Annotated in this window: 54 protein-coding genes (2 of these 54 only partly in view); 19 read left to right on the top strand and 35 right to left on the bottom strand. The window is 69.9% G+C overall.

Annotated elements, in window-relative coordinates; all coding sequences use genetic code 11:
- On the top strand, positions 1 to 505 hold the 3' portion of the coding sequence (locus tag AB0E78_RS18010; protein WP_361833280.1) for a hypothetical protein. It extends 8 nt beyond the left edge of the window; only the last 505 of its 513 coding nucleotides appear in the window; its start codon lies beyond the left edge, outside the window; its stop codon occupies positions 503 to 505.
- A gap of 18 nt (positions 506 to 523) precedes the next feature.
- Here the strand turns inward: AB0E78_RS18010 and AB0E78_RS18005 are convergent, their stop codons facing one another.
- Complete coding sequence (locus tag AB0E78_RS18005; protein ID WP_361833794.1) at positions 524 to 1,243, bottom strand: hypothetical protein; 720 nt, start codon at positions 1,241 to 1,243, stop codon at positions 524 to 526.
- 260 nt (positions 1,244 to 1,503) lie between these two features.
- Between AB0E78_RS18005 and AB0E78_RS18000 the strand changes: the two genes are divergently transcribed.
- The 3 genes from AB0E78_RS18000 to AB0E78_RS17990 are packed head-to-tail and all read left to right on the top strand — an operon-like array spanning position 1,504 to position 4,530.
- Positions 1,504 to 2,790, top strand: a complete 1,287-nt coding sequence (locus tag AB0E78_RS18000) for a CBS domain-containing protein (protein ID WP_361833278.1) — start codon at positions 1,504 to 1,506, stop codon at positions 2,788 to 2,790.
- Positions 2,777 to 3,352: a DUF1003 domain-containing protein gene (locus tag AB0E78_RS17995; protein WP_361833277.1), complete on the top strand. Its 576-nt coding sequence runs from the start codon at positions 2,777 to 2,779 to the stop codon at positions 3,350 to 3,352. The genes AB0E78_RS18000 and AB0E78_RS17995 overlap by 14 nt, the downstream gene beginning before the upstream one ends.
- 44 nt (positions 3,353 to 3,396) lie before the next feature.
- The gene (locus AB0E78_RS17990; RefSeq protein WP_351163497.1) at positions 3,397 to 4,530 is read left to right on the top strand and encodes an Mrp/NBP35 family ATP-binding protein; all 1,134 of its coding nucleotides are present in this window, start codon (positions 3,397 to 3,399) and stop codon (positions 4,528 to 4,530) included.
- An 89-nt stretch (positions 4,531 to 4,619) separates the two neighbouring features.
- Here the strand turns inward: AB0E78_RS17990 and AB0E78_RS17985 are convergent, their stop codons facing one another.
- From AB0E78_RS17985 to sigE, 5 genes are all read right to left on the bottom strand, one after another.
- Positions 4,620 to 5,291, bottom strand: coding sequence for a hypothetical protein (locus tag AB0E78_RS17985; RefSeq protein WP_361833275.1), 672 nt, complete (start codon positions 5,289 to 5,291; stop codon positions 4,620 to 4,622).
- A 186-nt stretch (positions 5,292 to 5,477) separates the two neighbouring features.
- Positions 5,478 to 5,957 carry a sec-independent translocase gene (locus tag AB0E78_RS17980; protein ID WP_361833273.1) on the bottom strand — a complete coding sequence of 160 codons (480 nt, stop codon included), beginning with the start codon at positions 5,955 to 5,957 and terminating at the stop codon, positions 5,478 to 5,480.
- Between the two features lie 82 nt (positions 5,958 to 6,039).
- Positions 6,040 to 7,815: a trypsin-like peptidase domain-containing protein gene (locus tag AB0E78_RS17975; protein ID WP_361833271.1), complete on the bottom strand. Its 1,776-nt coding sequence runs from the start codon at positions 7,813 to 7,815 to the stop codon at positions 6,040 to 6,042.
- A 660-nt stretch (positions 7,816 to 8,475) separates the two neighbouring features.
- Positions 8,476 to 9,528, bottom strand: a complete 1,053-nt coding sequence (locus AB0E78_RS17970; protein ID WP_361833269.1) for a zf-HC2 domain-containing protein — start codon at positions 9,526 to 9,528, stop codon at positions 8,476 to 8,478.
- Positions 9,525 to 10,292, bottom strand: coding sequence for an RNA polymerase sigma factor SigE (gene sigE, locus AB0E78_RS17965; protein ID WP_361833267.1), 768 nt, complete (start codon positions 10,290 to 10,292; stop codon positions 9,525 to 9,527). Before sigE ends, AB0E78_RS17970 begins: the two co-directional genes overlap by 4 nt.
- 153 nt (positions 10,293 to 10,445) lie before the next feature.
- Between sigE and AB0E78_RS17960 the strand changes: the two genes are divergently transcribed.
- Positions 10,446 to 11,144, top strand: a complete 699-nt coding sequence (locus AB0E78_RS17960; RefSeq protein ID WP_361833793.1) for an O-methyltransferase — start codon at positions 10,446 to 10,448, stop codon at positions 11,142 to 11,144.
- Positions 11,145 to 11,253: 109 nt separating this feature from the next.
- Here AB0E78_RS17960 and AB0E78_RS17955 read toward each other — a convergent pair whose 3' ends face one another.
- Positions 11,254 to 11,421 carry a DUF3117 domain-containing protein gene (locus AB0E78_RS17955; protein WP_003966491.1) on the bottom strand — a complete coding sequence of 56 codons (168 nt, stop codon included), beginning with the start codon at positions 11,419 to 11,421 and terminating at the stop codon, positions 11,254 to 11,256.
- A gap of 320 nt (positions 11,422 to 11,741) precedes the next feature.
- Here AB0E78_RS17955 and AB0E78_RS17950 point away from each other — a divergent pair, with 320 nt between their 5' ends.
- Positions 11,742 to 12,542 (top strand): enoyl-CoA hydratase-related protein, encoded by an 801-nt coding sequence (locus AB0E78_RS17950; protein WP_361833265.1) that lies wholly within the window; start codon positions 11,742 to 11,744, stop codon positions 12,540 to 12,542.
- A gap of 22 nt (positions 12,543 to 12,564) precedes the next feature.
- Here AB0E78_RS17950 and AB0E78_RS17945 read toward each other — a convergent pair whose 3' ends face one another.
- Both AB0E78_RS17945 and AB0E78_RS17940 read right to left on the bottom strand, forming a co-directional pair.
- The gene (locus tag AB0E78_RS17945) at positions 12,565 to 13,155 is read right to left on the bottom strand and encodes a DNA-3-methyladenine glycosylase I (protein ID WP_361833263.1); all 591 of its coding nucleotides are present in this window, start codon (positions 13,153 to 13,155) and stop codon (positions 12,565 to 12,567) included.
- Positions 13,152 to 13,601, bottom strand: a complete 450-nt coding sequence (locus AB0E78_RS17940; protein ID WP_361833261.1) for a DivIVA domain-containing protein — start codon at positions 13,599 to 13,601, stop codon at positions 13,152 to 13,154. Before AB0E78_RS17940 ends, AB0E78_RS17945 begins: the two co-directional genes overlap by 4 nt.
- 124 nt (positions 13,602 to 13,725) lie before the next feature.
- On the opposite strand from AB0E78_RS17940, the gene folP reads away from it, so the two are divergent.
- Complete coding sequence (folP, locus tag AB0E78_RS17935; protein WP_361833259.1) at positions 13,726 to 14,586, top strand: dihydropteroate synthase; 861 nt, start codon at positions 13,726 to 13,728, stop codon at positions 14,584 to 14,586.
- A gap of 63 nt (positions 14,587 to 14,649) precedes the next feature.
- Here the strand turns inward: folP and AB0E78_RS17930 are convergent, their stop codons facing one another.
- Together AB0E78_RS17930 and dapE are read right to left on the bottom strand one after the other, a co-directional pair.
- Positions 14,650 to 15,405: a TIGR00730 family Rossman fold protein gene (locus AB0E78_RS17930; RefSeq protein WP_361833257.1), complete on the bottom strand. Its 756-nt coding sequence runs from the start codon at positions 15,403 to 15,405 to the stop codon at positions 14,650 to 14,652.
- Positions 15,406 to 15,492: 87 nt separating this feature from the next.
- Positions 15,493 to 16,584, bottom strand: a complete 1,092-nt coding sequence (dapE, locus tag AB0E78_RS17925) for a succinyl-diaminopimelate desuccinylase (protein WP_361833255.1) — start codon at positions 16,582 to 16,584, stop codon at positions 15,493 to 15,495.
- A 62-nt stretch (positions 16,585 to 16,646) separates the two neighbouring features.
- Here dapE and AB0E78_RS17920 point away from each other — a divergent pair, with 62 nt between their 5' ends.
- Both AB0E78_RS17920 and AB0E78_RS17915 read left to right on the top strand, forming a co-directional pair.
- Positions 16,647 to 17,570 (top strand): heavy metal transporter, encoded by a 924-nt coding sequence (locus AB0E78_RS17920; RefSeq protein ID WP_361833253.1) that lies wholly within the window; start codon positions 16,647 to 16,649, stop codon positions 17,568 to 17,570.
- Between the two features lie 303 nt (positions 17,571 to 17,873).
- Positions 17,874 to 18,344 (top strand): ATP-binding protein, encoded by a 471-nt coding sequence (locus tag AB0E78_RS17915; RefSeq protein WP_361833251.1) that lies wholly within the window; start codon positions 17,874 to 17,876, stop codon positions 18,342 to 18,344.
- An 82-nt stretch (positions 18,345 to 18,426) separates the two neighbouring features.
- Here AB0E78_RS17915 and AB0E78_RS17910 read toward each other — a convergent pair whose 3' ends face one another.
- Positions 18,427 to 19,545 carry a bifunctional succinyldiaminopimelate transaminase/glutamate-prephenate aminotransferase gene (locus AB0E78_RS17910; protein ID WP_361833249.1) on the bottom strand — a complete coding sequence of 373 codons (1,119 nt, stop codon included), beginning with the start codon at positions 19,543 to 19,545 and terminating at the stop codon, positions 18,427 to 18,429.
- Positions 19,546 to 19,651: 106 nt separating this feature from the next.
- Positions 19,652 to 19,972 (bottom strand): ferredoxin, encoded by a 321-nt coding sequence (gene fdxA / locus AB0E78_RS17905; protein ID WP_030573070.1) that lies wholly within the window; start codon positions 19,970 to 19,972, stop codon positions 19,652 to 19,654.
- Between the two features lie 143 nt (positions 19,973 to 20,115).
- On the opposite strand from fdxA, the gene AB0E78_RS17900 reads away from it, so the two are divergent.
- Both AB0E78_RS17900 and AB0E78_RS17895 read left to right on the top strand, forming a co-directional pair.
- Positions 20,116 to 21,135, top strand: coding sequence for a GNAT family N-acetyltransferase (locus AB0E78_RS17900; RefSeq protein WP_361833247.1), 1,020 nt, complete (start codon positions 20,116 to 20,118; stop codon positions 21,133 to 21,135).
- A 36-nt stretch (positions 21,136 to 21,171) separates the two neighbouring features.
- Positions 21,172 to 22,008: a transglutaminase-like domain-containing protein gene (locus AB0E78_RS17895; protein ID WP_361833245.1), complete on the top strand. Its 837-nt coding sequence runs from the start codon at positions 21,172 to 21,174 to the stop codon at positions 22,006 to 22,008.
- Here AB0E78_RS17895 and AB0E78_RS17890 read toward each other — a convergent pair.
- Positions 22,001 to 22,807 (bottom strand): AraC family transcriptional regulator, encoded by an 807-nt coding sequence (locus AB0E78_RS17890; RefSeq protein ID WP_361833243.1) that lies wholly within the window; start codon positions 22,805 to 22,807, stop codon positions 22,001 to 22,003. The genes AB0E78_RS17895 and AB0E78_RS17890 overlap by 8 nt on opposite strands.
- A gap of 49 nt (positions 22,808 to 22,856) precedes the next feature.
- Between AB0E78_RS17890 and AB0E78_RS17885 the strand changes: the two genes are divergently transcribed.
- Positions 22,857 to 23,363, top strand: a complete 507-nt coding sequence (locus AB0E78_RS17885) for a DUF2000 domain-containing protein (RefSeq protein WP_361833241.1) — start codon at positions 22,857 to 22,859, stop codon at positions 23,361 to 23,363.
- A gap of 69 nt (positions 23,364 to 23,432) precedes the next feature.
- Positions 23,433 to 24,275, top strand: coding sequence for a transglutaminase-like domain-containing protein (locus AB0E78_RS17880; protein ID WP_361833239.1), 843 nt, complete (start codon positions 23,433 to 23,435; stop codon positions 24,273 to 24,275).
- A gap of 18 nt (positions 24,276 to 24,293) precedes the next feature.
- Here AB0E78_RS17880 and AB0E78_RS17875 read toward each other — a convergent pair whose 3' ends face one another.
- From AB0E78_RS17875 to AB0E78_RS17840, 8 genes are all read right to left on the bottom strand, one after another.
- Positions 24,294 to 24,953, bottom strand: coding sequence for a response regulator transcription factor (locus AB0E78_RS17875; RefSeq protein ID WP_361833237.1), 660 nt, complete (start codon positions 24,951 to 24,953; stop codon positions 24,294 to 24,296).
- Positions 24,950 to 26,146, bottom strand: a complete 1,197-nt coding sequence (locus AB0E78_RS17870; RefSeq protein WP_361833235.1) for a histidine kinase — start codon at positions 26,144 to 26,146, stop codon at positions 24,950 to 24,952. The genes AB0E78_RS17875 and AB0E78_RS17870 overlap by 4 nt, the downstream gene beginning before the upstream one ends.
- A complete protein-coding gene (locus AB0E78_RS17865; protein WP_361833233.1) occupies positions 26,143 to 26,910 on the bottom strand; it encodes an ABC transporter permease in 768 nt (255 codons plus the stop codon). The genes AB0E78_RS17870 and AB0E78_RS17865 overlap by 4 nt, the downstream gene beginning before the upstream one ends.
- Positions 26,907 to 27,842: an ABC transporter ATP-binding protein gene (locus tag AB0E78_RS17860; RefSeq protein WP_361833231.1), complete on the bottom strand. Its 936-nt coding sequence runs from the start codon at positions 27,840 to 27,842 to the stop codon at positions 26,907 to 26,909. Before AB0E78_RS17860 ends, AB0E78_RS17865 begins: the two co-directional genes overlap by 4 nt.
- A 132-nt stretch (positions 27,843 to 27,974) precedes the next feature.
- Entirely contained in the window at positions 27,975 to 30,155 is a 2,181-nt protein-coding gene (locus AB0E78_RS17855) for a hypothetical protein (RefSeq protein ID WP_361833229.1), read from the bottom strand.
- Between the two features lie 170 nt (positions 30,156 to 30,325).
- Entirely contained in the window at positions 30,326 to 30,694 is a 369-nt protein-coding gene (locus AB0E78_RS17850; protein WP_361833791.1) for a DUF6113 family protein, read from the bottom strand.
- A gap of 86 nt (positions 30,695 to 30,780) precedes the next feature.
- Complete coding sequence (gene mshB, locus AB0E78_RS17845) at positions 30,781 to 31,692, bottom strand: N-acetyl-1-D-myo-inositol-2-amino-2-deoxy-alpha-D-glucopyranoside deacetylase (RefSeq protein ID WP_361833227.1); 912 nt, start codon at positions 31,690 to 31,692, stop codon at positions 30,781 to 30,783.
- A 52-nt stretch (positions 31,693 to 31,744) separates the two neighbouring features.
- The gene (locus AB0E78_RS17840; RefSeq protein WP_344521425.1) at positions 31,745 to 31,939 is read right to left on the bottom strand and encodes a hypothetical protein; all 195 of its coding nucleotides are present in this window, start codon (positions 31,937 to 31,939) and stop codon (positions 31,745 to 31,747) included.
- Between the two features lie 149 nt (positions 31,940 to 32,088).
- Here AB0E78_RS17840 and AB0E78_RS17835 point away from each other — a divergent pair, with 149 nt between their 5' ends.
- On the top strand, positions 32,089 to 34,272 hold the full coding sequence (locus AB0E78_RS17835; protein WP_361833226.1) for a prolyl oligopeptidase family serine peptidase: 2,184 nt from the start codon (positions 32,089 to 32,091) through the stop codon (positions 34,270 to 34,272).
- Between the two features lie 161 nt (positions 34,273 to 34,433).
- On the opposite strand, the gene AB0E78_RS17830 is transcribed toward AB0E78_RS17835, so the two are convergent.
- From AB0E78_RS17830 to AB0E78_RS17810, 5 genes are all read right to left on the bottom strand, one after another.
- Positions 34,434 to 35,507 carry a dipeptide ABC transporter ATP-binding protein gene (locus tag AB0E78_RS17830; RefSeq protein ID WP_361833789.1) on the bottom strand — a complete coding sequence of 358 codons (1,074 nt, stop codon included), beginning with the start codon at positions 35,505 to 35,507 and terminating at the stop codon, positions 34,434 to 34,436.
- A 52-nt stretch (positions 35,508 to 35,559) separates the two neighbouring features.
- The gene (locus AB0E78_RS17825) at positions 35,560 to 36,606 is read right to left on the bottom strand and encodes an ABC transporter ATP-binding protein (RefSeq protein ID WP_361833225.1); all 1,047 of its coding nucleotides are present in this window, start codon (positions 36,604 to 36,606) and stop codon (positions 35,560 to 35,562) included.
- A gap of 6 nt (positions 36,607 to 36,612) precedes the next feature.
- Entirely contained in the window at positions 36,613 to 37,590 is a 978-nt protein-coding gene (locus tag AB0E78_RS17820) for an ABC transporter permease (RefSeq protein WP_361833224.1), read from the bottom strand.
- A complete protein-coding gene (locus AB0E78_RS17815; RefSeq protein ID WP_361833222.1) occupies positions 37,583 to 38,506 on the bottom strand; it encodes an ABC transporter permease in 924 nt (307 codons plus the stop codon). Before AB0E78_RS17815 ends, AB0E78_RS17820 begins: the two co-directional genes overlap by 8 nt.
- A gap of 66 nt (positions 38,507 to 38,572) precedes the next feature.
- Complete coding sequence (locus tag AB0E78_RS17810) at positions 38,573 to 40,207, bottom strand: ABC transporter substrate-binding protein (RefSeq protein WP_361833220.1); 1,635 nt, start codon at positions 40,205 to 40,207, stop codon at positions 38,573 to 38,575.
- A gap of 373 nt (positions 40,208 to 40,580) precedes the next feature.
- Between AB0E78_RS17810 and AB0E78_RS17805 the strand changes: the two genes are divergently transcribed.
- The 5 genes from AB0E78_RS17805 (at position 40,581) to AB0E78_RS17785 (ending at position 46,682) form a co-directional block, all read left to right on the top strand.
- A complete protein-coding gene (locus AB0E78_RS17805) occupies positions 40,581 to 41,606 on the top strand; it encodes an ABC transporter permease (RefSeq protein WP_361833218.1) in 1,026 nt (341 codons plus the stop codon).
- Between the two features lie 93 nt (positions 41,607 to 41,699).
- On the top strand, positions 41,700 to 43,484 hold the full coding sequence (locus tag AB0E78_RS17800) for an ABC transporter substrate-binding protein (protein WP_361833216.1): 1,785 nt from the start codon (positions 41,700 to 41,702) through the stop codon (positions 43,482 to 43,484).
- A gap of 85 nt (positions 43,485 to 43,569) precedes the next feature.
- On the top strand, positions 43,570 to 44,550 hold the full coding sequence (locus tag AB0E78_RS17795; RefSeq protein WP_361833214.1) for an ABC transporter permease subunit: 981 nt from the start codon (positions 43,570 to 43,572) through the stop codon (positions 44,548 to 44,550).
- A 19-nt stretch (positions 44,551 to 44,569) separates the two neighbouring features.
- Positions 44,570 to 45,595, top strand: coding sequence for an ABC transporter ATP-binding protein (locus tag AB0E78_RS17790; protein ID WP_361833212.1), 1,026 nt, complete (start codon positions 44,570 to 44,572; stop codon positions 45,593 to 45,595).
- A 52-nt stretch (positions 45,596 to 45,647) separates the two neighbouring features.
- Positions 45,648 to 46,682 carry a dipeptide ABC transporter ATP-binding protein gene (locus tag AB0E78_RS17785; protein WP_361833211.1) on the top strand — a complete coding sequence of 345 codons (1,035 nt, stop codon included), beginning with the start codon at positions 45,648 to 45,650 and terminating at the stop codon, positions 46,680 to 46,682.
- A gap of 465 nt (positions 46,683 to 47,147) precedes the next feature.
- Here AB0E78_RS17785 and AB0E78_RS17780 read toward each other — a convergent pair whose 3' ends face one another.
- From AB0E78_RS17780 to typA, 8 genes are all read right to left on the bottom strand, one after another.
- Complete coding sequence (locus AB0E78_RS17780; protein WP_361833209.1) at positions 47,148 to 47,801, bottom strand: hypothetical protein; 654 nt, start codon at positions 47,799 to 47,801, stop codon at positions 47,148 to 47,150.
- Positions 47,794 to 48,327, bottom strand: a complete 534-nt coding sequence (locus AB0E78_RS17775) for a SigE family RNA polymerase sigma factor (RefSeq protein ID WP_361833207.1) — start codon at positions 48,325 to 48,327, stop codon at positions 47,794 to 47,796. The genes AB0E78_RS17780 and AB0E78_RS17775 overlap by 8 nt, the downstream gene beginning before the upstream one ends.
- A gap of 141 nt (positions 48,328 to 48,468) precedes the next feature.
- Complete coding sequence (locus AB0E78_RS17770; protein WP_361833205.1) at positions 48,469 to 49,635, bottom strand: dipeptide ABC transporter ATP-binding protein; 1,167 nt, start codon at positions 49,633 to 49,635, stop codon at positions 48,469 to 48,471.
- Positions 49,628 to 50,689, bottom strand: coding sequence for an ABC transporter ATP-binding protein (locus tag AB0E78_RS17765; protein WP_361833203.1), 1,062 nt, complete (start codon positions 50,687 to 50,689; stop codon positions 49,628 to 49,630). Before AB0E78_RS17765 ends, AB0E78_RS17770 begins: the two co-directional genes overlap by 8 nt.
- 11 nt (positions 50,690 to 50,700) lie before the next feature.
- On the bottom strand, positions 50,701 to 51,663 hold the full coding sequence (locus AB0E78_RS17760; protein WP_361833201.1) for an ABC transporter permease: 963 nt from the start codon (positions 51,661 to 51,663) through the stop codon (positions 50,701 to 50,703).
- Positions 51,656 to 52,585, bottom strand: a complete 930-nt coding sequence (locus tag AB0E78_RS17755) for an ABC transporter permease (RefSeq protein ID WP_361833199.1) — start codon at positions 52,583 to 52,585, stop codon at positions 51,656 to 51,658. Before AB0E78_RS17755 ends, AB0E78_RS17760 begins: the two co-directional genes overlap by 8 nt.
- An 81-nt stretch (positions 52,586 to 52,666) precedes the next feature.
- On the bottom strand, positions 52,667 to 54,292 hold the full coding sequence (locus tag AB0E78_RS17750) for an ABC transporter substrate-binding protein (protein WP_361833197.1): 1,626 nt from the start codon (positions 54,290 to 54,292) through the stop codon (positions 52,667 to 52,669).
- Positions 54,293 to 54,928: 636 nt separating this feature from the next.
- Positions 54,929 to 55,240, bottom strand: the end of a protein-coding gene (gene typA, locus AB0E78_RS17745) for a translational GTPase TypA (RefSeq protein WP_361833195.1). It continues 1,563 nt past the right edge of the window; 312 of the gene's 1,875 nt are visible here — the last part of the coding sequence; the start codon falls outside the window, past its right edge — the gene reads right to left on this strand; the stop codon is at positions 54,929 to 54,931.

Here is a 55,240-nt window from a genome sequence, read left to right as displayed (position 1 = left end):
AACGCTGCTCGCCCGGGCCCTCCTCGAGGAGGCCACCAAGAAGTCGGGCCTCATCTGGGTGCGCGGCGAAGAACCTGCCCGCGCCCTGTGGCACGTGTGGCACGAAGGCGCGGCGCACCTCGTCGGCGACGGCCCCGGCGAGCAGCCGCTGCCGGGTCTCGTCGACGGCGGCACCGCCGAAGTGACCGTACGCAGCAAGGACAAGGGCGGCCGGCTCATCGCCTGGACGGCGCTGGTGACCGAGCTCGCGCCGCGTTCCGAGGCGTGGGAGGCGGCCGTCGCCGAGCTCAAGGGCAAGCGCCTGAACGCCCCCGACGGCGAGCGGATGCCGCAGCGCTGGGCGGACGAGTGCCGGGTCGTCCGGCTCACCCCGCAGGACACGATCACCGACCTGCCCGACGGCTCCCTGGCGGCCCCGCCCCTGCCGACCGGGGCGACCACCCGGCAGCCGGCGCCAAAAGCGCTGCCCCGGCTGCTGTTCGGGCGCAAGAAGCGGCGGAGCTAGTTCCGGGCCGCGGCGGGCTCACGAGTCGGGCAGCTGCTCGCCGTAGTCCACCATCTCGTCCTTGTCCGGCTCGCTGAGCGGGAAGTCCCTGCCCCAGTCGCTGAGCCGGAGCGTGCCCGCGTCGCCCGCGCGCTGCAGGCGCAGCGGGTAGGGCTTGCCCTTGAGGGAGACGTCCAGGGTGCCGCCCGCGCCCTTGTCGCCGGTGATCTTGATGGTGGGGTTGCCGGACGTCGTGCCGCGTTCGCCGGTGGCGAGCTTGCCGTGCAGGGTGAGCATGCCCTCCAGGAGGACGTCCTTGTCGGTGAAGCCGCTGAGCTGCTGGTAGGACGCGTCCGCCTCGGGGACCTTCACGTACTTGCCGTCGAGCTTGGCCGCGGCGTCGCCGTCCGTCTTGCCGGGCTTCTGGCCGCCCTTGGCCTCCTCGTGGGTCCAGAAGGCGGAGTCGGCCAGCAGGAAGAGCTGCTTGCCGACACGCAGCAGCTGGAAGGTCTCACCCTTCGAGGTGACCGACCCGGTGCCGCCCTCGTCCTTGAGGCGCATGTCGAGCTTGTACGTGTGCCCCTTGCTGACCAGCGTGCCCGAGAGCCGCACCGCGGGTGCCGCGTCGGCGGCGGCGCGGGACTTGCTCTGGATCTTCGCGGCGGAGAGTTTGCCGATGCCGTTCGTGCCCGCGTCCGGGTCCTCCTCGCTGCTGCACCCGGTCAGTCCCGTGATCCCCAGCACGAGACCCGCGCACACTGTGCTCACGAGGGCTGTCTTGCGGGTGCGGCGGACCGGGGGGATCGCTGACACAGGGGGCGCTGCCTCTCGTGGGGACGACGGCTACGGCTACGGCAGTACGGCAGCGTACCCGTGCTGACTAGGTGGATCGTCGCCAGTCCGGCCGGACGCTCCGCCGGGGCGTATCCGACCGGGACGGGCTAGCCTGAAGCCCGCATTGCCCGACAGAACGACACAAAAGGTTACGAGCGGACACACCAGCGGAGGAGGGGCGAGCAATGGCGGCCAGCGCCTCCCGGGTCTTCGTGTCACATCTGGCCGGTACGGCCGTCTTCGACCCGAACGGCGACCAGGTGGGCCGGGTGCGCGACCTGGTGGCGATGCTCCGGGTGCAGCGCAGACCGCCCCGCCTCCTCGGCCTCGTCGTGGAGCTGTCCACGCGGCGCCGCATCTTCCTGCCCATGACCCGCGTGACCGGCATCGAGTCGGGCCAGGTCATCACGACCGGCGTACTGAACGTGCGGCGCTTCGAGCAGCGGCCCACCGAGCGGCTCGTGCTCGGCGAGATGCTCGACCGGCGGGTCAGGCTCGTCGAGTCGGACGAGGAGGTCACCGTCCTGGACGTGTCGGTGCAGCAGTTGCCGGCCCGGCGCGACTGGGAGATCGACCGGGTCTTCGTACGGAAGGGGAAGGGGGGCACCTTCCGGCGCAAGGGGGAGACGCTGACCGTCGAGTGGTCGGCCGTGGACGGATTCAGCCTGGAGGAGCACGGCCAGGGCGCCGAGAGCCTGCTGGCCACATTCGAGCAGATGCGCCCCGCCGACCTCGCCAACGTCCTGCACCACCTGTCGCCCAAACGGCGGGCCGAGGTGGCCGCCGCGCTCGACGACGACCGGCTCGCGGACGTCCTGGAAGAGCTGCCCGAGGACGACCAGATCGAGATCTTCGGCAAGCTCAAGGAGGAGCGCGCCGCCGACGTCCTGGAGGCGATGGACCCGGACGACGCCGCCGACCTCCTCGCCGAGCTGCCCGAGGACGACAAGGAGCGGCTGCTCACGCTGATGCAGCCGGACGACGCGGCCGACGTACGGCGTCTGATGGCCTACGAGGAGCGCACCGCGGGCGGTCTGATGACGACCGAGCCGATCGTGCTCAGGCCGGACGCGACGGTCGCCGACGCCCTCGCGCGGGTGCGCCAGCAGGACCTCTCCCCCGCGCTCGCCGCGCAGGTCTACGTGTGCCGTCCGCCGGACGAGACGCCGACGGGCAAGTACCTGGGCACGGTGCACTTCCAGCGGCTCCTGCGCGATCCGCCGTACACGCTGGTCAGCTCGATCCTTGACGACGATCTGCAGCCGCTCACGCCGGAGACGGCGCTGCCGCAGGTCGCCGGGTTCTTCGCCACGTACGACATGGTGGCGGCCCCCGTCGTCGACGAGGGCGGCTCGCTGCTCGGCGCGGTCACCGTCGACGACGTGCTCGACCACATGCTGCCGGACGACTGGCGCGAGACGGAGTTCCACCAGGAAGAGCAGGAAGAGGGAGAGCGCCGTGCCGCCGGCTGACCGCGAGCGGGACGGCCGCGCCGAGCCGCGCGCCGCGCCCCGCTTCCGGCTCGACCAGCCGCGGCCACCGCGCCGCAAGTTCCTGCCGGAGTACGACCCCGAGGCCTTCGGGCGGCTCTCGGAGCGGATCGCGCGATTCCTGGGCACGGGGCGCTTCATCGTCTGGATGACGGTCACCATCATCGTGTGGGTCGCCTGGAACGTCTGGGCGCCCGAGGCCCTGCGCTTCGACCCGTTCCCCTTCCTGTTCCTGACCCTGGCGCTCTCCCTCCAGGCGTCCTACGCGGCCCCCCTGATCCTGCTCGCGCAGAACCGGCAGGACGACCGGGACCGGGTCAATCTCGAACAGGACCGCAAACAGAACGAGCGGTCCATCGCGGACACCGAATATCTGAGCCGCGAGATCGCCTCGTTGCGCATGGGCCTGGGCGAGGTGGCCACCCGCGACTGGATCCGCAGCGAACTCCAGGACCTGGTCAGGGAGCTGGAGGAGCAGGGCAGGGCGAACCGTGTCGTATTCCCGGCCGAGGAGGGCGGCGGGCGTGATGTAGGCGACCGTTGACGGCTCTTTCCGGGGCAGGGTTACCGCGCCGTACTATCGGTCTTATGGCTACGGAAGACGCGGTGCGTGAAGCACTGGCGACGGTGAACGACCCCGAGATCCACCGACCGATCACCGAGTTGGGGATGGTCAAATCGGTAGATATCTCCCCTGATGGGGTGGTAGCGGTCACCGTGTACCTCACGGTCTCCGGGTGCCCGATGCGCGAGACCATCACGAAGAACGTGACCGACGCGGTCGCCGCTGTCGAAGGCGTCACCCACGTGGACGTCACCCTCGACGTGATGAGCGACGAGCAGCGCAAGGAGCTGGCGTCCGCGCTGCGCGGCGGCACCGCCGAGCGCGAGGTCCCCTTCGCCAAGCCCGGCTCGCTGACCCGTGTCTACGCCGTCGCGTCCGGCAAGGGCGGCGTCGGCAAGTCCTCGGTGACGGTGAACCTCGCGGCCGCGATGGCGGCGGACGGCCTGAAGGTCGGCGTCGTGGACGCGGACATCTACGGCCACTCCGTGCCCCGGATGCTGGGCGCGGACGGCAAGCCGACCCAGGTCGAGGACATGATCATGCCGCCGTCGGCGCACGGCGTGAAGGTCATCTCGATCGGCATGTTCACCCCGGGCAACGCCCCGGTCGTCTGGCGTGGCCCGATGCTCCACCGCGCCCTCCAGCAGTTCCTCGCGGACGTCTTCTGGGGCGACCTGGACGTCCTGCTCCTGGACCTGCCGCCGGGCACCGGCGACATCGCGATCTCCGTGGCGCAGCTCGTCCCGAACGCCGAGATCCTCGTCGTGACGACGCCCCAGCAGGCGGCGGCCGAGGTCGCCGAGCGCGCGGGCTCCATCGCCGTACAGACCCACCAGAAGATCGTCGGCGTCGTCGAGAACATGGCCGGACTGCCCTGCCCGCACTGCGGCGAGATGGTCGACGTCTTCGGCACGGGCGGCGGCCAGCGGGTCGCCGAGGGCCTCACGAAGACGACGGGCGCCAACGTCCCGGTCCTCGGTTCCATCCCGATCGACGTCCGCCTGCGCGAGGGCGGCGACGAGGGCAAGCCGGTCGTCCTGACGGACCCGGACTCCCCCGCCGGCTCGGCGCTGCGCACGATCGCGGGCAAGCTGGGCGGCCGCCAGCGCGGCCTCGCGGGCATGACCCTGGGGATCACCCCGCGCAACAAGTTCTGAGGCTTTCCCGGGCTTCACCGCCGTACGCCGATGGGGGCGCCGCTCGTCATGAGCGGCGCCCCCATCGGCGTACGTGTGCGGCGGTCGGGTCAGGCGGCGTACTCGTGGATGTCCTTGACCACGGAGAAGCCCAGGCCGTACGCGCTCATGCCGCGGCCGTAGGCGCCCAGGGGCACGCCGTCCTTGGTGGACCCGGCGAGGATCCAGCCGAACTCGGACTCGCGGTAGTGGAACGAGGTCGGCACGCCGTCCACCGGGAGCGAGAGCGTCGACCAGTCCTCGCCCTGCAGATCGTCCGCGAGGACCCAGGCCGTCTCGGTCTGCTGGTCCAGCCAGTCGTCGCGCAGGCTGTGGTCCATCTGGCTGGGCCAGGTGTAGGACAGCAGACCCACTCCGGCGAGCCAGGCCGCGGACGACACCGAGGTCGCCTCAAGCAGGCCCGTGCCGTCCGGGCTGCGGCGCACCGGGTTGGCCGCGACGGTCACCACGACCGCGAAGCGCTCCTTGTCGCTGTTCCCGAAGGGTCCGTCACTCCGCACCGACGGCTCATCGCCGTGCCCGATGGAGCCATGCTCCACCGCGCCGTCCGCGGCGGTGCCGACCTGCATCAGCCAGCGCTGCCCCGTGAAGGCCTCGTCGAGGCCGTACCAGGGGAAGGGCGCCAGCAGATAACTGTCGACCGTGCGCCGGGCGGAGGGCATCGCCTGTGCGGTGCCGTCCGCGGCCGGCGCCTGTGCGCCTACGCGACTTGTCGTCTCCATGTACCCGGCCGCCTCCTCGTTCTCATCGGTCCGCAGGGCCCGCCCCCCTCGGGCGTCCTCAGCCGGACAACAAGGCAGGATAGCCACACCCGTTCCGGAAGCTGGGACACCGGTCGGCGTACGGGTGTCCGGAAAGACGTGCCACGGGGCGTGCTCAGGGGCGGACCGCGGGTGCCTCGGAGGAGGTCAGGTGGCGTCCGCGTCGAACGGCGGGTGGTCGACGGGCGCGGCCTTCCCGGGCTTCTTGTCCATGTCGATGCGGCCGTCCTTCTTGGCCATGTCGACGCGGCCGCCCGCGTCGGACGCGGTGTCCGTGCCGGTCGCGCCGTCGGAGGATTCACTCTCCCGCCCGTGCACGGCGTCCGTGACCTCGGCCATCTCCTTCTTCAGGTCGAAGCCGTTCCGGATTTCCTTCAGGCCGAGCTCGTCGTTGTCGAGCTGCTTGCGGATGAAGGTCTTCGGATTCAGGTCCTCGAACTCGAAGTCCTTGAATTCCGGGCCGAGTTCACTGCGTATATCCGCCTTGGCGCTGTCCGAGAATTCACGGATCTTACGTATGGTCCGCGAGGCGTCCTGAATCAGCTTGGGCAGCTTGTCCGGGCCGAAAACGAGCACGGCGAGGACGACCAGCGCCACTACCTCGAGCGGGCCAATGTCTGAGAACACCTTGAGCTCCTTGCCATCCGGACCGGGTCCACGGTACCCGGCGTTCCTGTCCGTCCGGTAGCCGCTGGGCGACAGACGTGGATCAGTTCCCGCTCGACGCGCCGAGCACGAGCGTCACTTTCCGGTCCTTTCCAGCTCGCTGGACCGTCAATTCAAGGCTGTCCTTCGGCCGATGCGCCCGGATCTTGACGATGAGCTCGTCGCCGGAGTGGATGCGCTGGCCGTCCACCGCGGTGATGACGTCGCCCGGTTTGATTCCGGCACGGTCGCCGGGGCCTCCCGCGTTCACGGCGGGGCCGCTGCCCTTGCCCTTGTCGCCGACCCGGGCGCCGTCGCCCGTGTACTCCATGTCGAGCGTGACCCCGATCACAGGGTGCACGGCCTTGCCGTTGTTGATCAGTTCTTCGGCGACCCGCTTGCCCTGGTTGATGGGGATGGCGAAGCCGAGGCCGATGGAACCCGCCTGGCCGCCGCCGGGTGCCGAGCTGTCGTCGGCGGAGCGGATGGCGCTGTTGATGCCGATGACCCGGGCCTGGGCGTCGACCAGCGGGCCGCCGGAGTTGCCGGGGTTGATGGGGGCGTCGGTCTGCAGCGCGTCGACGTAACTCACGTCGCTGCCGTCGCCCTTCTCCCCGCCCGCGGTGATGGGGCGCTCCTTGGCGCTGATGATGCCGGAGGTGACGGTGTTGGCCAGGTCGAAGGGGGCACCTATGGCGACGACGGGGTCGCCCACCTGCACGTTCTCGGAGTTGCCGAGGGGCAGTGGCTTGAGTCCGCGTACGCCGGAGACCTTGACCACGGCGAGGTCGTACCCGGCGTCGCGGCCGATGACCTCCGCCTTGGCGGTCTCGCCGCCGCTGAAGGTCACCGATATCTCACCGCCGGTGCCGGCCGGCTCGACCACATGATTATTGGTGAGGATATGACCCTTTCCGTCCAGCACGAACCCGGTGCCGGTGCCCTGCGCCTCGTCGCCGCTGACGTGCAGGGTCACGACGCCGGGCAGCGAACTCGCCGCGATCCCGGCGACGCTGTCCTTGGCCCGCGCCTTGTCCTGGGCCCCGGCCTGCGGCAACTCGATATCGGAAACACCGGCGTTCCGCTCCAGATACGCCCCCAGAGCCCCACCGAGGCCTCCGGCCACGAGAGCAATAACGGCGATCCCCACAAGAAGGACCCGCCGCGCCCGCTTCCGCTGCTTGTCCTTGTCGACAGGAACGGCACCGCTCTGCTGAAGGGGAGCGTTCCAGGGGTCGTAGGACTGGCGGGGTGGGGCGGATTGGGGGTGGTGGGTTGGGGATGGGGGCTGAGGCTGGTGATGCGGGGCAGCTTGGGGGTGCGGCTGGGGCTGCGGGCCGACGCCTTGCGGGGTGCCGTGGGGCGGGGTGGAGCCGTGGACGGGGGCCGGGGCTGGGGCCGGAGCTGGGCCCGGGGTGCCGTGGGGCGGGGTCCCGCCGTGGTGCGCCGCCGGGAGCTGTGTGCCGTGGGTCGGGGTGGCCGTCGGGTGCTGTACGGGCGGGGCGGGGGCCCAGGGGCCGGGCTCGCCGTAGGGCGGGGTGCTGTACGGATCGGGGTCGTGCAGCGGGCGGGGGCGGCCGGCGGGGGCTCCGGGAGCCGAGGCGTCGGGGGCCGGGGTGCCGGGGGCGGCCGGCGCGGAGCCGCCCGGGGCGGGGACGCCCGGGCCGGGGGTGCCGGGCGCAGGGTTCGCGGGAGCCTGGGTCGAAACGCCCGAAGCCGTGTCACAAGGAGCAGTGTCGACGTGTGCGACGGGAGTGGTACCCGCCGGGGCGGGAGCACCCGGGGCGGAGGTGCCGGGCGCCGGGGCCGCGTCGGCAGGAGTCGTAGCGCCCGAAGCCAAGCCGCCAGGAGTGGCGTCGGCACGCGCGACGGAAGCCGAACCGGCGGGGACACCCGGGCCGGGGGCACCAGACGTATGGGCAGCTACAGCAGCCGCGTCGGCCGGAGTCGAGGCGTCGGCGCCGGGCGCGCCAGCGGACGGACCCGCGGCATCAACCCCGGGGCCGTGCGCGGCAGCGGACGGAGTCGGCTCAGCCGAAGCCAGCTCAGGCGAAGCCCCGGCCCCAGGCGAAGCCACCTCAGGCCCCGCCCCAGGCCGAGTCGGACCCGACGTCACGCCAGACGCAGCCACCTCAGACCCCGCCCCGGAGGGGCCCGGATCAGGCGTAACCCCAGGTGAAATCCGTTCGGGCCCCGCGCCCAGCGGAGTCGCTGCTGCCAGGGTGAAGTCGCCGGAGGCGTCCTCTCGTCCGGCGGTGCCTGTGGTCTCGTCCCCGGTGGTGGGTCCGCCCCGCTCCGCCCCCGTGCCGTCAGGCGCGGACGCCGACCTGGGGCGGCTCCACCATTTCGCCTTCGTGGGCTTGCCCTCGTCCATGCTCTCCCCACACCTGGCCTACGGCGGACGCCGATCACGTGCTCAACTCCGCGCCCGCCACAAGCCTCGGGCAGGCACGGCCCACCGAGGATTCAACCAGGTTCCCGCACCGAAGCGCAGAGCACGTCAGCGGATCTGCGAAGTGCCCTGCAGGGTGCCCTCTATGGGTGAGGACGCCGCGGTGCTCGAAGCCCTCTCGTCCAGGGTCGGCACCGTACCGGCGGAGGATGTGCTGCCCGATACGACGGGAGGCACCGGCCGGATCAGCGGGGACATGATCGCCGCGCCGGTCAGCATCGGCGCCGCGATCTGATGCTGGGCGGACACGGGCTCGGGCTGATCGAGACGAGGACCCCGCGCAGGCACGCCGGGCAGCAGAGGCCCGGTCGCCTGCGTCGGCGCGACCGGCGCCGCGAGGACTCCGGGACGCTGCCCCTGCACCGACAGCGGCCCGCTGCCGCGACGGCGGACGGAATCGGGAGCCGAGGTGGCAGCCGAGCCCGGCGAACGCAGCGGCGACGCATTGCTGTTGCCGCCCGAGCCACTGCTGCTGCCAGAACTGTTGCTGCTGCCCGAGCCCGCGCGCGAGTCACCCGGATCGGCGGGGATGCCCGTCGTGACGCCGCCCAGCGCTATCGCGGCCAGCGACACCGCGCCCGCGGCGGCGAAGGCGAACCGCCGTCCGCGCCACAGCGACCGCTCGGCCTCGTGACGGCCCACGTCACGGCCGATGTCACGGCGGTCGACGTCATGGATGCGAAAACCGCGCCCCGAACCCGGCAGCACCGCGGCATGGCTGCCCGAGGGCGCGTAGCCGAAGGTCTCGGGCCGCACGCCGAAGACTCCGCTCGGCGGCAGCCCTGACTCACTGTCCGCGGTGGCGAAGCCGCCACCAGGGGATCTGGGGCCGGACGGAGGCTCGCTGCCACCGCCGGGAAGGCCTTGCAGCCGGGCGAGGAAACTCTCGGAGGGAGGCGGCGGTGCCACCTCGGCGAAGACACTCTTGAGCCGCCGCTGCGCGTCGGCCTCGGTCTTGCACTTCGGACAGGTCGCGAGATGAGCGAGGACCCGCTCACGCGCGTCATGGCCCAACTCACCGTCCACCAGGGCGGCGAGTCGGTCCCCCAGATGCTGCTCGGCCAGATGCCGCTCGGCAGGATTCGACCGTGATCCACTCACTCGGTCGCGCCCCCTCCTCCCGGCGCCACGGCTCCTGCGAGCGAGCGGCGCTCGGCGCGGGCTTCGGGCGACCGGTGCTGAAGGGCCTTGCGCAACTGCGAGCGGCCACGGTGGATACGGCTGCGGACCGTGCCCAGCTTGACGCCCAGGGTCGCGGCGATCTCCTCGTACGAGAGACCTTCGATGTCGCACAGGACCACGGCCGCGCGGAACTCCGGAGCGAGGGTGTCGAGCGCCTGCTGCACGTCCGCGTCGAAGTGCGTGTCGTTGAAGACCTGCTGCGGCGACGGCTCACGGCTGGGGAGGCGCTCCGCCGCGTCGTCGCCGAGGGCGTCGAAACGGATGCGCTGCTTGCGGCGCACCATGTCCAGGAACAGGTTCGTGGTGATGCGGTGCAGCCAGCCCTCGAACGTGCCGGGCGTGTAGGTCGACAGGGACCGGAAGACACGGACGAAGACCTCTTGCGTGAGGTCCTCGGCGTCGTGCTGATTGCCGGTCAGGCGGTATGCCAGGCGATAGACCCGTCCGCTGTGCGTGCTGACGATCTCCTCCCAGGTGGGCGGAGTCCACGCCTGCGATTCCGCATCAGCGGCAAAGGTCGCGGTCTGAGCGGAACTGGCGGTGTGGAATCGGTCAGCGGTGTCGGTCACGGATTTCGGCTCACCCGCCAACCCGAGAAAGCGCCTCAGCGCTCCTCCCCGATCCGCGGACGCAGCCGCACCTCCCCTGTCGGCTCTGGTGGTGTCCAGTGGAGCCCCTACCATAGCCACCTCGCCCGTTAGCTCCGGATAAGCGTTTTTACTGGAATTTGGTACGGGCTTCCTGCCAGGTGTCCTGCCTGGTCGAAGGGCCCGCCGCCAGTCTTGATCCATTCGTTACCCCCGGCGTCCGCCTACCCCTACTAAACGCCCGGTCCCATCTGCGGGTTCCCACCCCCAACGGATACAGTCACGGCCAGGCATCCACGGGGACAGGAGAGGGCCATTACCGGCAACCGGCAGACGAGCTGGGCGTTCGCCGACGCCTTTGTCGCCGAGGACGAGGCCACACGCTGGGCCCGTGACCGGGCCCAGGACGCGGGCCTACCCTCGGTGTCTCCCGGTACCGGCGCCGCGCTGCGCATGCTGGCCGCCACGGCGGACGCCAAGTCCGTCGCCGAGATCGGGACGGGCACGGGCGTGTCCGGGCTCCACCTGCTGCACGGGATGCGGCCCGACGGCGTCCTGACCACCGTCGATCCCGAGCCCGACCGCCAGCAGTTCGCCCGGGAGGCCTTCCGTGCCGCCGGGTTCGCGGGCAATCGAGCGCGGTTCATCCCCGGCCGGGCACTCGACGTACTGCCGCGCCTCGCGGACGGCGGCTACGACCTCGTGTTCTGTGACGGCGACCGCACGGAGTACCTGGACTACCTCGCTGAATCGTTGCGCCTGCTGCGGCCCGGCGGGCTCGTCTGCTTCGAGGGCGCCTTCTCCGACGGCCGGACGGTGGACTCCGGTCCGCAGCCCGCCGAGGTGCTGCGCATCCGCGAACTCCTGCGCACCGTGCGCGAGAGCCAGGACCTGATGCCGGCGCTGCTCCCGGTGGGCGACGGCCTGCTCTGCGCCGTGAAGCGCTGACCTCGTCGCGCCGCCCGGGCACCCCGCGGCCCTCGCAACCCCGCAAATAGCGCTGCCCCGGCACGTTTGCACGATGCCGGGGCAGTGAAAAAGTGTGGGCGCTTCCGCGTCAGCCGACGACCTTCTTCAGGGCGTCGCCGAGTGCGTCGGCTTCGTCCGGAGTCAGTTCGACGACAAGTCGTCCGCCGCCTTCGAGCGGAACGCGCATGACGATGCCCCGCCCCTCCTTGGTCACCTCGAGCGGGCCGTCGCCCGTTCGCGGCTTCATGGCCGCCATGCTCGTTCCCCTTCCTGAAACCAGCTCATCGCAGCCGACAACCCAGGTGTCACCGGCATCGAACACATTGCTTCCAGGCCATTATCCCGCATCGCAGGACCCGATGACCAACATCGGTCTGCATCGCTTGCGCAACGCGCGCCCGCAAAACCACTCAATTCGGCGATGTGGCTGCGATACTGCGCCGCCTCCTACGCCTCCACGGCCAGGAATTCTTTGACGCAGGTCACATATCTCCCCTCATGTCGGAGCCCGATGATCTCCGTCATGCTGGGCTCCGACAAAGATGACCGGCGCAGGACCACTGGAGGGGATTCACCATGGCCGACACCGTGCTCTACGAGGTGAGCGACGGTCTCGCGACCATCACGCTCAACCGCCCCGAGGCGATGAACGCGATGAACGTCGAGGCCAAGGTCGCGCTGCGGGAGGCGGTGCAGTCGGCCGAGTCGGACCCCGCGGTCCGTGCCGTACTGCTCACCGCGACCGGGCGCGCCTTCTGTGTGGGACAGGACCTGAAAGAACACGTGGGTTCCCTCATGGCGGACCGCGCGGCGGGCACCGGACAGACGATGAGCACGGTCCGGGAGCACTACAACCCCGTGCTGCGCGCGCTGACCGGGATGGCCAAGCCGGTCGTCGCGGGTGTCAACGGCGTCGCGGCCGGGGCGGGCCTGGGCTTCGCGCTCGCCGCCGACTACCGGATCGTCGCGGACACCGCGCGTTTCAACACGTCCTTCGCCGGGGTCGCGCTGACCGCCGACTCGGGCGTCTCCTGGACGCTGCAGCGCGTGATCGGGCCCGGCCGCGCGAGCGACCTGCTGCTGTTCCCCCGCAACATCGGCGCACAGGAGGCGTACGACCTGGGCATCGCCAACAAGGTCGTACCCGAGGCCGAGTTGGCGGCCGAGGCCGAGAAGCTGGCCCGCACCCTGGCCGAGGGCCCGACCCTCGCCTACGGGGCCCTCAAGGAGTCGCTCGCCTACGCGGCGGGCCACACCCTGGCGGAGTCCCTGGAGAAGGAGGACGAACTCCAGGCGAAGGCGGGCGCGTCCGAGGACCACGCGATCGCCGTCCAGGCGTTCCTGGACAAGGCGAAGCCCCAGTACCTCGGCCGGTAGGTCCTGAGGGGCCTGCGGTGGCCTAGCGGCCCCGGGGGACGCGGATCACGCAGTCCTCCAGGTGGTCGTCGACCAGACCGCAGGCCTGCATCAGGGCGTAGGCCGTGGTGGGGCCGACGAATCGGATGCCGCGCTTCTTCAGTTCCTTGGACAGGGCCGTGGACTCGGGTGTGATCGCCGGTACGTCGGCCAGCACGCCGGGGGCCTTGCGGGATGCGGGGTCCGGCGCGTGCGACCAGATGAGTTCGTCGAGCTCCCCCGCGGACCAGTCGGCGAGCACGCGCGCGTTGGCGAGGGTCGCGTCGACCTTGGCGCGGTTGCGGATGATGCCGGGGTCGGCGAGGAGGCGCTCCCGGTCGGCGTCCGTGAACCGCGCGACCTCAGCGATCTTGAAACCGGCGAAGGCGGCGCGGAAGCCCTCGCGGCGGCGCAGGATCGTGATCCAGGAGAGACCCGACTGGAAGGCCTCCAGGCAGAGCCGTTCGTACAGCGCGTCGTCCCCGTGGACCGGGCGGCCCCATTCCTCGTCGTGGTACGCCACGTAGTCCTCGGTCGAGAGGCCCCAGGGGCAGCGGAGTCTGCCGTCGGGACCCGCCACGGCGTCGCCGCTCATCGCCCGTCCTCCTCTTCGGTCTCTTCGGCCCCTTGGGCCCCTTGGGCCCCTTGGGCCTTTTCGGCCGCGTCCCTGAGGGCCGTATCGCCCTGGAGCGCGGCCGGGGCGTGCGTCTTGAGGAGGCCGGGACCGCCGACCGCGGTGGCCTGGGCGCCGGCGAGTGCCGCCTCCAGCTCAGCGATGTGGGCGTCACGCTCGGCCAGTTCGGCGGCGAGGCGGCCGAGGGCCTCGTCCACGTCCGTCATGCGATAGCCCCGCACGGTCAGCGGGAAGCGCAGCGCCTCCACGTCCGCGCGGCGCAGGGCACGGTCCGGCGGCAGCGGGTCGGCGAACCGCTCCGCCGCGACGTCGGGCAGCGCGGCGCGCTCCCCTCCGCCCACCACGGCCAGGGTCACCGCGCCGACCACCACGACGAGGGCGATGACCAGGAACAAGAACAAGACCATCTCTTCAGGCCCCCACGCTCGACTGCCGTGCTGAAACTGTCAGGGTCCGATCGTGCCATGAGCCTGTGACGGTTAAGGTCGCAGGCGGCCGAACCGCGGCACCGACAGAGGAGGCTCACAGGGGATGCTCAGGCTTGGCAGGCGTGAATTCGACGCGCACGAGCCGGTGATCATGGCGATCGTGAACCGGACCCCTGACTCCTTCTACGACCAGGGCGCCACGTTCCGCGACGAGCCGGCGCTCGCCCGCGTGGAACAGGCGGTGTCCGAGGGCGCCGCCATCATCGACATCGGCGGGGTCAAGGCCGGCCCCGGCGAGGAGGTGACGGCCGAGGAGGAGGCGCGGCGGACGGTCGGTTTCGTCGCCGAGGTGCGCAAGCGGTTCCCCGATGTCGTCATCAGCGTCGACACATGGCGGCACGATGTCGGCGAGGCGGTCTGCGAGGCCGGTGCGGACGTCCTGAACGACGCGTGGGGCGGGGTCGATCCCCGGCTCGCCGAGGTGGCCGCGCGGTACGGCGTGGGCCTGGTGTGCACGCACGCGGGCGGCGCCGAGCCGCGGACCCGCCCCCACCGCCTCGCCTACGAGGACGTCATGGCCGACATCCTCTCGGTCACCCTCGGCCTCGCCGAGCGCGCGGTCGCACTCGGGGTGCCGCGGGAGTCCGTGATGATCGATCCCGGGCACGACTTCGGGAAGAACACGCGGCATTCACTGGAGGCGACGCGGCGGCTCGGGGAGATGGTGGAGACCGGGTGGCCCGTGCTGGTGTCCCTGTCCAACAAGGACTTCGTCGGGGAGACGCTCGACAAGCCGGTCAAGGAGCGGATCGTGGGGACGCTGGCCACCACCGCCGTATCGGCGTGGCTGGGGGCGCAGGTGTACCGGGTGCACGAGGTCGCGGAGACCCGGCAGGTCCTCGACATGGTCGCCACCATCGCGGGGCACCGGGAGCCCGCCGTGGCCCGCAGGGGCCTGGCGTAGGAGCGGGAGCCGGTGGATCACCGGGCGGGCGGAGCGGATGCCCGCCCGGTGCGGCCCGGACCGCTAGCGGCCGACTTCCTTGGTGACCAGGGTGACCGCCTCGTCCACGTCGTCGGTGATGTGGAAGAGGTGCAGGTCGTGTTCGGAGGCCTTGCCGCCCGCCACCACCGTGTCGCGCAGCCAGTCGACGAGTCCGCCCCAGTACGCGGAACCGAAGAGGACGATCGGGAAGCGGGTCACCTTGCGGGTCTGGACGAGGGTGAGGGCCTCGAAGAGCTCGTCCAGGGTGCCGAGGCCGCCGGGCAGGACCACGAAGCCCTGCGCGTACTTCACGAACATGGTCTTCCGCACGAAGAAGTAGCGGAAGTTCACACCGATGTCGACGTGCTCGTTCAGGCCCTGCTCGAAGGGCAGCTCGATACCGAGGCCCACGGAGACGCCCTTGGCCTCGCGGGCGCCCCTGTTGGCGGCCTCCATGGCGCCGGGGCCGCCCCCGGTGATCACGGCGAAGCCCGCGTCGACCAGCGCCTTGCCGATGCGGACGCCCGCTTCGTACTCGGGCGAGCCGACCGGTGTGCGTGCCGATCCGAAGACGCTGATGGCGCTGGGGAGTTCGGCGAGCGCGCCGAAGCCCTCCACGAACTCCGACTGGATGCGCATGACCCGCCAGGGGTCGGTGTGCACCCACTCCGACTCGCCTTCGGCATCGGTGTCGAGGAGCCGCTGGTCCGTCGTGCCGGGGGTGATCTGCTCACGCCGCCGCACCACAGGACCCAAGTGCTGCTCCTCCGGCGGGCACTGCCCTTCTGGACTACCCATGACGTCCCCTTCCGCTGACGGTCTTGCTCGACGTGCCGCTTCAGCGTAGGTCTACGGGCGTTACAGGCGGCGCACCCTTGCGGGAAATCAGGATGTCAGCCAGGCGCGCAGCCGCTTCTCGGCCTCCGGGATCAGTGAGGCGAGCACCCGCTCGTCGATCTTGTGGGCGAGCAGCGGGTTGCCCGGGCTGTAGTTCACGGCGGGCACGCCGAGCGCACTGAAACGGGAGACGTCCGTCCAGCCGAACTTCGGCTTGGCCTCGCCGCCGACGGCGGCCATGAAGGCCGCGGCGGCCGGGTGGTCGAGGCCGGGGCGCGCCGCGCCCGTGTGGTCGTCGACGATGAACTCGTCGATCTCGCAGTCGGCGAAGTAGTCGCGGACAAAGGCGAGTGCCTCGTCCTCGGTGCGGTCCGGCGCGTAGCGGAAGTTCACGACGACGGTGCACTCGTCGGGGATGACGTTGGTCGCGACGCCGCCCTCGACGCGTACGGCGTTGAGGCCCTCGTGGAACCGCAGGCCGTCGACGACCGGTGTGCGCGGCTCGTACGCGGCGAGCTTCGCCAGGATCGGCGCGGCCTTGTGGATGGCGTTCGAGCCCATCCACGCGCGCGCGGAGTGCGCACGCGTGCCCTTCGTCTTCAGGAAGACCCGCAGCGTGCCCTGGCAGCCGCCCTCCACCTGGTTGTCCGTCGGCTCCAGGAGGACCGCGAAGTCGCCCGCGAGCCAGTCGGGGTGGGCCTCGGCGACATGGCCCAGGCCGTTCAGGTGCGCGGCGACCTCTTCGTTGTCGTAGAAGACGAAGGTGAGGTCGCGGTTGGGCTCGGTCACCGTCTGCGCGATGCGCAGCTGGACGGCGACGCCCGACTTCATGTCGCAGGTCCCGCAGCCCCACAGGATGCCGTCCTCGTCGAGGCGCGAGGGCACGTTGTCCGCGATCGGAACCGTGTCGATGTGCCCGGCGAGGATCACCCGCTCACCGCGGCCCAGGTTCGTGCGCGCCACGACGTTGTTGCCGTGCCGGTCGACCGTGAGGTGCGGCAGGCCGCGCAGGGCCGTCTCGATCGCGTCCGCGAGGGCTTTCTCCTGACCGCTCGGCGAGGGGAAATCGACCAGCTGGGCGGTGAGCGCGGCAGCGTCGAGCGTGAGGTCGAGCGATGCGTCCGGTGAGGTCTGAGCCATGGCTTCGACCCTAACGCCCCTCCTCACGACGCCCTGTCGGTGGCCTCCAGTACCTTGGTCGCGTGCCTGAGCCCCCCACCCTCATCCGGCGCGGCCGCCTCCTGCGCATCGGGGCCGCCGTGGCGGTCCTCCTCGCGCTCGTGGCCTATGTGGTCGTCCAGTACGTCTTTGGAGGCAAGGCCGCTCCACGCTGCCAGGTGGTCTCGGGCAACGGCGACGGGGCGTCGTACGAGTTCGGTGCCGAGCAGGCGCAGAACGCGGCGACGGTGGCCGCGGTGGGCACCTCCCGCGGCATGCCGGAGCGTGCGATCACCATCGCCCTGGCGACGGCCCTGCAGGAGTCGGGGCTGCGCAACATCAGCCATGGCGACCGGGACTCGCTCGGCCTCTTCCAGCAGCGGCCCACGCAGGGCTGGGGCAACGAGAAGCAGATCATGGACCCCGCGTACTCGGCGGCGCGTTTCTACGCCCATCTCAAGGACGTCCCGGGCTACTCACGGCTGCCCCTGACCGTCGCCGCCCAGCGCGTACAGCGCAGCGGCTACCCCCAGGCGTACGCGAAGCACGAGCCTGACGCCGCGCTGCTCGCCGCCGCGCTGACGGGCCGCGCCCCCGCCACCCTCACCTGCGAGGGCCGCACGGCCGACGAACCGGGCGACCCGGCGAAGGTGCGGGCCGCCCTGGTCCGCGACTTCGGCCACGGTGTGGCACCGGAGAGCGCTCGCGGCAGCACGCTCACCGTGCCGGTGAACGCCACGGCGGGCAGCGCGGAGGGCGGGACCGGGCAGCGGGGCTGGGAGCTCGCGCACTGGGCGGTGGCCCAGGCGGCCACGCTCGGCATCGAGCGCGTCTCGTACGGCGGCCGGGAGTGGAACGCCACGGATTCCGGGCAGGAGTGGCGCAAGCCGGGCAAGTCGATCGAGGACGAGCCGCGCACGGGCGCCGGAACCGGCACGGGCGAGGTCCGAATCGTCGTTGGGCAGTAGTACGGCGGGTCACCCGATCGAGTCACGCTGATCACTTACGGGCGATGGGCCGCCCATCCTTTCGCGCATCCCTCCCCGCAACCGCCGGACCCCTTGCGGACACAGGGCATTGACGATTCAGCAGACCCGCGCGCGTTGATCGCTTTGCCCGTTTTTATCCACAGCCGATTATGCGATGCATTGCGAATTCTTTGCGTTGGGCCACCGCAACCTTCGAGGGCTTCGAGCGGTAGTCACTGCGTCCAAGCGCCGGACCCCATCCGGCCGGACACACCAACGTTCTCTCCCGTCTGAAGGAGCATCATGTCCCTCCCCCTGACCCGCCGGATCGCCCGCGCCGCGCTGCTCATCGCAGCGGGGGCGGCTCCCGTGGTCGGTGCGGCCGGCTCCGCAAGCGCCGCCGAGCTTCCGGCCACCCCCGACCTGGGCGGTGTGACTGCCCTGGACAGTGCCGGTCTGGGCAACACCGTCGACGGCGCGGCTCAGAACACCACCGGTCTCGCGGGTGAGACCGGCAGCAAGGCCGTGAAGAAGGGCGTCCCGACCGCGGGCAAGGTCGTCGGATCGGGCGCCAAGACCACGACTCCCGTCGCGCAGAAGGCCGCGGGCGACCTCGCGGGCAACGCCGGTGACGTGGTCGGCGAGACCGCGGGCACGGCCACCAAGGACGGCCTGCCGACCGACGCCGTCGGCGAGGGTCTGCCGACGGACGCGGTCACCAAGGGCGGCCTGCCCACCGACCAGCTGCCGGTCAAGAGCCTGCCGCTCGGCTGATCACCACCCAACTGAAACGAGGGCCCGGAGCCACTGGCTCCGGGCCCTCGTCGCGTCCGTGCCGCCGGGCCCGGTCGGCGGCTCAGGCGAGCCGGGCGACCGCCGCTGCCACGCGCTCGTCCGTCGCGGTCAGGGCCACACGGACGAAGCGGTCGCCCGCCGGGCCGTAGAAGTCGCCCGGTGCCACGAGGATGCCGAGCTCCGCGAGGTGCCCGACGGTGTCCCAGCAGGACTCGTCACGGGTCGCCCAGAGGTAGAGGCTCGCCTCGCTGTGCTCGATGCGGAAGCCGTGCTGCAGGAGGGCGTCGCGCAGGACCGCGCGCCGGGCCGCGTACCGCTCGCGCTGCTCGTGGACGTGCTGGTCGTCGCCGAGCGCCGCGACGACCGCCGCCTGCGTCGGCGCGGACGTCATCATGCCGCCGTGCTTGCGGATCTGAAGCAGGTCGCCGAGGACATCCGCGTCACCGGCGACGAACGCCGCGCGGTAGCCCGCGAGGTTCGACCGCTTGGAGAGCGAGTGGACGGCCACGAGTCCCTCGTACGAACCACCGCACACGTCCGGGTGCAGGACCGAGACCGGCTCCGCCTCCCAGCCGAGCTCCAGATAGCACTCGTCGCTGACGATCAGCACGCCGTTCTCGCGCGCCCAGGCGACCGTGCGGGTCAGCTCGTCCTTGGACAGCACGCGGCCGGTGGGGTTCGAGGGCGAGTTGAGCCAGAGGAGCTTGAGGTTGGTCGGGTCCAGCTCGGTGCCCGCGGCGGCAGCCGCAAATGTCTCCGTGTCGTACGCGACGTACTGGGCGCGGGCCAGCCGTGCGCCCACCTCGTACGTCGGGTAGGCGAGCCGCGGGTAGGCGACGACGTCGCCCGGGCCCAGGCCCAGCTGGGTCGGGAGCCAGGCCACCAGTTCCTTGGAACCCACGATCGGCAGCACGTTGCGGTGCGTGACGTCGCGCGCGCCGAGGCGCCGCTCGCACCAGCCGGTGATCGCGTCGCGCAGCTCGGGGGTGCCCCAGACCGTCGGGTAGCCCGGTGAGTCCGCCGCCGCGACCAGCGCTTTCTGGATCAGCTCGGGCACGGGGTCGACCGGCGTGCCCACCGACAGGTCGACGATGCCGCCGGGGTGGGCGGCCGCCGTGGCCTTGTAGGGCTCGAGCTTGTCCCAGGGGAAGGTGGGAAGGCGATCGGAGACTACGGACACGTGCTGACTCCCGTACTGCATGTACGTACTGCGTGCATGGACAAATGCCTCGGTCCCGTACGGCTGCTTGTGCCGTACGGGACCGGGGCGACGCTTCAAGCTGCCGTTACTGGTTCTGCGGCGGCAATGCGGCGATGAAGGCGTGGTCGCGCTCGATCAGGCCGAGCTTGCTGGCACCACCGGGCGATCCGAGCTCGTCGAAGAACTCGACGTTCGCCTTGTAGTAGTCCTTCCACTCTTCAGGAGTGTCGTCCTCGTAGAAGATCGCCTCGACCGGGCATACCGGTTCACAGGCTCCGCAGTCGACGCATTCGTCCGGGTGGATGTACAAGGACCGGGAGCCCTCGTAAATGCAGTCGACCGGGCACTCCTCGATGCACGCCTTGTCCTTGACGTCGACACAAGGCTGCGCGATGACGTAGGTCACGCTGTCGTTCCTCCTCGATACGGGCGTTGGCGGGCCGTCTTCAGGCTCCGCTCGCCTGGCGCGCGGGAGCGCGGCGTCGTCGATGCCCGCCCCTAGTATCTCCGTTCCCGGGCATGATCCGAACAGGAGGGGCGTACAGAGCTGTGGAATTCACTGCGGGCGGACGGCTTGAGGTGCACATTACCCCTACTGACGTGGGCAAACGGGTCTCCGTGCGGCGCCTGTACGAAGGGACTGGTACGGACGGCAAGTTCACTGACACGGTGGGTGTTCTCACATCGTGGAATGACGGTGTGGTACTGATCACACGGCGCGACGGTGAGCGTGTCCGGATCGAGGAGTCCGCCCTGGTCGCGGGCAAGGTCGTCCCCGCCGCCCCGGCCCGCAGGCGCGGCCCGGCCGCCTCGTACGCCGAACTGGCCCGGGTGGCCGCGCGCGCCTGGCAGCCCGTCGAGAGCGAGCCGCTCGGCGAGTGGGAGCTGCGGGCGGCGGCCGGATTCACCCGGCGGGCCAACTCGGTGCTTCCGACGGGCGATCCGGGACGGCCGCTGGACGACGCCCTGGACTACGTGCGCGAGTGGTACGCGGCGCGGGAGCTGCCCGCGTACATCCAGACCGCGACGGGGGCCGCGGGCACCCAGGAGATGCTCTGCGCGGAGCTTGAGGAGCGGGGCTGGGAGCGCGAGGTGAGCGCGGAGCTCCACATCGGCGCTCTCGCGCCCCTGGGCGATCTGGAAGTGCCCGGAGCAGGGGTGGAGCGGGTGCGTCTCGCGCGCTCCGCCGACGAGGCGTGGCTGCGGCGCTACCAACGATCCGGAGTCCCTGGACCCCATGTGTACAAGGTGCTGGCGGGCGGCCCGTCGGTGTGGTTCGCTTCCGTGCCCGGGGCCTCTCGGGACGCGGGGCCCGCGGCGATCGGGCGGTGCGTCGTGGACGGGCGCTGGGCGGGATTCATGGCGGTCGAGGTGGATCCGGCGCACCGCAGGCAGGGACTGGCGACCGCGGTGATGGCCGCGCTGTCCCGGCAGGCGCTCGCCGAAGGCGCTTCGGCGGCCTGGCTGCAGGTCGAGGACGACAACGAGGGTGCGCGGGCGCTGTACGGCGGTCTTGGCTTCGCCGCGCACCACACGTACCACCACTATCGATACCCGTCGGCTCGGTGACTCCGGGCGGCTCGGTAAGTAAGGCACGAGGCACGCATGCACGAGGAGTCAAGGACCGCCGCGTCCCGGCGGCGGTTCGCCGAGGAGGCCAGGTCCGAACGGCCCGACCTGTCCCTGCTGTGCCTCCTGCTGAGCGCGGAGGCTGATCCGGAGCTCGGGGACGACGACATCGACGCGGCGCAGATCGAGCTGGACCGGCTCGCCGGGCAGCTCCCCTTCCGGCCCGGCGGGGCCCGGGCGTGGGCGGTCGCGCTCGCCGAACTCCTGGGTGCGCGGTGCGGGTTCATGGGAACACCCTCCGACTACCAGCGCCTGGAGTCCTCCCTCCTGCACGAGGTGCTGCAGCGCCGCCGGGGCCTGCCGATCCTGCTCTCGGTGGTGTGGATCGAGGTGGCGCGGCGGGCGGGCGCGCCCGTCTACGGCGTCGCGCTGCCCGGTCATTTCGTGGTCGGCTTCGGCGCGCGCGAGGAGCAGGTGCTCACCGACCCGTTCGCCGGCGGCCGGCTCCTGACCGGCGAGGACGCGGAGCTGCTGGTGGCGGACTCGTCGGGCGGCACGGTGTCCTCCTCGATGCTGACGCCCGCCGATCCGCTGAACATCGTGCTCCGCATCCTCAACAACATCCGCGCCTGGGCGGCGGCCCGCCCCGAGCGCTCGGACGTCGCGCTCTGGGCGGTCGAACTCTCCCTGCTGCTGCCCGCCCACCCGGCGCGGCTGCGTTACGAACGGGCCCAACTCCTCGTCCAGCGCGGCGACTTCCTCGCGGGTGCGGCGGAGCTGGAGGAGTACGCCGATGTGGTGACGACGGTGGAGCCGACCACCGCGGACCGGGTGCGGGACCAGGCGCGGGCCGCACGGGCCATGCTCAACTGACGGCGCCCGTGCGGGCGTAGCGCCCCGGCGCGATGCCCACCACCCGCTTGAAGTGCCGGGTGAGGTGCGACTGGTCGTAGAAACCGGCGGCGGTCGCCACCTCGCCCGGCGGCTGCCCCGCCAGGAGGAGACGGCGGGCACGGTCGACGCGGCGGGACATCACGTACTGGTGCGGTGCGATGCCATACGCCCCGCTGAAGGCGCGTACGAGATGCGTGGGGTGGGCGTGGACCAGGCGTGCGGCCTCGGCCAGGGTCACGCCGTCGAGCAGCCGCTCGTCTAGGAGGTCGCGGAGGTTCTGGGCGACGCCCCGCCCGGTGTCACCACGGGTACCGGTGGCGATCCTGGGGCGCAGGTGGCCGCGCAGGCGCTCGCCGATCAGGGCCAGGCGACTCTCGGCCTCCAGCTCGTCGCCCCGGCACGCCAGGGCCGCGTGCAGCTGGCCCACGCGTCCACGCAGGACCGGGTCGACGAGGTCGGGTCCGTCCACCGCGGGGCCGATGAAGCTCGCGTCGAGCTGTGTCATGTCCAGGTAGAGCACCCGCTTGCGGAAGCCGTCGGGGGTGGCGGGCGAGCCGTTGTGCGGGACCTGGGGCGGGAGCAGGGAGACGGTGTCGCCGGGTGTGCCGTGAACGCGCCGGTCCAGGTCGTAGCGGACGGCTCCGTCGTCCACGATCAGCAGGGTCCACGCGTCGTGGACGTGCATCGGGTACGCGTGCTCGGTGAAGTGGGCGTGGAAGACCTCCACGACACCCGCGACCGGCGGGCGCCACGCGGAAATCTCCTGCCGGGCCACCATGCAAAGAACGTACAAGACGCGGCGGGCGTCCACTCGGCAGTCTCGAGGCATGAGAACCACCGCTGAGACAGAAGCCGCCGGGGCGGAAACCGCAGGCACGGAGACCGCCGGAACAGAGACCGCCGAGGTCACGGGCCCGGCGCCCGTCCGCTTCGACACGAAGATCGCCGTCCTGCTCCGCGACGACCTGGAGCCCTGGCAGCGCCTCAACGTGACCGCGTTCCTGGTCAGCGGGCTCGGCACGGCGGTGCCCGAGGTGGTCGGCGAGCCGTACGAGGACGCCGACGGCACCCCCTATCTGCCGATGTTCCGCCAGCCCGTCCTCGTCTTCGAGGGCTCGAAGGAGACGCTGACCGGGGCGCACGGCCGGGCCCTGTCCCGCTCGCTGCCGAGGGCACTGTTCACGTCCGACCTGTTCGCCACCGGCAACGACCGGGACAACCGGGCCGCGGTGCGGGCCGTGCCCACGGACCAGCTCGACCTGGTGGGGATGCTCGTCCACGGTCCGCGCAACGCCGTGGACAAGGTCCTCAAAGGGGCCCGGATGCACCCTTGACCGACCGGAGCACAGGCGCGGGGCGAGATCGGAGCGCTATCGATCGGCCCGGCAGGGCACGAAGCAGCTATGCACCCCCAATCCCCGGAGCGGCGACGCCTCTTCGCCGATCAGGCACGGGCCGCACGGCCCGATCTCACGCTGCTGTGCCTGCTGATCGCCGCGGAGGCCGACCCCGATCTCGATGACACGGGCATGCGCGCGACGCCGCGCATCCTCGACCGCCTGGCCGACCAGCTGACCGAGCGGCTGCCCGACAAGGCCGGCGGCCCCCGGTCCTGGGCGCTCGCGCTGGCCGAACTGCTCGGCACGCGCTACGGGTTCAAGGGCAGACCCGGCGACTACCAGCACCTCGGTTCGGCGCTCCTGCACGAGGTGCTGCGGCGGCGCAGAGGCCTGCCCATCCTGCTCTCGGTGGTGTGGATCGAGGTCGCCCGGCGTGCGGGCGTGCCCGTCCACGGGGTGGCCCTGCCCGGCCACTTCGTGGTCGGCTTCGGCGCGCGCGACGAGCAGGTCCTCGCCAATCCGTTCGCGGGCGGGCACGTCCTGTCCGCCACGGACGCGGAGCTGCTGGTGGCGGGGGCCACCGGCGCGCCGCTCGTGCCCTCGATGCTGAGCCCCGCCGGGCCCCTCGACATCGTCCTGCGCGTCCTCAACAACATCCGTGCCTGGGCGGCGGCCCGCCCCGAGCGCTCGGACGTGGCGCTCTGGGCGGTCGAACTCTCCCTGCTGCTGCCCGCCCACTCGGACCGGCTGCACTACGACCGGGCCCAACTCCTCGTCCGGCGCGGCGACTTCAGGGCGGGCGCCGCCGAGATCGACACGTACGCCGACGCCTTGGAGCACACCGACGAGGCGGCGGCGATGCGGCTGCGCCAGGAGGCCATCGGGGCGCGGGCGATGATGAACTGAGCTCCGTGGGCGGGTGGTTCAGAGCCAGCCCTTGTCCCGGGCGACCTTGACCGCTTCGGCGCGGTTGCGCACGGCCAGCTTCTGGATCGCCGTCGAGAGGTAGTTGCGGACCGTGCCGGCGGAGAGGTGCAGGGCCGTGGCCAGCTCGGCGTTGGTCGCGCCGTCGGCCGCGGCGCGCAGGACCTCGCGCTCACGGTCGGTCAGCGGGTTCGCGCCTCCGGCGAGTGCGGCCGCCGCGAGCGTGGGGTCGATGACCCGCTCCCCCGCGAGGACCTTGCGGACCGCTTCGGCGAGCTGGGCCGCGGGCGCGTCCTTGACCAGGAAGGCGTCCGCGCCGGCCTCCATGGCGCTGCGGAGGTAGCCGGGGCGGCCGAAGGTGGTGAGGACGACGATCTTCAACCCGGGGAATTCGGCGTGCAGTTGGGCCGCCGCCTCGATGCCCGTGCAGCCGGGCATCTCGATGTCGAGGAGCGCCACGTCCACCGCGTGCTCGCGCGCCGCCGCGAGGACCTCGTCGCCGCGGGCCACCTGGGCGACCACCTCGATGTCCGGCTCCAGGCCGAGCAGCGCCGCGAGCGCCTCACGGACCATCGACTGGTCCTCGGCGAGGAGCACCCTGACGGTGCCGCTCCCGCCGCCCGCACCGGCCCCGCCGTCCACCCTGCTCACGCTGCTCATGAGGGGGATCCTACGGCCGCCCCGGCCAGCGGCACACGGGCCGCGAGACGGAAGCCGCGGCCGTCGGCGGGGCCCGTCTCCAGGACGCCGCCGACCGCCTCCACGCGCTCGGTCAGGCCCGTGAGGCCATTGCCCGCCGCCGCGCCCGAGCCGCCCGACCCGTCGTCCTCGACGCAGAGTTCGAGGAGCGGCCCGGCGAGGGTCTGCCGGGCGGTGAACGTCACCGTGCAGCGCCGCGCACCACTGTGCCGTACGACGTTGGTCACGGCCTCCCGCAGCACCCACGCGAGGGCCGCCTCGCCCTCCTCGCCCGGGAGTTCGGCGGGTGCCTCCAGTGGTACGTCGGCGGCTACACCGGCGGCCGTCAGCGCCGTGCGGGCGCCCGCGAGCTCTCCGGCGAGAGTGCGCCTGCGGTAGCCGGAGACCGCCTCGCGCACGTCCACCAGGGCCTGGCGGCTGACCTGTTCGATGTCGGCGACCTGCTGGGCGGCCTTGTCCGGGTGGTCGGGGAGCATGCGTCCGGCGAGCTCGCTCTTGAGCGTGATCAGGGAGAGCGAGTGGCCGAGCAGGTCGTGCAGGTCCCTGGCGAGCCTCAGCCGCTCTTCGTTGGCGGCGAGTTGGGCGACGGTGGCGCGGGCCTGCCGGAGCATGATCGTCGTACGGATCAGTTCGCGTACGCCCGACATCGCGAAGCCCACCAGGAGGGTGATCACCCCGAGGTTGGTGATCAGGTCACCGAGGCCGTCGTCCCGCAGGCCCACCAGGATCATCACGAGGGTGACCCCGGGGATGACGTAGATCGCGTACCGCATGGGCAGGACGGCGCCCGCGGAGACCGAGACGTACACGAAGAGGCCGAGCCACTGGTCGCCGAAGCCGAGGGCGAGGATCACGGCGAGGGCCAGGAGCAGCCCGAAGGAGACGATGACGGCGCGCCACTGGAGGATTTTGGTGGTGTAGCGGAAGACCAGGGTCAGATAGCAGACCACGAAGACCGCGAGGCCGACCCAGCCGAACACGGTGGCGAGGGTCGTGTGGTGACCGTCGGTCAGGTCCTTGATCGGCGAGCTCAGGAAGACCAGCCAGACGCCGATCCAGACCGACTTCGTCAGGAACTGGCGTCGGCCCTGCGGCGGTCGCCCGAACGTGTACACGGGATGGTTCTCGCCGCCCGCGGCGTATGTCTCGCTCACGCCTTCAGTGTGTCCTTCCGGTACAGCCACGCCGCGCCGCCCGCGAAGAGAAGGAAGTAGGCGACGAGGAGCGTGACGTCCTTCGCATGCGGGGCGTTGCCCAGTTCGATGGCCTGTCCGAGGGCAGCGTACGCGTGCGTGGGCAGCCAGGAGGCGATGTCCTGGAGCCACTTCGGGAAGGTCGTCGTCGGCATCCACAAGCCGCCGAGCACGGAGAGCCCGAAGTAGACGATCATCGTGATGGGGCGTACGGCGTCACCGGTCGCGAGGTAGCCGATGGCCACGCCGAGTGCCGCGAAGCAGAGGCTGCCCGCCCAGATCGCGCCGGTCAGCGCCAGCCACTGCCAGGCCTCGAAGCGGACGTCCTTGACCGCCGCCGCGACCACGAACACCACGACGATGGACGGCAGGCTGACCACGGCCGCGCTCGCGGTCTTCGCCAGGACGTAGCCGCGGCCGGGCAGGGAGGTCAGGCGCAGCTGGCGCACCCAGCCGTTCTCGCGCTCCTTGGCGATGCGCTCGCTGTTGCCCATGAGGACGGCGGTGAGGGCGCCGAACGACGCCATCGACACCATGAAGAAGGCGGGCAGGTTCAGGCCCGTCCCCTCGACCTTCTCGGTGGCGGACTGGCCGCCCGCGATGATCAGGAAGAGCAGCGACGGATAGACCACGGAGAAGAAGAGGAATTTGCGGTTGCGCAGGGAACGGGTGATCTCCAGCTTGACGAGAGCGCGTGAAGCGAAGGAACGCGTCGGATTCGTCATCGGGTCCTGGCCTCCTCGGCCTCGGTGATCGCCACGAAGGCCTGCTCGAGACCGAGCCCGGCGACCTCCAGATTGCGGGGGTAGACGCCGAGCCCGTACAGCGCGTGCACGGTCGCGTCGGCGTCCGTCGACTGGAGGCGGACCGTGTGGCCCGACACGTCGAGCGTGGTCAGGAACGGCAGCGCGCGCAGCTTGCCCGCGAGCGCGTCGCCTACGTCCTCCAGGTCGAAGGAGACCTTGCGGGCGCCCGCCTTCGCCTTGATCTCGGCGGCGGTGCCGTCCGCGAGGAGACGGCCGCGGTGCAGCACCAGGACGCGGTCGGCGATCGCGTCGGCCTCCTCCAGGTAGTGCGTGGCGAAGAGGACGGCGCGGCCCTGCTCCGCCTGCTCGCGCATGGTCGCCCAGAAGGCCTGGCGGGTGGTGACGTCCATGCCGGTCGTCGGCTCGTCGAGGACGATCAGGTCGTTCTCGCCGGCCGTCGCGAGCGCGAAGCGTACGCGCTGCTCCTGGCCGCCGGAGAGCTTGTTGACCCTGCGGTCGGCGAGCTGCGAGATACCCGCGTGGGCGAGCACGTCGTTCACCCGGTGGGGCCGCGGGTGCAGCGCGCAGGCAAGCCGGACCAGTTCCTTGACGGTGACCTCGTCCATCAGGCCGCCGCTCTGCAGCATCGCGCCGACCCGGCCCGAGGTGATCGCCTCGCGCGGACTCGTGCCGAAGACCCGCACGGTGCCGCTGTCCGGGCGGCGCAGGCCGAGCAGCAGGTCGAGCGTGGAGGACTTGCCCGCGCCGTTCGGGCCGAGCAGCGCGACGGTCTCGCCGGGGTGGAGCTCCAGCGTGAGGGCGTCCACGGCGAGCACGTCGCCGTAGCTCTTGGTCACCTGCTCGAAGCTCACCGCGCCGGTCGCGGGCGGTGCCGCGGTCTGTGTCGTCATGTGATCCATCGTCGCCAAAGGGCGGTCGACGGCGGCAGTGTCGTGTGTGCCGAGTCCGGGATGACAGATGTCATGCCGGAGGCCGGGCGGTCCGTCTCGGCGGGCCGCCCGGCCTCCGGGTGCGCAGCGGAATCAGCTGCCGTTCGTCTCGATCACGCCGACCCGCTCCGCGGGCGTCTTGCCGGTCAGGGCCTTGTTCATCGCGGCGGCCACGTCCGTCGGCTGGACCGGCGTCTTCTCGCCGTTGCCGCGCTGGATCAGGATGCCGTCGAAGACGTTGCCGTAGAGCTTCTTGAGCTCGACGAGGTTGTAGTGCGGCTGCAGGGTGCCGTTCGCCGCCACCTTCGTCTCCAGGATCTTCGGCAGCGACTTGGCCGGGCCGAACGGGATCGAGGCGGTGCCCGCCTTGATCGTGACGTTCGCGGACATGGCGGGCTTCGCGAAGCGCGTCATGAACTTGTCGACCTCGGCGTTCGGGACGGTCGGCTTGCGCGTGGTGACGGGCACCTGGACGGTGCCGGCGCTGCCGGTCTCGACCTGCTTCTTGTACGCCTCCGAGACGGCCTTCGTCGACGCGGCGACGTCGATGCCGTTGCCCGCCTTGCCGTACACGGGGACGGCCTTGCCGGGCACGAACTTGACCCCGCCCTCCTTGGCCGAGCCGGAGCCGCCCGCGGCGCGCTCCAGGGCGGCAGCCAGCTTCTCCTCGTCCACGGGCATGACCGGATCGGCGACGCGTGCGCCGCCGAAGAGCGAGCCGATCACCGATACGGGGTTGTAGTCGCTGCCCGCGGCCTCGCGGACGGTCGCCTGGCTGTCCAGGGTCAGGCCCGCCTGGTCCGGCTTGAGCGTGACCGACTCGCCGTCGACCGACAGCTTCAGGGGCTTGGCCACGCGCTGGCCGATCGCCGCGTCGAGCTTCTTGACGGCCTCCTCGCGCGTGCCGCCGCCGATGTCGACGCCGAGCGCGGTGGTGCCCTTCGGCACGTCGGCGTGGTTCATCAACAGACCGGCGCCGTACGCCCCGCAGGCCACGACGACCACGGCGACGGCCACGAGAACGAGCTTGTTGCGCCCCTTCTTCTTCTTGGCCGGGGGCGCGGAGACGGGCACGTTCGGCTGCACCGGCTCGGGCAGCTTGGGCGGGGTGTGCGGGAGGGGACCGTCGGTCTGCGGGCCCCCGGCGAACGGCGAGTTCTGCGCGGGCGGCACGACGGGGATGCCGCTGGTCAGGGTGTCGCCGGAGATGTTGGTCCCGGGGGAAGGCGCGCTGGGGCCGCCGGGGATGGAGCCGGGGCCGCCGTGCACGGGGCCGCCGGGGGTCTGGCCGCCGGGGGGTCCCTGGAGGGGGCCCGCCTTCTGCGGCGTGAGGATGGCGGTGTCGTCACCCATCACGGGCGCACCGGCGCCCGCGCCCGAACGGGCTGCGGGACCGGCCGGGTTGGGCCGATTGCCGGGGTTGCCCGGGTTGCCGGGGTTACCCGGGTTGCCGGGTCCGCCCTGATTCGGCGATGCCATCGGGTTCGCCCGGCCTGCCGGGTTGGCCTGGTTCGCCGGGTGGGACGGGTCCGCGGGCTTCGGCGGCAGCGGGCCGTCACCGGTCACCGGTCCGCCGGTCGGCCCGGCCGGGCCACGGCCGCCGTCACCCGCGGCGCCTCCGGAGAAGTACGGCAGGTCACCGCGCTGCGCGTCGCCGCCCTGCGGCGCACCCGTGCCGAGCGGACCGGCCGCCACGGCGCCGGACACGTCGAAGGAGCCCGTGCCGGAGCCGTCGGTCCCCGAACCAGCGGATCCGGACGCGCCGTTCCCGCCGGTGCTCGCGCTGCTGCTCTTGCGCGGCGCGAACCAGTCGCTCGTCTTCTCCTCCGCCGGGGCGGAGGGCGCCGGTGACCCGGCCGAGGACGGCCCGGAGGGCGCGGAGCCGGTAACGGGCGCCCCTGCGGCACCGGGGCCACCCGCGCCGTTCGCGGACCCCTGACGCCCCGCGCCGTCCCCGGCGTCGGACGCGTCCGGCGTACGGCCCGCGTTCAGCGGACGGGACGCACCGGGGTCGCTGTCCCCGACGGGCGTGCGCATGACGACCGGTGGGATGGGCCGCGATCCGGGAATGTTGATCCGGATGCGCGTGGTCAGCGTGGTCTCGGTCCTGGGCTCGTCGGGCCGCTCGTCGGCGGTCTGCCGCTGCGCGCCGTCCACGGCGCCGTCCGACGCGGCACCCTGCGCGGGGGAGCCGTACGGCGGCGTCCCCGAGGGGTAAGCGGCTCCACCGCGCCCCTGGGGCCCGGAGGACGAACTGTCAGTTTCACGACTCAAGGCAGGTTCTCCCGGTTGGCTCCGCCGCCCGTGCTCCCCGCGCGGAGGGGAATGTCCCCCGGCCGGAGGCTGGGGGAGGCTCGACGGCGCGCACCACCATACTGGCCGCCGTCGGCAGTCATCCTGTGACCGCCGTCAAACCCGTGCGGCACACGGGCTGAAGTGGTACGTCACTTGCCAAGTCGGGCGGCGGGCCCGACTGGTTGCGGCCACTGGCCGAGGGTGGCACACATCACAGCGACCGCCATCCCGCCGAGCAGGAAGGCGTACGAGCCGAGTCCCGCGCCGAAGAGGAAGTCCCCCTCGGGGCGGCTGGCCGTGAGCAGCATGACGGAGACGAGCCAGCCCGCCGCCGGCGCCACCGCCCCCGCTCTGGTACCGATGGCCCGCACCCCGCCGTGGAAGAGCCCGGCGGCCCCCAGGAGCGCGAGCAGCAACCCGCCCGGGAACCAGCCCCCTTGGACCAGCGCACCAGCGGCGCCGACGACCGCGCCGAGCACGAAGAGGCCTCCGTACGCGGCGATACGGCCGAAATTCAGCGGCTGGGCGAGGGCGCTGCCGCCGGGCGGGGCGGCGGCGGACGACGAACCGGAACCCGGCGCCGACGTGGCACGCGAACGAGTACTCACAGCGCCGTCACCCCTGCCCCTTCGAGCCCCGCGAACAGATCCGTCTCACGCTCGCCGTCCACCGCACCGGTTTCTCCTCGCACCAACTCGTAGTACTCCACGTCGAAGATCGGCTGCGCGAGCCCGTTCGACAGGACGAAGAGCGGGCCCTGTACCTCGATCTGCGTGGCATGCGCGCGCATCGCCGCCGCCTTCGCCCGGGCGAAGGCGGTCCCGTCGATCTCCGCCGTGATCCGTTCGTCGTCCGTCACACCGGGGACGTCCGCGACCACGCCGGGGGTCGTGAACGGGGAGTGCCGCAGAGCACCCTCCATCCACCGGAACCGCTCTTCGACGACGGTACGCGGCGCACGGTTCCAGTAGATCTTGCGGATGGTGTGCGGTTCGCCGAGATCGGCGCGGAAGGCGCCCTCGGCCGCGAGGTCCGCGGCGCGCATCGCGACCCGGTGGGCCTGGATGTGGTCGGGGTGGCCGTATCCGCCGTCCGGGTCGTACGTCACGAGGACCTGGGGCCGCACCTCGCGGATCACCTCGACGAGGTGCGCGGCGGCTTCGTCGAGATCGGCCGACCAGAAGGCGCCGGCACGGTGGTTCTGCTCGATGCCCATCATCCCGGAGTCGCGGTAGCGGCCGGTGCCGCCGAGGAAGCGGTGGTCGGTGACCCCCAGCTCCTTCATCGCGGTGGCCAGCTCGCCGATGCGCTGCGGCCCGAGCGCGTCCTCGCGGTCGGGCGCGAGATGGGCGAGGTCGGGCGGGATGACCTCGCCCTCCTCGCCCAGCGTGCAGGTCACCAGCGTGACGTGGACGCCGTCGGCCACGTACTTGGCCATCGTCGCGCCATTGTTGATCGACTCGTCGTCGGGGTGCGCGTGCACGAGCAGCAGACGCCGGGCGGGCAGTTCCGTCATGGGACCACCCTACGAGCACCCCGCGCGACGATCGGAATGTGATGCGAAGGGATCAGAACTTGATGTCGCCGATCATCCCCGCCACGTTCGTCGTCAGCTCGTTGATCGTCGGGGCGATGGAGGAACTCGCCAGATAGAAGCCGAGCAAGACACAGACGATCATGTGGCCCGCTTTCAACCCTGACTTCTTGACCAGCAAGAAGACAATGATCGCCAGCAGCACCACCGCCGAAATCGAGAGTGCCACGGCGGCTCACCTCCAAGTCCCAGACCCTGCACCAGTGCGGACGCCAGCAGGTACATACCCACTAAGCGCTACGGATCATAACTATCCGTGGGTCCGCATGACTCGGAGCACGGCAGCACAAGGGGGCGCATGCCCTCTAGGCTCGGACGATGACCACCGAGACGCCCGGATCCGCCGGGCCCGCCGAGAGTCACACGCAGCGGCTCTCCTTCCCCCGTCTGCACGCCCGCACGCAACGCTTCACTCTCGGTGCGCCCCGCGCGTTCACGGTGGCGCCGGACGGGTCCCGGGTCACCTTCCTGCGCTCGTCGTCGGGCACCGACCGGGCGAACCAACTCTGGGTCCTGGACCTGACGGACGGCGCTGCCGAGCGGGTCGCGGCCGACCCCCAGGCCCTGTTGAAGGGCGCCGTCGAGCGGCTCTCCGCCGAGGAACGGGCCCGCCGTGAACGCAGCCGCGAGGGCGGCGCGGGCATCGTGGGCTACGCGACGGACGCGGCGGTGGAGCTCGCCGCCTTCGCGCTCTCCGGGCGGCTCTTCGCGGCGGAGCTGCGCGTGGGCACGGCGCGCGAACTGCCCGCCCCCGCACCGGTGATCGACCCGCGCCCCTCGCCGGACGGCCGCCACATCGCGTACGTCGCCGGGGGCGCCCTGCGGGTGACGGGCGCCGACGGGGAGGGCGACCGGGCACTCGTGGCGCCGGAGCCGGACTCCGTCGAGAACGAGACCGTGACGTACGGCCTCGCGGAGTTCATCGCGGCCGAGGAGATGCAGCGTTCGCGGGGCTTCTGGTGGTCGCCGGAATCGGACCGTCTCCTGGTCGCACGCGCCGACGACGCCCCGGTGAGGCGCTGGTGGATCGCCGATCCCGCGCACCCGGAGACGGAGCCCGCGCGGGTCGCGTACCCGGCGGCGGGCACGGCCAACGCGGACGTGCGCCTCTTCGTCGTGACGTTGGACGGCGCGCGCACCGAGGTGATGTGGGACCGCGCCCGCTACCCGTATCTGGCGCGCGTGCACTGGTCGTCGGCCGGGGCGCCGCTGCTCCTCGTCCAGTCCAGGGACCAGCTCAGCCAGCTCTATCTGGCGGTGGACCCGGACGACGGGTCGACCCGCATGGTGCACGCGGAGGAAGATCCGCAGTGGCTGGAGCTCTTCCCCGGCGCCCCGTCCTGGTCCCCCAGCGGGCGTCTGGTGCGGATCGTGGACGAGGGCGGCGCGCGGGTCCTCGCGGTGGGCGAACGCCCGCTGACGGGGCCGCAGCTGCACGTCCGCGCGGTGCTCGACGTGGCGGACGAGGACGTGCTGATCTCGGCGTCGGCGGGCGCGGCCGCCGCGTCCCCGGAGACCGGCGAGGTGCACGTCTACCGGGTCAACGAACTGGGCGTCGAGCGCGTCTCCGCCGAACCCGGGGTGCACTCGGCGGTGCGCGCGGGCGGCCTCACGGTCCTCGTGTCGGCCACCCTCGACCAGCCGGGCTCCCGCGTCCAGGTACTGCGCGACGGCAAGCAGGTGGCGACCGTCGCCTCATACGCGCGGCGTCCGGGGCTCACCCCGCGCGTGACTCTTACCGAAGGGGGCGCACGCAAGATCCCGTGCGCCGTCCTGCTCCCCACGGACTACGAGGAGGGTTCGGGCCCCCTGCCCGTGCTCCTCGATCCGTACGGCGGCCCGCACGGCCAGCGGGTGCTCGCCGCCCACAACCCGTACCTCACGTCCCAGTGGTTCGCCGACCAGGGCTTCGCGGTGGTCGTCGCGGACGGCCGGGGCACCCCGGGCCGCTCCCCCGCCTGGGAGAAGGAGATCCGCCGGGACTTCACGCTCACCCTGGACGACCAGGTGGACGCGCTGCAGGGACTGGCCGCCGACCACCCCCTCGACCTGGACCGGGTCGCCATCCGGGGCTGGTCCTACGGCGGTTACCTCGCGGGGCTCGCTGTCCTGCGCCGCCCCGACGTCTTCCACGCGGGGGTGGCGGGGGCGCCGGTGACGGACTGGCAGCTGTACGACACGCACTACACGGAGCGGTATCTGGGCAACCCCTCGGAGGACCCGGCGCCGTACGCCCTGAGCTCGCTCGTCACCGACGAGGGTCTGGTGGCACCGGAGGAGCCGCACCGGCCGCTGATGATCGTGCACGGCCTCGCGGACGACAACGTGGTGGTGGCGCACGCGCTGCGGCTGTCGTCGGCGCTGCTTGCCGCGGGGCGCCCGCACGAGGTCCTGCCGCTCTCCGGGGTCACGCACATGACCCCGCAGGAACAGGTCGCGGAGAATCTGCTGCTGCTTCAGGTGGACTTCCTGAAGCGCTCGCTGGGCCTTCCCCGGCCCTAGGGAACGGCGATCGGCCGGGGCGACATGGCACACCCCGGCCGATCCACGGCACCCGCACGGCCGTACGTTCTTCAGCCTGCCGCGTGCGTATATCGCCGGCGCGACGGTGCGGTTGCTCGCGTGTTAAGGCGACTCCGGGCCCCCCGTGAGGCGCGCGGCGACTACGGCACCACCTGTTTCTCCTCCGCGAAGTGGCACGCCGAGTCGTGGGCCGCCGGGCCTGTGACGTCGCGGAATTCCGCTGGGACGGCCAGCGCAGGCACCTCAAGCGCGCACCGCTCCTGCGCCTTCCAGCACCGGGTGCGGAAGCGGCAGCCCGAGGGTGGATTGGCGGGCGATGGCACGTCGCCGCTCAGGATGATCCGCTCCCGGTGGTCCCGCGCCTCGGGGTCGGGCACCGGCACCGCCGAGAGCAGCGCCTGCGTGTACGGATGCGTCGGGTGCTCGTAGATCTCCGCGTCGGAGCCGATCTCGACGATCCGCCCCAGGTACATCACGCCGACCCGGTCGGAGATGTGCCGCACGATCGAGAGGTCGTGCGCGATGAACACGTACGACAGGTCGAACTCGTTCTGCAGCTTGTCCAGGAGGTTCACCACCTGCGCCTGCACCGAGACGTCGAGCGCCGATACCGGCTCGTCGGCCACGATGATCTCGGGGCGCAGGGCCAGGCCGCGCGCGATCCCGATGCGCTGTCGCTGGCCGCCGGAGAACTGGTGCGGATACCGGTTGATGTACTCGGGGTTGAGCCCGACCACGTCGAGGAGCTCCCGCACCCTCTGCCGCCGCGAGCCCTTCGGCGCGACCTCCGGATGGATCTCGTACGGCTCCCCGATGATGTCGCCGACCGTCATCCGGGGATTCAGCGAGGTGTAGGGGTCCTGGAAGACCATCTGGATGTTGCGGCGCACGGCCTTCAGCGCACGCCCGGACAGCTTGCTGATGTCCTCGCCCTTGTAGCGGATCTCGCCCGCCGTCGGCCGCTCCAGATTGACCAGCATCTTCGCGACGGTCGACTTGCCGCAGCCCGACTCCCCCACGATGCCGAGCGTCTCACCCCGGCCGAGGTCGAAGTCCACGCCGTCGACGGCCTTGACGGCGCCGATCTGCTTGCGGATGACGATGCCCTGGGTGAGCGGGTAGTGCTTGACCAGACCCCGCACCTGGAGGATCGGCTCGCGGCCCGACGCCGAGCCGAGCGCGGCGAACTCGTGCTCCGCCCGCGCCTTGTCCATCAGCTGCCGCGCGGTCTCGCCCTCCTCCTCCAGCTGCTTCTTGCTGATGTGCTCACCGTGCGGCATCGAGCGTCTCCTTCCAGAAGTGGCAGGCGCTCCGGCGGTCGGCGGCCAGGCCCTCGTACGCCACCTCATAGAGCGGCGGCTCGTCGGTCCTGCAGACGTCCTGTGCCATCGGGCAGCGGGGGTTGAAGGCGCAGCCCGGTGGGATGTTCATGAGGTTGGGCGGCAGGCCTTTGATCGCGTAGAGCTCCTGGCCCTTCTGGTCGAGCCGGGGGATCGACTCGAGCAGACCGCGCGTGTACGGGTGCGCGGGCGCCCGGTAGATCTCGTGCACGGGCGCCTTCTCGACGATGCGGCCCGCGTACATGACGGCGATGTTGTCGGCGACGTCCGCCACGACGCCCAGGTCGTGCGTGATGAGGATCAGGCCCATGTGCAGTTCGCGCTGGAGCTCGGCGAGGAGGTCCATCACCTGGGCCTGGACGGTCACGTCCAGGGCGGTGGTCGGTTCGTCGGCGATGATCAGCGACGGTTCGAGGGCCATCGCCATGGCGATCATGATGCGCTGGCGCATGCCGCCGCTGAACTGGTGCGGATACTGCCCGACCCGTTCCTTCGCCGCCGGGATGCGTACGCGGTCCATCAGCTCGACGGCCTTGGCCTTGGCGTCCTTGCGGGACATCCCCTGATGGACGACGTACATCTCGCCGAGCTGCTGGCCGACGCTGACCACGGGGTTCAGCGAAGACAGGGCGTCCTGGAAGATCATCGCCATGCCCGCGCCGCGCGTCTTGCGCCGCTCCTCCGCCTTGAGCTTGAGGAGGTCCTGGCCCTTGAAGAGGATCTCGCCGCCGGTGATCTTTCCGGGCGGCATGTCGAGGATGCCCATGATCGCTTGAGCCGTCACGGACTTGCCGGAGCCGGACTCGCCGAGCACGGCCAGCGTCTCGCCCTCGGCGACGCTGTAGTCGACGCCGTTGACGGCCTTGGCGACACCGTCCCTGGTCCGGAACTCCACGTGCAGGTCGCGCACTTCGAGCAGCTTGGACGCCCCCGGGGTGGGCGCCGCTGATGCCTCGGATGCCACGGTTGCCATGGGCGCCTACCTCAGCTTCGGGTCGAGGGCGTCGCGCACCGCGTCGCCGAGCATGATGAACGCGAGCACGGTGATCGCCAGGGCTCCGGCGGGCCAGAGCAGCATGTGCGGGGCGTTGCGGATGTACTGGGAGGCGGCCGAGATGTCGATGCCCCAGCTCACGGTCGGCGGCTTCAGACCCACGCCGAGGTACGAGAGGGTCGCCTCCAGGGCGATGTACGTGCCGAGCGCGATGGTGGCGACCACGATCACCGGTGCGATCGCGTTCGGCGCGATGTGCCGGAGCAGCATCCGCGAGTTGGAGGCGCCGAGCGCGCGCGCCGCCTGGACGTAGTCGTTCTGCTTGGCGGTGATGACGGACCCGCGGGCGATGCGCGAGAGCTGCGGCCAGCCGAGCAGGACCATGAAGCCGATCACCGGCCAGACGGTGTTGCTGGTGACGACGGAGAGGAGCACCAGGCCGCCGAGTACGACGGGGATGGCGAAGAAGACGTCGGTGATCCGGGAGAGGATCGCGTCCCAGAACCCGCCGAAGAAGCCGGCGAGCCCGCCCAGCACGCTGCCCAGGATCGCGACACCGAGCGTGGCGCAGACGCCGACGGTGACCGAGGCGCGGGCGCCGTACACGGTCCGCGTGTAGACGTCGCAGCCCTGTCCGTCGAAGCCGAAGGGGTGGCCGGAGGTGGAGCTCTTCTGGGCGTCGGCGAGGTTGCAGTCGAGCGGATTGCCGGAGGCGATCGCGGACGGCCAGAGCGAGATGAAGACGAGGAAGAGAATGATGAGGCCCGAGATGATGAAGATCGGGTTCCGTCGCAGCTCGTGCCAGGCGTCCGACCACAGGCTGCGGGCCGGTGCCGAAGGACCGGTGCCTTCGGGGCCGCCGGGGACCTTGTCCAGCGTCGACCCCTCGGTCGCCGCGAGGTCCATCGCGCCACCCGCACCGGTCGGGGCGATGGCACCGTCTGGCTCTCGGGGGTCAGGCATAACGGATCCTCGGGTCGAGTACGGCGTACAGGAGGTCGACGATCAGGTTGGCCACCAGGAAGACCAGGACGAGTACGGTCACGAAGCCGACGACGGTCTGGGTGCTCTGGCGGAGGATCCCCTGATAGAGCTGGAAGCCGACGCCGTGGATGTTGAAGATCCGCTCGGTGACGATCGCGCCGCCCATCAGGGCGCCGATGTCCGTGCCGATGAAGGTGACCACCGGGATGAGTGAATTCCGTAGCAGGTGCCGGGTGATGACGCGGCGTCTCGGGAGCCCCTTGGCGATGGCCGTGCGGACGTAGTCCGCCCTGCGGTTCTCGGCGATGGAGGTCCGGGTGAGCCGGGTGACGTACGCCAGGGAAACCGAGGCGAGCACGAGTCCCGGCACGATGAGTTCGTTGACGGGCGCCTCCGAGGAGACGGAGGGTTTGATCACGCCCCATTCGACGCCGAGCAGCAGTTGGAGCAGCAGGCCGGTGACGAAGGTGGGGATCGCGATGACGACGAGCGTCAGGAGCAGGACGACGGTGTCGATGGGACGCCCGCGCCGCAGCCCGGTGACGACGCCCAGCGAGATGCCGATGACGATCTCGAAGACGATCGCGACGAGCGTCAGGCGGATCGTGAGCGGGAAGGCCGTCGACATCAGCTCGGTGACCTTCTGGCCGTTGAAGGCGGTCCCGAAGTCACCGGTGAAGACATTGCCCATGTAGGTCGCGTACTGCTGCCACACCGGCTTATCGAGGCCGAACTCCTTCTTCAGCTGGGCGGCCGTCGCGGGGTCGCACTTTCGGTCCCCGCAGAGTCCCGCGACGGGGTCGCCCATCACGTTCACCATCAGGAAGATCAGCAGCGTGGCGCCGAAGAAGACCGGGATCATCTGCAGCAGACGCCGGATCACATAACGTCCCATGAGGGGCTCCGGAAGTAATGGGAGCGGTCGTCCGGCACCCATCGCCGGACGACCGCTCCCTGGGCCTCAGCTGACCTTGATCTCGTTGTAGACCGGGACGCTGAACTGGTTCAGTGCCACGTCGGAGACCTTGTCCGAGTAGCCGGCGCTGCCGTTCTGGTACCAGAGAGGAATGACCGCCATCTGATCGGCGAGCACCTTTTCGGCGTCCTGGAACGTGGAGACGGCCTTTTTGGTGTCGGTCTCGGAGTTGGCCTTGTCGACGAGCTTGTCGAATTCCCTGTTCGACCACTTGCCGTCGTTGGACGGTGCGTCCGTGTAGTACAGCGGCTGCAGGAAGTTCTGGATCAGCGGGTAGTCCATCTGCCAGCCCGCGCGCCAGGCGCCGTCCAGCTTCTGCTGGGAGGCCTTGCTGCGGAAGTCGGCGAAGGTGCCGACCGGGCTTCCGACACAGGACTTGTCGTTTCCGAGAGCCTTGTTGATCGAGTTGCAGACGGCGTCGACCCATTCCTTGTGCGAGCCGGTGTCCGCGTTGTACGTGATCTTCAGCGTGCCGCCGGGAATGCCGCCACCGTCCGCGATCAGCTTCTTCGCCTTGTCCGCGTCGTACTTGCAGGGGTCGCCGCAGAGCCCGGACTTGTAGCCGCCGGCCTCGCCGAGCACCGGCGATGTCCAGTCGGTGGCGGGGGTACGGGTCTTCTGGAAAATGGTCTCGGTGATCTGCTTGCGGTTGATCGCCATGGAGAGCCCCTGGCGGACCTTCTCCATTCCGTCCTTCGACCACTTGCTGTCGTAGAACGGGAAAGCAAGCGTCTGGATGATGCCCGCGGGGGTGTTGATGTAGCGGTCACCCAGATCGCTCTTGGCGTTCTTGAGCTGCGACGCCGGAACGTCGTCGACGAGGTCGAGGTTCCCCGCCATCAGGTCCGTATAGGCGGTGTTGTTGTCGGTGTAGACCTTGAGGTCCACACCGCCGTTCTTCGCCTTGTCCTCGCCGCTGTAGTCGTCCCACTTCCGCAGGGACATCTTGGAGCCCTTGTCGTACGAGTCCACGGTGTACGGGCCGTTTCCGACCGGCTTGGCGAGCCAGGCGTCGTGGTCGTCGTAGAACGTCTTGGGCAGCGGCGCGAAGGCCGGATAGCCGAGGGTCTTGGGCCAGGTGGAGAACTTCTGCGTGAGCTTGACGGTGAAGGTCTTGTCGTCGACGACCTTCAGCCCGGAGAGCTTGTCGGCGCTCGCGTCACCCTTCTCCGGGTGCACCTTGTCGTAGCCCTCGATGTAACCGAAGAAGTAGGCGTTCTTCTGGTTGTTCTTCAGGTGCGCGCCGTAATTCCAGGCGTCGACGAAGGACTTCGCGGTGACCTTCTCGCCGTTGCTGAACTTCCAGCCGTCCTTGAGCTTCACGGTGAAGTTCTGCGAGTCCTTGGTGTCGATCTTGTCGGCGACCATGTTCTTGGCCTCGCCGGTCTTCGGGTCGTACCGCACGAGACCCCGGAAGATCATGTCGAGCACCTTGCCGCCCTGCACCTCATTGGTGTTGGCGGGCTCCAGCGGGTTCTGCGGATCACCCCAGGAGGACCCCACGATCCCGGAGCCGTCGCCGCCACCACCGCCGCTGTCCCCGCCTCCGCCGCAGGCGGTCGCCGCGAGAGCGACGGTCACCGCACATGCGGCCCACTTGGCGTGCGTGGCTCCACGCATGGAGAGTCTCCTGTCCTGATGCTGTCCGGTGCTATCACCAAATATCGCCGTATCAGTAAGGACATGCACATTTGCCGCGTCCGTATGGGTTCGGGACCTCTTCGGCCGTACGCATGACAGACAGCTCAGCTCAGATATCGGACACATTGCCGGGTTCGACCGGAACACCCCGGGTTGTCCATCACGCTTGATTACGCGAAGGCAAATACCACCCATACCTACGGTCAAGTTCTAGCCAAGGATCTCAAGAGCCCTCCAAGGAGGAACAGGATTCATTGACCGCGCCATAAATGCCTTGCGAAGGTCGCGCCCAGCCCGTGGGGACTTTCCTCCTGCGGAATCCCACGACCCCATCGGGCCACCCAGGAGCGCCATGACCACTCCGACATCCGCCGCCTCAGCCGCACTTGAAGTGACGGACGAAACTGACGGCATACCAGGCTCGCCCAAGAACCAGGGCAGCAAAGGCCGTTCGCCTGGCCGACTCGCATGGACGCGGTTCAAGAGAGACAGGTCGGGTGTCATCGCCGCGTGCGTGGTGCTCTTCTTCTTCGTCATCGCGCTCTGCGCGCCGCTGATCGCGGCGGTGTACGGGAAGAACCCGTACGACACCTACGGACTTGACCAGCCAGGGCTGCTCAACGACTTCAACTACCCGGTCAAGCCCAACGGCGGCATCGACGGCGACTTCTGGTTCGGCGTCGAGCCGGTGCTCGGCCGGGATGTCTTCACGTTCCTCCTCTACGGGATCCGCAACTCCCTTCTGATCGCGGCCGTGACGACGATCCTGGTGACACTGCTCGGGATCACGGTCGGCGTCACCGCCGGATACCTCGGCGGCAAGACCGACTACCTCATCGGCCGGGTCATCGACATCCTGCTCGCCTTCCCCTCCACGCTCTTCTACATCGCCTTCTTCCCAGTGATGATCTCGATCCTGGTCAGCCCCGAGGACAAGATCCCGCTCTGGCTGACCGTCACCAGCCTCATCACTGTGATGACCGCCTTCGGCTGGGCCCCCATGGCCCGCCTGCTGCGTGGTGAGGTACTCGCCCTGCGCGAGCGGGAGTTCGTGGAGGCGGCCAAGGTCACGGGAGCGTCTCCGGCGCGCATCATCTTCAAGGAGCTGCTGCCCAATCTGTGGACGCCGATCCTGATTCAGGCGACGCTCGCGCTGCCCCTGTTCGTCACCGCCGAGGCGGGACTCGCCTTCCTCGGTGTCGGACTCGAGGAGCCCACGCCGGACTGGGGAGTGATGATCCAGAACGGCTCGAAGTACTACCAGGACGACATCACCTTCATGGTGTTCCCCGGCCTCGCCATGGTGATCTTCGTGGTGGCCTTCAACCTCCTCGGCGACTCGGTGCGCGACGCACTCGACCCGAAGACCAAACGCTGACACTCCCCGGGACCTCCCCGGGACCGGCATGCGCGACGGGGCCGCGCCGGTCCGCCCTCCGCTCTTACTCCTTCACTCAGGGTTGGTAGCCACATGGCAATCTCACGCAGAAACCTCCTCATCTCGACGTCCGTGGCAGCGGGCGGTTCGCTCGTCCTGTCCGCGTGCAGCAGCGGCGACTCGGGCGGCGGCAAGGGCGGATCGCACGGCGGTACCACCGAGTACACGAACGCGACCGTGAAGATCGGCACCAAGGAGGACTCGACCGGGCCCGCGCCCGAGGTCCCCGGCGGGAAGAAGGGCGGCACGATCTACGGCGTCGCCGAGGACGACGCGTCGCACCTGGACCCGCAGCGCATCTACTTCGCGTACAACTCCTCCTTCGCCAACCTCTACGCGCGCTGCCTCACCGGCTACTACACCGACATGAAGGGCCATCAGACCCTGGTCGGCGACCTCGCCACCGACGCGGGCACCGCGTCCGACGACAACAAGACCTGGACCTTCACGCTCAAGGACGGGCTGAAGTGGCAGGACGGCAGCGAGCTCACGGTCGACGACGTCCGGCACGGCTTCGAGCGTGGCTGGGCCCCGTTCATCACCGAAGGCGCCATCTACGCCCAGCAGGCGCTGACGGGCAAGGGCGGCAAGTGGCGTGACGCGTACGAGGGCCCGTACAAGGGCAAGCACCTGGACTCGATCGTCACCGACAAGGCGAAGAAGACCATCACCTTCCACTTGGCGGAAGCCCGCCCGGAGTTCAACTTCACGCTGGCGATGCACTCGTACGCGGCGACGCCCGTGAAGCACGACACCAAGGAGAAGTACGACAAGGCGCCCTTCTCCTGCGGCCCGTACATCGTCAAGCACCGCACCATCGACAAGTCGATGACGCTGACGCGCAACAAGCACTGGGACCCGAAGACCGACCCGATCCGCAACGCCTACCCGGACAGCTTCGAGTTCGAGTTCGGACCGACCGGCCTGGAGTCCAACGACCGCTTCATCGCGGACCAGGGCAACGACCAGCAGATGGTCGCCATCTACGAGCCCATCCCCGCCGAGCGCATGCAGAAGGTGCTCACCACGCCGGACATCAAGGAGCGCAGCTTCAACGGCCTCTCGTCGGGCACCTACTACTTCGCCATCAACATGAAGCGCGTCACGGACCTCGAGGTGCGCAAGGCCCTCCTCATCGCCTGGCCCCTGGAGCAGAGCCGCAAGATCTACGGCGGCACCTCCGCGGGTGACTACGCGACGACGATCCTCAGCCCCGACATCCTGGGCCGCGAGAAGTTCGACCTCTACGGCAAGCTGGACAAGCCGGAGGGCGACGTGAAGCGGGCCCACGAGATCCTGAAGAAGGCCGGCAAGCTCGGCACCAAGATCGTCTACGCCTTCCCGCGGCGTCCCACGTACGACAAGACCAAGATCGTCATCGAGAAGAACCTGAAGGCCGCGGGCTTCGACCCGGTCATCAAGCCGCTCAACTCGACGGACTTCTACGACCAGGCACAGCGCCTGGACAACAAGTTCGACGTGATGTGGTTCGGCTGGTCCCCGGACTGGCCGACCGCCTACACCCTGATCCAGCCGCTCTTCGACGGCTCGGCGATCGGTGACGGCCAGAACAACATCTCGCAGGTGGACATCCCCTGGATCAATGAGGCGATCAAGAAGAACGCCGTCATCGCGGACCCGAAGGAAGCCGGCAAGGCCTGGGCCGCGCTCGACAAGCGGATCATGAAGGAGGTCGTGCCGATCATCCCGGAGACCTACCAGCGCCGCTGGTACCTGCACGGCTCCAAGGTCGGCGGCGCCATCCACGACCCGCAGTTCGCCGCGACGCTGCTCTGCAAGACGTACGTCAAGGCCTGACGCCCGCCCCCGGGGCGGGCTCCCCACGGGGAGCCCGCCCCGGACCCCACCTCCCTAACGGCATCCGTCAGGAATCCCAACTGCCATGCTCCGCTTCCTCATTCGCCGCATCATCGGCGGCGCGGTGATCCTGCTGGTCATCAGCGCGATCGTCTTCCTCCTCTTCTACGCGGCCCCGCGCGATCCCGCGCGCCTGGCCTGCGGCAAGGTCTGCCCGCCCGACACGCTGGCGCTGGTGAAGCACAACCTGGGGATCGCCGATCCGCTGCCCGTGCAGTACTGGCACTGGTTCGAGGGCCTGTTCGTCGGCCGCGACTACGACTCGTACGGCTTCTGTGACGCGCCCTGCCTCGGCTACTCGTTCCGTAACCGTGAGCCCGTCCTCGCCACCATCCTCGACCGCTTCCCGACCACCGTCTCCCTCTCGATGGGCGCCGCGGTCGTGTTCGTCATCTTCGGTGTGGGCACCGGCATGCTGGCCGCCGTCAAGCAGGGCAAGGCCCTCGACAAGATCGCGTCATCGGCATCGCTCGTCGCGTCCTCGATGCAGATCTACGTCGTCGGCGTCTTCGCCGTGTACCTCCTCACCGACCAGTTGCACTTGCTGGACCGGCCCACGTACACACCCATCTCGGAGAACCCCGCCAAGTGGTTCTCCGGACTGCTGATCCCCTGGCTCGTGCTCGCGCTCATCTTCACCGCGAACTACACACGCATGGCCCGCTCGCAGCTGGTCGAGACGATGAGCGAGGACTACGTCCGCACGGCTCGCGCCAAGGGGCTCTCGCGCCGCACGGTCTTCTTCCGCTTCGCCTGGCGCGGCGCCATGGGCCCGATCGTCACGATCTTCGGCCTCGACCTCGGCGTGCTCCTCGGCGGCGCGATCATCACCGAGAAGACCTTCGCCCTGCACGGCATCGGCGAGCTGTCGGTGAAGGCGGTCGACACCAGCGACCTGCCGCTGCTGCTCGGCGTCGTCCTCGTGGCAGCCGCCGCGATCGTCATCTTCAACATCATCGTCGACGCCCTGTACGCGCTGATCGACCCGCGCGTGCGCCTCGCCTAGGGCTCAGGAGAGAGATCTGATGAGCACCCCTTTCCTGTCCGTACGCGACCTGCGCGTCCACTTCTCCACCGAGGACGGCATGGTCAAGGCCGTGGACGGCCTCGACTTCGACCTGGAGAAGGGCAAGACCCTCGGCATCGTCGGCGAGTCCGGCTCCGGCAAGTCGGTGACCAACCTCGCCATCCTGGGCCTGCACCACAAGGACAGCACCGCCATCGACGGCGAGATCCGGCTCGACGACCAGGATCTCCTCGTCGCGACCGAGCGGGAGCTGGAGCAGCTGCGCGGCAACAAGATGGCGATGATCTTCCAGGACGCGCTCGCCTCGCTCTCGCCGTACCACACCATCGGCCGGCAGATCGGCGAGACGTTCCGCAAGCACACCGGCGCCTCCAAGAAGGAGGCCCGTGCCCGGTCGATCGAGATGCTGACGAAGGTCGGCATCCCCCAGCCCGACCTGCGCGTGGACGACTACCCGCACCAGTTCTCCGGCGGCATGCGCCAGCGCGCGATGATCGCGATGGCGCTGGTCTGCAACCCGGCCCTGCTGGTCGCGGACGAACCGACGACGGCGCTCGACGTGACCGTCCAGGCGCAGATCATGGACCTCCTGAAGGACCTGCAGCAGGAGTTCGGCACGTCGATCATCTTCATCACGCACGACCTGGGCGTCATCGCCGACATCGCGGACGACGTCCTGGTGATGTACGGCGGCCGGTGCGTGGAGCGCGGCACCAAGAAGGAGGTCCTGCGGGCGCCTCAGCACCCCTACACCTGGGGCCTGCTGGGCTCCATGCCCTCGCTGGAAGGCCCGGTGGACGTGCCGCTCTCGCCGATCCCGGGCACGCCTCCCAGCCTCCTCAACCCGCCCTCCGGCTGCCGCTTCCACCCGCGGTGCGCGTTCACCGAGCAGGTCGGGGGAGGGCGTTGCACGGACGAGCAGCCACTCCTGGAACTGACCGACGGCCGGGGCGCCGCCTGCCACCTCACGGCGGAGCAGCGGACGCAATTCTTCGCTGACTTCGCGGGCACGCGCACCGACTGACGCACCCGGGCACGCGCACCGACCGACGTACAAGAGACTGGACTTGACCACTATGAGCGACAGCACTCCCCTCCTGGACGTCGCCGGGCTGACCAAACACTTCCCGGTCATGGGCGGCTTTCCGTTCAAGCGCAGGATCGGCGCCGTGCAGGCGGTGGACGGCCTGGACTTCACCGTCGCCGAGGGCGAGAGCCTGGGCCTGGTCGGCGAGTCCGGCTGCGGCAAGTCGACGACGGGCCGCCTGATCACGCGCCTCCTGGAGCCGACGGCCGGGAAGATCTCGTACCGCGGGCAGGACATCACGCACGCCACGCGCAAGCAGCTGGCGCCGGTCCGCTCGGAGATCCAGATGATCTTCCAGGACCCGTACGCGTCGCTGAACCCCCGGCAGACGGTCGGAAAGATCATCTCAGGCCCGATGGAGGTCAACGACATCCACCCGGCGGGCGGGCGGGAAGCGCGCGTCCGCGAGCTCCTGGAGACGGTCGGCCTCAACCCCGAGCACTACAACCGTTTCCCGCACGAGTTCTCGGGCGGCCAGCGGCAACGCATCGGTGTGGCCAGGTCACTGGCCCTTGAGCCGAAGCTGATCGTGGCGGACGAACCTGTCTCGGCGCTCGACGTCTCCATCCAGGCGCAGGTGGTGAACCTTCTCCAGCAGCTCCAGAAGGACCTGGGCATCGCGTTCCTCTTCATCGCCCACGACCTGGCGGTGGTCCGGCACTTCTCGCAGCGGGTCGCTGTCATGTACCTGGGCCGGATCGTGGAGATCGCGGACCGCGAGGACCTCTACGGCAACCCGCGCCACCCCTACACCAAGGCGCTCCTGTCGGCCGTCCCCGAGGCCGTCGCGGACGACGTCCCGCGGCGCGAACGCATCCTGTTGACGGGGGACGTCCCGTCCCCCGTCAACCCGCCCTCGGGCTGCCGCTTCCGCACGCGCTGCTGGAAGGCGACGGACAAGTGCGCTTCGGAGGCTCCGCCGCTGGTGCAGATCGAGGGCAACCGGGGCGGGCACCTGACGGCGTGCCACTACCCGGAGGACTCAACCCAGCTGACGCTCCCCTCGGCCCGCAAGTCCCTCTGACCGCTACCCCTCCAACGCAGGTCTCCAGCCGGACCGCCGCCCCGGAACCGATCCGCCCACCCTTCTGACCCGAGCGGGGCGCGGCTGGTTCTGGGGTGGGCGGGCCGGCTGGCGGGGGGCCGATTCGGTGGGGCCTCGGAGATCGACGGAATCCACGGAATCAGGGGAATCAGGGGAATCAAGGGGGTGCAGGGAAATCCCGCGCCAGAGGCCTCAGCAGGCGCTCCGCTTGAATTTCTTCGCAATCCCTTGCCACCACCACCGCATGCCTCCGATCAAGCCGCCCAGGGGCGGAGGGAAAGCCCGCCGCCTGCCTCGACCGCATCGCTGAGCAGCGGCGGATGCGGGAGCAACGGAGGCTGCGGCGGTCCGGGAATCCGGTAGACCCGGCAGCCCGTGCCAGCCCCGCAGGCCCGCGAGCCCGCCAGCCAGCCCGCCAGCCCGCCAGCCCCGGAGGCTACCGCTTCACCGGGTGGACTCCTCTGCCTCCACCTCGACCACCGAGACCCACTTGCCCCAGCCCTCCACCTCGACCCGGAGCGACGACGAGGACGTGGTCACCCCGGACCAGTACCGGTCCTCCCCCGCCCCGTGCTCCCGCAAGCCGCACTCGGTCAACGCCTCTCGCAGCAGCCCCACTTCAGCCTCCGCGACGGACGCGCTGTCGTATTCGGTGACGCGCTGCCGGGCATCGGCCCCCTTGTCGCTGTAGTAGCTGGTGCCGTACTGGACCTGATTCGGCGCCTTCCGAACGGCGTACGACTGCGGGCAGCTGTCCGTATCGCCCACCGCGGGCAGCGCCAGATCCCGCGTGTCCTCCTCCTCATCGCCCTTCCATTGCCACTTCCCGGCCTCCGGCATCTGCTCGGGGGCCAGCACCCGCACCACGCCGTCCACCATGAACGGGTTCTCCGTCGGCTTGGCGGCGGGCCGCACGTCCCGCCCTTCGCCGCCTCCCGGCACGGCCAGCCACGTAGCCGCCCCCGCCACCACGGCCGTGACCGCCACGCCCAGAGCCACCCGCCGCCGCACCGTCCGCCGCTTCCCCCGCGCTCGTACCTGCGCCGCCGTCGGCATCCGTACGGCGACCTCGTCCAGCAGTTTCTCGACCTCAGCCATGGCGGGCCGCCCCTTCCGCGGTGAAAGCAGTCGTCTCGGTCAGGCGCTCCCCCAGCACCTTGCGGGCCCGGCTCAGCCGGGTGCGTACAGCCCCGTTGGAAGCCCCTGTCTCCCGGGCCACCTGCTCCACGGGCAGGTCCAGCAGGTGATGCAGCACTACCGCCTGCCGCTGTGGCAAAGGCAGTTCACGCAGCGCGGCCACCAGGGCCACCCGGTCCGCCGACAGCTCGGGCACGTCACCCACCGGCCCGTGCCTCAGCTGGGCGCGGAGCCGGTTCCTGGTCCGGCGCCATGTGCTGATAGCGAGCCGCGAGGCCACCGTCCGCACCCACGGCAACGGATCCCCGTCCCGAGTCAGCCCCTCCCACCGCTGCCACGCCCGTACGTACGCCTCCTGCACCGCGTCCTCCGCCTCTGCCAGATCCCCGGTCATCGCATAGACCGTGGCGACCAATCTCTTGGCGGTGGCGGCGTAGAACGCGTCGAACTCCCGAGCATGGTCGAGCTCTTCCATCCGCTGCGTCATCGTCCCCCGTCCGTCCCTCGGTTCGGCTTCCGACATAGACACGCTCGGCGGCGCCCGGATGTTACGTACGAAAATGGGGGCGCCCGGAACCGAGTGGTTCCGGGCGCCCCCATCACGTACAGCCAAAAGCCGAGGCCGAGACTACGCCGCGTGCACGACGTCCTTCTCCTCCGCGAAGTGACACGCCGACTCATGCGCCGCCGGGGTGTCCTGGCCCGCGAAACGCTGCGGGATCGCGAGCAGCGGGGTCTCCTCCGCGCACTTCGCCTCCGCCTTCCAGCAGCGGGTGCGAAAGCGGCAGCCCGAGGGCGGGTTCGCGGGGGACGGCACGTCACCGGTGAGGATGATGCGCTCGCGGCCCTCACGAGCCTCCGGGTCCGGCACCGGCACCGCCGACAGGAGCGCCTGCGTGTACGGGTGCGTCGGGTGCTCGTAGATCTGCTCGTCCGAGCCGATCTCCGCCATCTTGCCGAGGTACATCACGCCCACGCGGTCCGAGATGTGCCGGACGATCGACAGGTCGTGCGCGATGAAGAGATAGGAGAGGTTGAACTCGTCCTGGAGCTTCTCCATCAGGTTGATGACCTGGGCCTGGACGGAGACGTCCAGGGCCGAGACCGGCTCGTCGCAGATGATGATCTCGGGGTTGAGGGCCAGACCGCGCGCGATGCCGATGCGCTGGCGCTGGCCGCCCGAGAACTGGTGCGGGTAGCGGTTGATGTACTCCGGGTTCAGGCCCACCACGTCCAGGAGGTCCTGGACCTTCTGTCGGCGCGAGCCCTTGGGAGCCACCTCGGGGTGGATCTCGAACGGCTCCCCGATGATGTCGCCCACCGTCATACGGGGGTTGAGCGAGGTGTACGGGTCCTGGAACACCATCTGGATGTTGCGGCGGACCGCCTTCAGGGCGCGCCCCGAAAGCTTGGTGATGTCCTGGCCCTTGTAGAAGACCTCGCCGGCCGTGGCGCGCTCCAGGGTCATCAGGAGCTTGGCGACCGTGGACTTGCCACAGCCGGACTCGCCCACGATGCCGAGGGTCTCGCCCTGGTAGAGGTCGAACGAGATGCCGTCGACCGCCTTGACCGCACCGATCTGCTTCTTGATCAGGATGCCTTGGGTCAGCGGGAAGTGCTTCACCAAGTTGCGGACCTGGAGGATCGGCTCGCCGCGCTCGACCGGTGCCTCGATCGCGGCCACGGCCTCTTCCGCCGTGGCGGCGTCCACCGTCTCCACCTCGGAGACGTTCGGCGTGGCGGCGGCAGGCTCGTCCGTCTTCGAGAGCTTCGAAGCCTTCGTCGGCTCAGCCATGGATCGTCTCCTTCCAGAAGTGGCACGCGCTGCCGCGGCCCGGCAGCTCCGCGCCGTCCTGCTCCGTCACCGGCACCAGGGCCGGAACGTCCGTACGGCAGATGTCCTGCGCCATGGGGCAGCGCGGGTTGAAGGCGCAACCGGACGGAATGTGGAGCAGGTTGGGCGGCAGACCCTTGATCGCGTAGAGCTCCTGGCCCTTCTGGTCGAGCCGGGGAATCGACTCGAGCAGACCGCGCGTGTACGGGTGCGCGGGGCGCTTGTAGAGCTCGTGAACCGGGGCCGTCTCGACGATCCGGCCCGCGTACATCACGGCGATCTTGTCCGCGACGTCGGCGACCACGCCGAGGTCGTGGGTGATCAGGATCAGGCCCATGTTGTACTCGCGCTGAAGGTCGGCCAGCAGGTCCATGACCTGCGCCTGGACCGTCACGTCGAGAGCCGTCGTCGGCTCGTCGGCGATGATCAGGTCCGGCTCCAGGGCGAGTGCCATCGCGATCATGATGCGCTGGCGCATACCGCCGGAGAACTGGTGCGGGTAGTCGTTCACCCGCTCCTTGGCGGCCGGGATCTTCACCCGCTCCATCAGCTCGATGGCCTTGGCCTTGGCCTGCTTACGGCTGACACCGTCGTGCACCCGGAACATCTCGCCGAGCTGATAGCCCACCGAGAGCACGGGGTTGAGCGACGACAGCGCGTCCTGGAAGATCATGGCGATCTTGCGGCCGCGGATCTTCCTGCGCTCCTCGTTGGACATCTTGAGCATGTCCTGGCCGCGGAAAAGGATCTCGCCCTGCGGGATCTTCCCCGGCGGCATGTCGAGGATGCCCATGATCGCCTGAGCCGTCACGGACTTGCCGGAGCCCGACTCACCGAGAACGGCGAGCGTCTCGCCCGCGTCCACGCTGTAGTTGACGCCGTTGACGGCCTTGACCTCACCCTCGCGGGTGTGGAACTCGACGTGCAGGTCCTTGACGTCCAGGAGCCTGCCGCTCTTTTCCTCACCCGAGCGGGGGGCGGGAACCGAGTCTTCCTTGATGTCGATGCTGGTCATTTACGCCTCCCTCAGCGCAGCTTCGGGTCGAGGGCTTCGCGTACGGCGTCACCCATCATGATGAACGCCAGCACCGTGATACTCAGCATTCCTGCCGGGAAGAACAGCGTGTGCGGGTTGTTCCGGATGTCCTGCGTCGCCTTGGAGATGTCGCCACCCCATGAGATGGCGTCCTCACCGAGGCCGAGGCCCAGGTACGACAGCGTCGACTCGGCGACGATGTACGTGCCGAGCGAGATGGTCGCCACGACGATCACCGGGGCCAGCGCGTTCGGCAGGATGTGGCGGAACAGGATCCGCTTCGTCCCCGCGCCGAGCGCACGCGCCGCCACCACGTAGTCGGCATGCTTGGTCGTGATCACCGCACCGCGCATCACGCGGGCGATCTGCGTCCAGCCCAGGAAGGCGAGGGCGCCCGTGACGACCCAGACCGTGCGGGTCTCGAAGGCGTTCAGGACGACCATGGCACCGAGCAGGAACGGGATACCGAAGAACACGTCGGTGAGCCGGGAGATGAGGCTGTCCCAGAAGCCGCCGAAGTAGCCCGCGAGCATGCCGCACAGGCCGCCGAAGAGTGTGACCAGGATGGTCACGCCGAGCCCGACGGTGATGGAGTTGCGCGCGCCGTAGACGACACGGGCGTAGATGCTGCGGCCCTGCCGGTCGAATCCGAACCAGTCGGCCTGGAACAGGTGACCGAGGTTCGGCTTGCCCAGGAAGTCGTTCGCCAGGTCGCCGGTGGTCGGGTCCGTGCTGGTGAACAGGCCGGGGAAGGCCGCCACCACGAGCAGGACCAGGATCAGCACCGCGGAGACCATGAAGAGCGGGTTGCGGCGCAGATCCCGCCAGGCGTCGGCACCGAGGCTGCGAGGCTTCCCGGGCGCCGGCGTGGCGGACACCGCGGCACCTGCCACGACTTCGTCCTGTGCCGCGGCCGTCTCGTCCGTGGTGGAGGTCTTGGTGAGGTCAGGCATAACGGATCCTCGGGTCCAGGACCGCGTAAAGCAGGTCTACGAGCAAGCTGGCGGCGAGGTAGACGAGCACCAGGACGGTGACGACACCGACGATGACCGCTCCCTCGCGGTGGGCGAGCGCTGTGAAGAGGAGGTTGCCGACGCCCGTCACGTTGAAGATGCCCTCGGTGATGACCGCGCCACCCATCAGCGCGCCGATGTCCGTGCCGAGGTAGGTCACCACAGGGATCAGCGAGTTGCGCAGCAGATGCCTGGTGATGATGCGCTGTCTCGGCAGGCCCTTGGCGACGGCGGTCCGCATGTAGTCGGCCGAGCGGTTCTCCGCGATGGAGGTGCGGGTCAGCCGTGCCACGTAGGCGAGGCCGACCAGGCCGAGCACGATCGCGGGGACCATCAACTGCGCCATGTTCTCGGAGTCCTGGACCGTGGGTGTGATCCACCCCAGTTGGTTGCCGAAGAACAGCTGGCAGAGCAGACCGACCACGAAGATCGGCACGGAGATCACCAGGAGGGTGAAAAGCGTGACCGCGTTGTCGACCAGACGGCCGCGCCTGATGCCGGCGAGTACGCCCAGCGAGATGCCGACGATGAGCTCGAACGTCCAGGCCATGGAGGCCAGTCGGAGCGAGACCGGGAATGCCTGGGTGATCTCGTCGAGCACGGGCCGGTTGCCGGCGATCGTCTTGCCGAAGTCGCCTTGCAGCAGACCGCCCATGTAATGCAGATACTGCTGCCAGAGCGGCAGGTCCAGACCACGGTCGTGGCGAATCTGCGCCACCTGCGCCGGGTCCGGCGGCTTGTCGCCCCACAGCGCCCGCACTGGGTCACCGGGGAGCACGTTGACCATGATGAAGATCAACAGGGTTGTCCCGATGAAAACCGGGATCATCTGGAGCAGTCGCCGTGCGACGTAACGCCCCATTGGTGCCTCCGTCCAATCCGGAGCCGCCCGAAGCGACGCCCGGGATCGCCGGGCGTCGCTTCGGGAACTGGGCTCCGACGCCTACTTCTCGAAGACCTGGATGTCCGTGAGGACGGGGTCCCCGGCCTGGTCGAACTTGACGTCCTTCACGTTCTTGGAGTACGCGGAGAGCACCTTGTTGTACCAGAGGGGGATACCCGGGAAGGTCTCAGCCAGACGCGCTTCCGCCTTCTGGTAGAGCTCCGCGGACTCGTCGACGGTCTTGGCCGCATCGGCCTTCTTGGTCAGCTCGTCGAACTTCTTGTCCGAGAAGCCGCCCTTGTTGCCGTCGACGCCCGTGCCGTAGAGGTCGGCGAGGAAGTTGCCGTTGAACGGGTAGTCGAGCACCCAGCCCGACCGGTACATCGCCTTGACCTGCTTCTTGTCCCGCACCTCGGTGTCGGCCTGGAAGTCGGTCTTCGGGTCGCCGACGCACTTCACGCCGGTCGACTTGGTGATGCTGTTGCACACCGCCGTGACCCAGCCCTCGTGGGGCTGGTCGGCGTTGTACTGGATGGAGATCTTGTTGCCGGGAACGCCGCCGCCGTCCTTGACGAACTGCTTGGCCTTCTTCGGGTTGAACTTGCAGTACTCGCCACAGACGTCGGCCTTGTAGCCCTTGACGCCCTTGGCGACCCAGCCGGTGGCGGACTCACGCGTGCCGGCGAACGTCTGCTTGGCGATGGTGTCGCGGTCGATGGCCATCGAAAGACCCTGGATGACCTTGACGTCGACGTCCTTGAACGCCTTGCTGTAGAACGCCGGGTTGACCGTGTTGATCGCCGAGAAGTCCTGCTGGATCGCGCGGTCGCCGAAGTCCTGCTTGAAGTTGGCGAGCTCGCTGTCCGGGATGATCGGCATCGAGTCGACGTTGTCCGAGCGCAGGTCGTTGTACGCGGCCTGCGGCGTCGTGTACGCCTTGAAGTTGATGCCGCCGTTCTTCGGCTTCTTGGCACCCTTGTAGCCGGACCACGCGGTCACCTGGACCGACTTCTTGTGGTCCCAGCTCTTGAACTTGTAGGGGCCGTTGCCGACCGGCGCCTCGCCGTACTTCTTCGGGTCCTTCAGCGCTGCCGAGGGCATCGGGTAGAAGGGCGCGTAGACGAGCTTGTACGCGTAGTACGGGATGCCCGTGTTCAGCGTGATGGTGAAGGTGTTGTCGTCGACGACCTTCAGGCCCTCCATCGACTTCGACTTGGCCTTCCCCTTCTCGGGGTGGACCTTGTCGTAGCCGGCGATGTCGCGGTACCAGCCACTGTTCTGCTGGCCGTTGGCCGGGTCGGCCGCCCAGTTCCAGGCGTCGACGTACGACTTGGCGGTGACAGCCTCACCGTTGTGGAACTTCCAGCCCGGCTTCAGCTTGACGGTCCACACCTTGTTCGCCTTGTCGGGGGTGACCGACTCGGCGTTCTCGTAGGTGATGTTGCCCTGCTTGTCGTAGTGGACCAGGCCCGTGAAGAGCGAGTCGATGACGACGCTGCCGTACGCCTCCATGGTGTTGGAAGGCTGCAGGGCGTTCTGCGGCTCACCATTGGCGTAGCTGACGATCCCCTTCGGGTCCACCTTGCCACTGCCGCTGCTGCTGTCGTCGCCGCCACCACAGGCCGTTGCCGTCAGCGCCACGACACCCGCTATCGCGACCCACTTGGCGCTCTTGGCACCACGCATGGGGTTCCTCCTCATGAGTCCACTTGTTCACTACAAGAGGGGGTACAAGAAACCGCGCCGACACCCCTGACGGCGCGTAGATCGAAGTACCCCAGTGTGCTCGTGAGTCGGCGCTCCCCACAGCGCGTGACCCATTGACCCGAGCTATACGCGGTCAACTATTAGCCATGAGGTACCGCCCGACCACACTCTTTTGGTCTCGGTTCAATCACACCTGGTGCGTACAACTTCCAAAATCCGGACAAACCGATCCGAGATAGATGGTTGCGAAACGGACGTGTTACACATCTAACGGTCAACGATGTCCGCATTCCGGACAGATGGTCCAGGAAAACAGGTTGCGGCGGACCGCGCGGAAGACAGTTCGCGACGCCTTAGGAGGCGATTTCGCGGACGCGCGTAGATGCGCGGAGAGTCGCGACGGCGGGGAGTTGGTGGAGAACCCTCGCCCCCCGAAGTCTGGGCCAGCGTAGTGGCGCTGAGGGCCGCGCAAGGGGGTAACCCCCGCAGACGCGCGAGAGGCCGGTTTCCCTCTCTCCCTGGGGAGAGGCGGAAACCGGCCTCAGATGCCGAATTCGCAGAGCGTCAGCGGCAGTTGTGCCGAGCCCGAGGTTTTAGCCGGGCTTTGCCCCGGCCTTAGCCGTGCTTGGCGCGCGAGGCGGTGCGGCCGCGCTGCTTCTGGTCCAGGACGACCTTGCGGATACGCACGGTCTCCGGGGTCACCTCGATGCACTCGTCGTCGCGGCAGAACTCCAGGGACTGCTCGAGCGACAGCTTGCGGGCGGGCACGACGTTCTCGGTCGTGTCCGCGGAAGCCGCACGCATGTTGGTGAGCTTCTTCTCCTTGGTGATGTTCACGTCCATGTCGTCGGCGCGCGAGTTCTCGCCGACGATCATGCCCTCGTACACCTCGGTGCCGGCCTCGGTGAAGATGACACCGCGCTCCTG

The organism is Streptomyces sp. NPDC032198, from assembly GCF_040636975.1.
Taxonomy (GTDB): Bacteria; Actinomycetota; Actinomycetes; order Streptomycetales; family Streptomycetaceae; genus Streptomyces.
Note: the sequence above shows the minus strand (reverse complement) of the source record. Positions and strands in the feature narration are given on the sequence as shown.

What these genes read in the sequence shown, in the direction of transcription:
- AB0E78_RS18000 (WP_361833278.1), top strand. Translation starts at nt 1,504, where the DNA reads ATGGCGGCCAGCGCCTCCCGGGTCTTCGTGTCACATCTGGCCGGTACG.
- AB0E78_RS17990 (WP_351163497.1), top strand. Translation starts at nt 3,397, where the DNA reads ATGGCTACGGAAGACGCGGTGCGTGAAGCACTGGCGACGGTGAACGAC.
- AB0E78_RS17985 (WP_361833275.1), bottom strand. Translation starts at nt 5,291, where the DNA reads ATGGAGACGACAAGTCGCGTAGGCGCACAGGCGCCGGCCGCGGACGGC.
- sigE (WP_361833267.1), bottom strand. Translation starts at nt 10,292, where the DNA reads ATGGTAGGGGCTCCACTGGACACCACCAGAGCCGACAGGGGAGGTGCG.
- AB0E78_RS17955 (WP_003966491.1), bottom strand. Translation starts at nt 11,421, where the DNA reads ATGGCGGCCATGAAGCCGCGAACGGGCGACGGCCCGCTCGAGGTGACC.
- AB0E78_RS17950 (WP_361833265.1), top strand. Translation starts at nt 11,742, where the DNA reads ATGGCCGACACCGTGCTCTACGAGGTGAGCGACGGTCTCGCGACCATC.
- AB0E78_RS17945 (WP_361833263.1), bottom strand. Translation starts at nt 13,155, where the DNA reads ATGAGCGGCGACGCCGTGGCGGGTCCCGACGGCAGACTCCGCTGCCCC.
- AB0E78_RS17940 (WP_361833261.1), bottom strand. Translation starts at nt 13,601, where the DNA reads ATGGTCTTGTTCTTGTTCCTGGTCATCGCCCTCGTCGTGGTGGTCGGC.
- folP (WP_361833259.1), top strand. Translation starts at nt 13,726, where the DNA reads ATGCTCAGGCTTGGCAGGCGTGAATTCGACGCGCACGAGCCGGTGATC.
- AB0E78_RS17930 (WP_361833257.1), bottom strand. Translation starts at nt 15,405, where the DNA reads ATGGGTAGTCCAGAAGGGCAGTGCCCGCCGGAGGAGCAGCACTTGGGT.
- dapE (WP_361833255.1), bottom strand. Translation starts at nt 16,584, where the DNA reads ATGGCTCAGACCTCACCGGACGCATCGCTCGACCTCACGCTCGACGCT.
- AB0E78_RS17915 (WP_361833251.1), top strand. Translation starts at nt 17,874, where the DNA reads ATGTCCCTCCCCCTGACCCGCCGGATCGCCCGCGCCGCGCTGCTCATC.
- AB0E78_RS17895 (WP_361833245.1), top strand. Translation starts at nt 21,172, where the DNA reads ATGCACGAGGAGTCAAGGACCGCCGCGTCCCGGCGGCGGTTCGCCGAG.
- AB0E78_RS17890 (WP_361833243.1), bottom strand. Translation starts at nt 22,807, where the DNA reads ATGGTGGCCCGGCAGGAGATTTCCGCGTGGCGCCCGCCGGTCGCGGGT.
- AB0E78_RS17885 (WP_361833241.1), top strand. Translation starts at nt 22,857, where the DNA reads ATGAGAACCACCGCTGAGACAGAAGCCGCCGGGGCGGAAACCGCAGGC.
- AB0E78_RS17880 (WP_361833239.1), top strand. Translation starts at nt 23,433, where the DNA reads ATGCACCCCCAATCCCCGGAGCGGCGACGCCTCTTCGCCGATCAGGCA.
- AB0E78_RS17875 (WP_361833237.1), bottom strand. Translation starts at nt 24,953, where the DNA reads ATGAGCAGCGTGAGCAGGGTGGACGGCGGGGCCGGTGCGGGCGGCGGG.
- AB0E78_RS17865 (WP_361833233.1), bottom strand. Translation starts at nt 26,910, where the DNA reads ATGACGAATCCGACGCGTTCCTTCGCTTCACGCGCTCTCGTCAAGCTG.
- AB0E78_RS17860 (WP_361833231.1), bottom strand. Translation starts at nt 27,842, where the DNA reads ATGACGACACAGACCGCGGCACCGCCCGCGACCGGCGCGGTGAGCTTC.
- mshB (WP_361833227.1), bottom strand. Translation starts at nt 31,692, where the DNA reads ATGACGGAACTGCCCGCCCGGCGTCTGCTGCTCGTGCACGCGCACCCC.
- AB0E78_RS17835 (WP_361833226.1), top strand. Translation starts at nt 32,089, where the DNA reads ATGACCACCGAGACGCCCGGATCCGCCGGGCCCGCCGAGAGTCACACG.
- AB0E78_RS17830 (WP_361833789.1), bottom strand. Translation starts at nt 35,507, where the DNA reads ATGGACAAGGCGCGGGCGGAGCACGAGTTCGCCGCGCTCGGCTCGGCG.
- AB0E78_RS17825 (WP_361833225.1), bottom strand. Translation starts at nt 36,606, where the DNA reads ATGGCAACCGTGGCATCCGAGGCATCAGCGGCGCCCACCCCGGGGGCG.
- AB0E78_RS17820 (WP_361833224.1), bottom strand. Translation starts at nt 37,590, where the DNA reads ATGCCTGACCCCCGAGAGCCAGACGGTGCCATCGCCCCGACCGGTGCG.
- AB0E78_RS17815 (WP_361833222.1), bottom strand. Translation starts at nt 38,506, where the DNA reads ATGGGACGTTATGTGATCCGGCGTCTGCTGCAGATGATCCCGGTCTTC.
- AB0E78_RS17810 (WP_361833220.1), bottom strand. Translation starts at nt 40,207, where the DNA reads ATGCGTGGAGCCACGCACGCCAAGTGGGCCGCATGTGCGGTGACCGTC.
- AB0E78_RS17805 (WP_361833218.1), top strand. Translation starts at nt 40,581, where the DNA reads ATGACCACTCCGACATCCGCCGCCTCAGCCGCACTTGAAGTGACGGAC.
- AB0E78_RS17800 (WP_361833216.1), top strand. Translation starts at nt 41,700, where the DNA reads ATGGCAATCTCACGCAGAAACCTCCTCATCTCGACGTCCGTGGCAGCG.
- AB0E78_RS17795 (WP_361833214.1), top strand. Translation starts at nt 43,570, where the DNA reads ATGCTCCGCTTCCTCATTCGCCGCATCATCGGCGGCGCGGTGATCCTG.
- AB0E78_RS17790 (WP_361833212.1), top strand. Translation starts at nt 44,570, where the DNA reads ATGAGCACCCCTTTCCTGTCCGTACGCGACCTGCGCGTCCACTTCTCC.
- AB0E78_RS17785 (WP_361833211.1), top strand. Translation starts at nt 45,648, where the DNA reads ATGAGCGACAGCACTCCCCTCCTGGACGTCGCCGGGCTGACCAAACAC.
- AB0E78_RS17780 (WP_361833209.1), bottom strand. Translation starts at nt 47,801, where the DNA reads ATGGCTGAGGTCGAGAAACTGCTGGACGAGGTCGCCGTACGGATGCCG.
- AB0E78_RS17775 (WP_361833207.1), bottom strand. Translation starts at nt 48,327, where the DNA reads ATGACGCAGCGGATGGAAGAGCTCGACCATGCTCGGGAGTTCGACGCG.
- AB0E78_RS17770 (WP_361833205.1), bottom strand. Translation starts at nt 49,635, where the DNA reads ATGGCTGAGCCGACGAAGGCTTCGAAGCTCTCGAAGACGGACGAGCCT.
- AB0E78_RS17765 (WP_361833203.1), bottom strand. Translation starts at nt 50,689, where the DNA reads ATGACCAGCATCGACATCAAGGAAGACTCGGTTCCCGCCCCCCGCTCG.
- AB0E78_RS17760 (WP_361833201.1), bottom strand. Translation starts at nt 51,663, where the DNA reads ATGCCTGACCTCACCAAGACCTCCACCACGGACGAGACGGCCGCGGCA.
- AB0E78_RS17755 (WP_361833199.1), bottom strand. Translation starts at nt 52,585, where the DNA reads ATGGGGCGTTACGTCGCACGGCGACTGCTCCAGATGATCCCGGTTTTC.
- AB0E78_RS17750 (WP_361833197.1), bottom strand. Translation starts at nt 54,292, where the DNA reads ATGCGTGGTGCCAAGAGCGCCAAGTGGGTCGCGATAGCGGGTGTCGTG.